47 protein-coding genes (2 of these 47 only partly in view) are annotated in these 57671 nt (G+C 51.7%); 29 read left to right on the plus strand and 18 right to left on the minus strand.

The genetic code is table 11. The features are described 5' to 3' along the window. On the plus strand, positions 1-151 hold the final stretch of the coding sequence (locus BMY09_RS14075) for an MBL fold metallo-hydrolase (protein WP_091359501.1). Its footprint begins 713 nt before the window's first position; only the last 151 of its 864 coding nucleotides appear in the window; its start codon lies beyond the left edge, outside the window; the stop codon is at positions 149-151. A 62-nt stretch (positions 152-213) separates the two neighbouring features. On the opposite strand, the gene BMY09_RS14080 is transcribed toward BMY09_RS14075, so the two are convergent. Further along, positions 214-1227: an AraC-like ligand-binding domain-containing protein gene (locus tag BMY09_RS14080; protein ID WP_091359503.1), complete on the minus strand. Its 1014-nt coding sequence runs from the start codon at positions 1225-1227 to the stop codon at positions 214-216. Between the two features lie 322 nt (positions 1228-1549). Here BMY09_RS14080 and BMY09_RS14085 point away from each other — a divergent pair, with 322 nt between their 5' ends. The 7 genes from BMY09_RS14085 to BMY09_RS14115 all read left to right on the plus strand — a co-directional run bounded on the left by BMY09_RS14085 (position 1550) and on the right by BMY09_RS14115 (position 8249). Then, on the plus strand, positions 1550-2842 hold the full coding sequence (locus tag BMY09_RS14085; RefSeq protein WP_091359506.1) for an ABC transporter substrate-binding protein: 1293 nt from the start codon (positions 1550-1552) through the stop codon (positions 2840-2842). A gap of 12 nt (positions 2843-2854) precedes the next feature. Next, a complete protein-coding gene (locus BMY09_RS14090; protein WP_217647446.1) occupies positions 2855-3631 on the plus strand; it encodes an ABC transporter ATP-binding protein in 777 nt (258 codons plus the stop codon). After that, on the plus strand, positions 3618-4310 hold the full coding sequence (locus tag BMY09_RS14095; RefSeq protein ID WP_091359666.1) for an ABC transporter ATP-binding protein: 693 nt from the start codon (positions 3618-3620) through the stop codon (positions 4308-4310). Before BMY09_RS14090 ends, BMY09_RS14095 begins: the two co-directional genes overlap by 14 nt. 1 nt (position 4311) lies before the next feature. Then, positions 4312-5178, plus strand: a complete 867-nt coding sequence (locus tag BMY09_RS14100; RefSeq protein ID WP_091359508.1) for a branched-chain amino acid ABC transporter permease — start codon at positions 4312-4314, stop codon at positions 5176-5178. Then, a complete protein-coding gene (locus BMY09_RS14105) occupies positions 5175-6191 on the plus strand; it encodes a branched-chain amino acid ABC transporter permease (protein ID WP_091359511.1) in 1017 nt (338 codons plus the stop codon). The genes BMY09_RS14100 and BMY09_RS14105 overlap by 4 nt, the downstream gene beginning before the upstream one ends. A gap of 95 nt (positions 6192-6286) precedes the next feature. Continuing rightward, positions 6287-7189, plus strand: a complete 903-nt coding sequence (locus BMY09_RS14110) for a SphA family protein (protein WP_091359513.1) — start codon at positions 6287-6289, stop codon at positions 7187-7189. A 40-nt stretch (positions 7190-7229) separates the two neighbouring features. Then, complete coding sequence (locus BMY09_RS14115) at positions 7230-8249, plus strand: carbon-nitrogen hydrolase family protein (protein WP_091359516.1); 1020 nt, start codon at positions 7230-7232, stop codon at positions 8247-8249. A gap of 458 nt (positions 8250-8707) precedes the next feature. Here BMY09_RS14115 and BMY09_RS14120 read toward each other — a convergent pair whose 3' ends face one another. The 5 genes from BMY09_RS14120 to mdlC form a co-directional block, all read right to left on the minus strand. After that, the gene (locus BMY09_RS14120) at positions 8708-9841 is read right to left on the minus strand and encodes an alpha-hydroxy-acid oxidizing protein (protein WP_175483546.1); all 1134 of its coding nucleotides are present in this window, start codon (positions 9839-9841) and stop codon (positions 8708-8710) included. 79 nt (positions 9842-9920) lie between these two features. Next, a complete protein-coding gene (locus BMY09_RS14125; RefSeq protein ID WP_091359518.1) occupies positions 9921-10895 on the minus strand; it encodes a ketopantoate reductase family protein in 975 nt (324 codons plus the stop codon). 119 nt (positions 10896-11014) lie between these two features. Then, entirely contained in the window at positions 11015-12466 is a 1452-nt protein-coding gene (locus tag BMY09_RS14130; protein WP_091359520.1) for an aldehyde dehydrogenase, read from the minus strand. Between the two features lie 20 nt (positions 12467-12486). Beyond that, positions 12487-13506 carry a TRAP transporter substrate-binding protein gene (locus tag BMY09_RS14135; RefSeq protein ID WP_091359523.1) on the minus strand — a complete coding sequence of 340 codons (1020 nt, stop codon included), beginning with the start codon at positions 13504-13506 and terminating at the stop codon, positions 12487-12489. A 44-nt stretch (positions 13507-13550) separates the two neighbouring features. Beyond that, complete coding sequence (gene mdlC / locus BMY09_RS14140) at positions 13551-15140, minus strand: benzoylformate decarboxylase (RefSeq protein ID WP_091359524.1); 1590 nt, start codon at positions 15138-15140, stop codon at positions 13551-13553. Between the two features lie 100 nt (positions 15141-15240). On the opposite strand from mdlC, the gene BMY09_RS14145 reads away from it, so the two are divergent. Next, entirely contained in the window at positions 15241-16137 is an 897-nt protein-coding gene (locus BMY09_RS14145; RefSeq protein ID WP_091359527.1) for a LysR family transcriptional regulator, read from the plus strand. A gap of 137 nt (positions 16138-16274) precedes the next feature. Here BMY09_RS14145 and BMY09_RS14150 read toward each other — a convergent pair whose 3' ends face one another. The 5 genes from BMY09_RS14150 to BMY09_RS14170 form a co-directional block, all read right to left on the minus strand. After that, complete coding sequence (locus tag BMY09_RS14150) at positions 16275-17327, minus strand: TRAP transporter substrate-binding protein (RefSeq protein ID WP_091359529.1); 1053 nt, start codon at positions 17325-17327, stop codon at positions 16275-16277. 84 nt (positions 17328-17411) lie between these two features. Next, positions 17412-18359, minus strand: a complete 948-nt coding sequence (locus BMY09_RS14155; RefSeq protein ID WP_091359531.1) for a PDR/VanB family oxidoreductase — start codon at positions 18357-18359, stop codon at positions 17412-17414. A gap of 44 nt (positions 18360-18403) precedes the next feature. Continuing rightward, positions 18404-19456: an aromatic ring-hydroxylating oxygenase subunit alpha gene (locus tag BMY09_RS14160; protein WP_091359534.1), complete on the minus strand. Its 1053-nt coding sequence runs from the start codon at positions 19454-19456 to the stop codon at positions 18404-18406. 436 nt (positions 19457-19892) lie between these two features. Further along, positions 19893-20681 (minus strand): helix-turn-helix transcriptional regulator, encoded by a 789-nt coding sequence (locus BMY09_RS14165; RefSeq protein WP_091359537.1) that lies wholly within the window; start codon positions 20679-20681, stop codon positions 19893-19895. A 162-nt stretch (positions 20682-20843) separates the two neighbouring features. Then, a complete protein-coding gene (locus tag BMY09_RS14170) occupies positions 20844-22475 on the minus strand; it encodes an amidohydrolase (protein WP_091359541.1) in 1632 nt (543 codons plus the stop codon). Between the two features lie 302 nt (positions 22476-22777). Between BMY09_RS14170 and BMY09_RS14175 the strand changes: the two genes are divergently transcribed. Next, positions 22778-23500: a TorF family putative porin gene (locus BMY09_RS14175; protein WP_139203193.1), complete on the plus strand. Its 723-nt coding sequence runs from the start codon at positions 22778-22780 to the stop codon at positions 23498-23500. A gap of 113 nt (positions 23501-23613) precedes the next feature. Next, positions 23614-24696, plus strand: a complete 1083-nt coding sequence (locus tag BMY09_RS14180) for a polyamine ABC transporter substrate-binding protein (RefSeq protein ID WP_091359547.1) — start codon at positions 23614-23616, stop codon at positions 24694-24696. 152 nt (positions 24697-24848) lie between these two features. Here the strand turns inward: BMY09_RS14180 and BMY09_RS14185 are convergent, their stop codons facing one another. Beyond that, positions 24849-26447: a sensor histidine kinase gene (locus BMY09_RS14185; RefSeq protein WP_245756594.1), complete on the minus strand. Its 1599-nt coding sequence runs from the start codon at positions 26445-26447 to the stop codon at positions 24849-24851. Then, positions 26444-27508, minus strand: a complete 1065-nt coding sequence (locus BMY09_RS14190) for a TRAP transporter substrate-binding protein (protein ID WP_091359552.1) — start codon at positions 27506-27508, stop codon at positions 26444-26446. The genes BMY09_RS14185 and BMY09_RS14190 overlap by 4 nt, the downstream gene beginning before the upstream one ends. 227 nt (positions 27509-27735) lie before the next feature. Between BMY09_RS14190 and BMY09_RS14195 the strand changes: the two genes are divergently transcribed. From BMY09_RS14195 to BMY09_RS14265, 15 genes are all read left to right on the plus strand, one after another. Continuing rightward, complete coding sequence (locus BMY09_RS14195) at positions 27736-29679, plus strand: ATP-binding protein (protein ID WP_091359556.1); 1944 nt, start codon at positions 27736-27738, stop codon at positions 29677-29679. Continuing rightward, positions 29676-31031, plus strand: a complete 1356-nt coding sequence (locus tag BMY09_RS14200) for a sigma-54-dependent transcriptional regulator (RefSeq protein WP_091359559.1) — start codon at positions 29676-29678, stop codon at positions 31029-31031. The genes BMY09_RS14195 and BMY09_RS14200 overlap by 4 nt, the downstream gene beginning before the upstream one ends. A 198-nt stretch (positions 31032-31229) precedes the next feature. Continuing rightward, positions 31230-32210: a TRAP transporter substrate-binding protein gene (locus BMY09_RS14205; protein ID WP_091359562.1), complete on the plus strand. Its 981-nt coding sequence runs from the start codon at positions 31230-31232 to the stop codon at positions 32208-32210. A 59-nt stretch (positions 32211-32269) separates the two neighbouring features. After that, on the plus strand, positions 32270-32788 hold the full coding sequence (locus BMY09_RS14210; protein WP_091359565.1) for a TRAP transporter small permease: 519 nt from the start codon (positions 32270-32272) through the stop codon (positions 32786-32788). Next, positions 32788-34095, plus strand: coding sequence for a TRAP transporter large permease (locus tag BMY09_RS14215; protein WP_175483547.1), 1308 nt, complete (start codon positions 32788-32790; stop codon positions 34093-34095). Before BMY09_RS14210 ends, BMY09_RS14215 begins: the two co-directional genes overlap by 1 nt. A 293-nt stretch (positions 34096-34388) precedes the next feature. Next, positions 34389-39209, plus strand: a complete 4821-nt coding sequence (locus BMY09_RS14220; protein ID WP_091359572.1) for an NAD-glutamate dehydrogenase — start codon at positions 34389-34391, stop codon at positions 39207-39209. A 91-nt stretch (positions 39210-39300) separates the two neighbouring features. Further along, positions 39301-39528 (plus strand): hypothetical protein, encoded by a 228-nt coding sequence (locus BMY09_RS14225; protein WP_139203194.1) that lies wholly within the window; start codon positions 39301-39303, stop codon positions 39526-39528. A 431-nt stretch (positions 39529-39959) separates the two neighbouring features. Then, the gene (locus BMY09_RS14230) at positions 39960-40253 is read left to right on the plus strand and encodes a hypothetical protein (RefSeq protein WP_091359579.1); all 294 of its coding nucleotides are present in this window, start codon (positions 39960-39962) and stop codon (positions 40251-40253) included. 99 nt (positions 40254-40352) lie between these two features. Then, positions 40353-40853, plus strand: coding sequence for a DinB family protein (locus BMY09_RS14235; protein WP_091359581.1), 501 nt, complete (start codon positions 40353-40355; stop codon positions 40851-40853). Between the two features lie 85 nt (positions 40854-40938). Further along, the gene (locus BMY09_RS14240) at positions 40939-41451 is read left to right on the plus strand and encodes a hypothetical protein (protein WP_091359585.1); all 513 of its coding nucleotides are present in this window, start codon (positions 40939-40941) and stop codon (positions 41449-41451) included. Positions 41452-41542: 91 nt separating this feature from the next. After that, positions 41543-41893 (plus strand): hypothetical protein, encoded by a 351-nt coding sequence (locus tag BMY09_RS14245; protein WP_091359587.1) that lies wholly within the window; start codon positions 41543-41545, stop codon positions 41891-41893. A 269-nt stretch (positions 41894-42162) separates the two neighbouring features. Continuing rightward, the gene (locus BMY09_RS14250) at positions 42163-42747 is read left to right on the plus strand and encodes a DUF6151 family protein (RefSeq protein WP_091359591.1); all 585 of its coding nucleotides are present in this window, start codon (positions 42163-42165) and stop codon (positions 42745-42747) included. A gap of 247 nt (positions 42748-42994) precedes the next feature. After that, positions 42995-43504 (plus strand): Lcl C-terminal domain-containing protein, encoded by a 510-nt coding sequence (locus tag BMY09_RS14255; protein WP_175483548.1) that lies wholly within the window; start codon positions 42995-42997, stop codon positions 43502-43504. 171 nt (positions 43505-43675) lie between these two features. Then, the gene (locus BMY09_RS14260; RefSeq protein ID WP_091359598.1) at positions 43676-44290 is read left to right on the plus strand and encodes a LysE family translocator; all 615 of its coding nucleotides are present in this window, start codon (positions 43676-43678) and stop codon (positions 44288-44290) included. Between the two features lie 463 nt (positions 44291-44753). After that, positions 44754-44990 (plus strand): hypothetical protein, encoded by a 237-nt coding sequence (locus tag BMY09_RS14265; protein WP_139203195.1) that lies wholly within the window; start codon positions 44754-44756, stop codon positions 44988-44990. Between the two features lie 87 nt (positions 44991-45077). On the opposite strand, the gene BMY09_RS14270 is transcribed toward BMY09_RS14265, so the two are convergent. From BMY09_RS14270 to BMY09_RS14285, 4 genes are all read right to left on the minus strand, one after another. Further along, positions 45078-46127, minus strand: coding sequence for an ATP-binding response regulator (locus BMY09_RS14270; protein WP_091359604.1), 1050 nt, complete (start codon positions 46125-46127; stop codon positions 45078-45080). A 145-nt stretch (positions 46128-46272) separates the two neighbouring features. After that, entirely contained in the window at positions 46273-49434 is a 3162-nt protein-coding gene (locus BMY09_RS14275; RefSeq protein ID WP_091359607.1) for an AraC family transcriptional regulator ligand-binding domain-containing protein, read from the minus strand. Positions 49435-49556: 122 nt separating this feature from the next. Continuing rightward, positions 49557-50288 carry a substrate-binding periplasmic protein gene (locus BMY09_RS14280; protein ID WP_175483549.1) on the minus strand — a complete coding sequence of 244 codons (732 nt, stop codon included), beginning with the start codon at positions 50286-50288 and terminating at the stop codon, positions 49557-49559. A 262-nt stretch (positions 50289-50550) separates the two neighbouring features. Then, entirely contained in the window at positions 50551-52080 is a 1530-nt protein-coding gene (locus tag BMY09_RS14285; RefSeq protein ID WP_091359612.1) for an alanine/glycine:cation symporter family protein, read from the minus strand. 573 nt (positions 52081-52653) lie between these two features. Between BMY09_RS14285 and BMY09_RS14290 the strand changes: the two genes are divergently transcribed. From BMY09_RS14290 to hrpB, 3 genes are all read left to right on the plus strand, one after another. Then, complete coding sequence (locus BMY09_RS14290; protein ID WP_091359615.1) at positions 52654-53058, plus strand: phnA protein; 405 nt, start codon at positions 52654-52656, stop codon at positions 53056-53058. 107 nt (positions 53059-53165) lie between these two features. Next, complete coding sequence (locus tag BMY09_RS22215; protein WP_091359618.1) at positions 53166-54176, plus strand: hypothetical protein; 1011 nt, start codon at positions 53166-53168, stop codon at positions 54174-54176. Positions 54177-54295: 119 nt separating this feature from the next. Then, complete coding sequence (hrpB, locus tag BMY09_RS14300; RefSeq protein WP_091359621.1) at positions 54296-56821, plus strand: ATP-dependent helicase HrpB; 2526 nt, start codon at positions 54296-54298, stop codon at positions 56819-56821. Between the two features lie 242 nt (positions 56822-57063). On the opposite strand, the gene BMY09_RS14305 is transcribed toward hrpB, so the two are convergent. Then, positions 57064-57671 carry the 3' portion of a mechanosensitive ion channel family protein gene (locus tag BMY09_RS14305; RefSeq protein ID WP_091359624.1) on the minus strand. 547 nt of this gene lie beyond the right edge of the window, so 608 of the gene's 1155 nt are visible here — the last part of the coding sequence; its start codon lies beyond the right edge, outside the window — the gene reads right to left on this strand; its stop codon occupies positions 57064-57066.

Raw genomic sequence — 57671 nt, forward strand, 5'->3', positions numbered from 1 at the left:
TTTTATCGAACAGCGTCGCAGTCGCGATAAAACACTCGACTCTCCGCGGCTGCTGTTTCCTTCTGTGCAGGTCAATATTCGTGCGGGAGAGTTACCGAAACCGGAAAGCAACGGTCTGCGATACTTAAAGATACCCCTGAATTTTTTGTAATTGACTGATGTCTGACCGTAGCACCTGAGCATAAAGGTCTGGCGAAAAGACTCTTTTAAACGTTATTCGTTACAGAGACTCCGGTACTCCGATGGACTCATACCGAAATGTTTGCGAAATGCCTTGCTGAAGTGGGTCATATCATTGAAACCACAGGCATAGGCAAATGAGGACAGGCTATTGCCTGCGTTGACCGGGTTTTTCAGCAGAGTAGCGACCCTCTCCACCCGTCGTTGCCAGATGTAACGACTTAAAGAGGTGTTTTCCGCCTCAAGCAACTGATTAATATATCGGGTCGACATACGCATCGCTTCAGCAACCCGGGTTGGGCACAGATCCGGATCATGCAGGTTGGTTTCAACAAAAGCACGTATACGTAACAGCGAGGCTACCTTGGAGTTCGATAGTGGCGCTTCATGGTTACTCAGATGTTCGCCGATCAGTGTGCTGACCAGCTCAGCGAGATTCAACGCCACTTTCTCAGCGGTTATTTTATCAAACTGTGGCCGCTGCTGTGCCAACTGCAAAATATAGTTTTGTACCAAAGGATAGAGCTGACTGGAATGAGACAGGTTATAGGCAACCAGTCTGTCCGCACCGGATATATTACGGTTGATCATATGCCTGGGGATCTGCACCGATGTCAGATGAAACGGTTGGTCAAAATTTAACTCATAAGGGCGGTCGGCACTACAGAACCATCCCATCCCGTTATTCATCCGCGCTGACCTGCCATCCTGGGAGGCATCACATCTGCCGGTCTGTAACAGATTAAAGACAAATGCATCCGAGTCGGATTTTCTGATACTCGATAATGTCCTCAGGGCAACGTGGGGTGTTGCTCTGATATCAGACAGTTGTATATCGTCGATCTTTGTCCAGCGCAGAGCGCCTTCGAATGTACCGTTTGCTTCAACAGTGAAATCCAGTGGTGCCACTCTGTCGCAGACGACCTCTTTCCAGAAATCCAGTTTTTCGGAACCTTTCTGGTTATCGGTGGTAAACACCGAACTCTGATTACTGGTTCTTCCATCTATGTCCGTATTGTTTTTATGGTAAGACAATGGATGCGCCATTTTTATTCCTCCGGGATGACAAGTGCTATGAACAGCTGAGCACTGATCTTGGTTATGTTACGTCCTCATTGAATGCAATATTTGTTCCCCTATTAGAGACCCATGACGGTTCTATTGATAAATATCATCCCTTTCAGATCAGTTTAAAAGCCTGTTTCCGGTATGGCAAATGTTTGGTTCCTGCTCAGCCAAGAGTGCCGTTCTGACCAAGAAAACTCTCCGGGCTGCACAAGATCAGTTTTGCACTCAGGTGTAGCTTAATAGACATCAGATGGAGCAAACAGCGCCATTCAGAGAGTTAAACAGACCGGAGTGAGTAGGAATGAAGCACCATAATAAAGAAAAATTGCAAAACCTCCCCAAAGTGGGGCGTCGGTACTTCCTGAAGTCAGCAGCGGCCCTGGCGGTCGCCGCATCTATGCTGAGTTCACTGGAGGCGATGGCATCCTCAGATGTTATCAAAATTGGTTATGTCAGCCCCCAGTCGGGGCCATTTTCACCCTTTGCCGAAGCAGATGATTATATTATTGATCAGGTACGCGGCCTGCTGGCAGACGGCCTGACCATCAGTGGCAAACACTACGATGTTGAGATTCTGGTACGTGATGACCAGAGCAGTCCCGATCGTGCATCAAACCAGGCTGCGGATCTGATCAATGGTGAAGAGGTGGATCTGATGCTGTCTCAGGTGGCGATCGGTCCAAATGTCCCGCAGCAATGCGAGTTAAACGGCGTTCCCAGCATCAGCACCATGGGGCCCTGGGAAGCATGGATGTTTCCAATGGGGGGAAAACCTGATGTGGGTTTCCAATCTGCATTTCATTTCTTCTGGGGTGTTGCTGATATCGCTGAGGTGTATACCGGTCTCTGGAACGCTATCCCGACCAATAAAAAAGTGGGTATGGTCTGGTCAAATGATGTGCCGGGGATGGCGCTGGGAAATGCCGAACATGGTATGCCCCCGGTGTTTAAGGCCGCAGGTTTTGAACTTCATGAAGTGGGGAACTTCCCGGTGGGAGCAGATGATTTTACTGCTCATATCCAGGCCTTTAAAGAGGATGGTGTAGAGGTCGTTACCGGTCTTTTCAATCCGCCAGAGTGGGCCACGTTTGTGGCGCAGAGCGCGCAGATGGGGTTTAAGCCAAAAGTGATGACTCCCGCTAAAGCGCTGCTGTTTCCCTCTGGCGTTGCTGCTCTGGGCCAGTCCGCTGACCGCATGTCCACTGAGATCTGGTGGTCTCCTGCCTATCCCTTCAACTCAAGTCTGACAGGCCAGTCTGCGGCGGAACTGGTGGCCGATTATCAGGCTAAAACCGGGCGCACCTGGACCCAGCCAATTGGTGTGGTACACGCTCTGTTTGAGGCGGGTGTTCAGGCACTCAAACTCAGTGGTAATCCGAAAGACCCCGAGGCGGTGGCGAATGCTATCCGGAACATGCAGCTGGACACCGTCATAGGCAAGCTCGATTTCGGTCATGGCCCGGCAAAAAACGTATCCAGTATGCGTGTTGTTGGTGGGCAGTGGCGGATAGAGGACGGCAAGCCTGAGATCTTTATTACGGATAATAAAACCGCACCGGAAATTGCCATCGAACGACCATTCGAAGCGCTTTGATTGCAGGGTGGGATGATGATTTTAGAGATGGTTGATATCCGTAAGGCGTATGGGAAAAACGTGGTTATTCCCGGCTTGAGCCTTACGGTTAATGAAGGTGAATTTGTCGGCGTTATCGGGCCTAACGGTGCAGGTAAGTCAACCCTGTTTGGCGTTATTTCCGGTGAGCATGTGGCGGATAGTGGTTCTATTCAGATGGCGGGGGAGAATCTCTCCGGACTTGATGCTGCGGCACGCTGTCACCGGGGAGTTGCACGGACATTCCAGATTCCCCAACCCTTTCTGGGGTTGTCAGTTTATGAAAATACCCTGGTATCGGCGACGTTTGGTGCTGGTCTTCACGGTGAGGAAGCGCGCGAGTCTGCCCGAGCTGCTTTGCTAAAGACCGGTTTGCTGACGCTAGCCAATAATGGGGCGGATACGCTGACCCTGCTGCAACGGAAACGCCTCGAACTGGCACGGGCAATCGCGACACAACCGCGTCTGTTACTGCTGGATGAGGTTGCCGGTGGGCTTACGGATGCCGAGGTTGGTGAGTTACTGGAGTTGATTGTGTCGATCAATCAAAGCGGTGTCACTGTGTTATGGATTGAACACCTGGTGCATGCGCTGGTTTCGGTGGCTGAACGACTGGTGGTATTGGCAGAGGGGCAGATTGTTGCCGACGGTATTCCGAAAGCGGTGCTCGATGTGCCTGCGGTGCGTGAAACCTATCTCGGTTCTGATCTTGAAGATGATGAAGCGGACTCGGTGGTAGCCGACGCGGGAGGTGATGATGTTAGAGGTTAACAGCCTGTCGGCGTATTACGGTCTGTTTCAGGCGTTGTTCGATGTCGATCTGAGGGTGGAAGAGGGCGAGTGTATCTCCCTGATCGGTGCTAACGGAGCGGGTAAAACCACCCTGATGCGTGCACTGGTTGGCGCGCTAAAGGTCGATAGCGCAAGTGTACTGTTTGAAGGTCAGCCGGTGGGGGGGCAGTCTGAACGTCAGCAACTTGCCCGGGGAGTCACTCTGGTGCCGGAAGGGCGGCGACTGTTTCCCAGTCTGACGGTGCGCGAAAACATCGAACTTGCGCAGCATCACGGACGTCCTGGTAAGTGGGATGCCGAGCTGCTGTTTCAGGAGCTGCCTGCGCTGGCGGAGGTGCAGAACCGCATGTCTACGGAGCTGTCCGGTGGTCAGCAACAGCTGGTGGCAATCTCCCGTGCACTGGTAACCAACCCCCGCTTACTGCTGTGTGATGAGATTTCGCTCGGCCTGTCACCCTATGCCGTGGATGAGGTGTACCGCTTGCTGAACAGGGCGCGCAAAGACGGCATGTCAGTGGTGCTGGTGGAACAAAATGTACAGCGTGCGCTGGCTGAAGCGGATCGTTTCTACTGTATACAGAAAGGGCGTGTGGTGCTCGATGGCCCGGCCGCTGATGCTGACCATCATGCGGTTGCTAACGCCTACTTTGGAGTTTGATATGCTGGTTTTTATCGAAACTTTGATTAATGGCCTGTTACTCGGGGCACTCTATGCGCTGTTTGGCATGGGGCTGAGCCTGAGTCTCGGGGTGATGCGGATGATCAATATTGCCCACGGCGACTTTATTGTTCTGGGCGCTTATCTCTCAAGCGTGATTGTTATGAGCACTGATCTTGGACCGCTGGCCTCGTTACTGTTGCTGCTGCCGTTGATGTTTGTGATTGGCTGGTTGTTGCAGGTTGTGCTGTTTAACCGCGTCGTCGGCAGGGATCCGCTCTCGCCGCTGCTGCTGACCTTTGGTCTGTCGATTGTGATTCAGAACCTGTTACAGGAGGGGTTCAGTGCCGATACCCGCAGTCTGCCTGCCGGTGACCTGGCACTTCAGGGTGTCGAACTCGGTGGTATGAGTATCGGCGTTCTGCCGCTGATCTCGGCGGCGATCAGTATCGCTGTGTTCTGGTTTATCAACCGTCTGATCCACCGTTCCCCGGTGGGGGCTGCCGTCAGGGCTGTGGCTGATGATCAGGAAACCGCCCGCCTGGTAGGGGTGAATGACAAACGTCTGTTCGCCTATATGACCGGATTGATTCTGGTGACCGTGGGTATCGCCTCGGTACTTTACGGCATGCGCACTCCGTTCTCTCCGGCATCGGGTCCTGAGCGGCTGATCTTTTCCTTTGAAGCTGTGGTCCTGGGTGGGCTGGGTAATCTCTGGGGAACCTTTATTGGTGGTCTGATTATCGGAGTATCTCAGCTGTTTGGAGCCCGGATTGATACTGGTCTTGGGCCGTTTTTTGGTCATCTGGTATTTCTGCTGGCACTGATTGCCCGCCCACAGGGCCTGTTTAAAGGGGGGAAATCATGAAATCTGAAAATCTGTCTGTGACTGCCGCTGCTGCAAACACTACTGGGGTCGCTGTGAATAAAACCTACTGGATCAAAAGCATCATTTTGCTGGGATTGCTGGGCGTGCTGATTGCGTTGCCCTGGTTTACAGGCTATTCGACTCAGCGACTGATGGTTGAGCTATTTACTTTCTATGCCATCGCGCTGGCCTGGAATCTGCTGGCCGGATATGGCGGTATTGTTTCGGTGGGCCAGCATGTGTTTGTGGGTATCGGAGCCTATGCGATGTTCTCGGTTTCAACGACCTTTTCCCTCAACCCCTGGCTGGCACTGCCTGCATCGATCATCGTCTCAATACTGTTTGCGCTGATCTTTGCTGTACCGATGTTTCGCTTACGGGGCGCCTATTTTGCGGTAGGTACCTGGGTGCTGGCGGAGATGGCCCGTATTGCGGTGCTTAACAGCGACTGGCTGGGAGCCGGTGGTGGTATTCCTCTTACCACCATGACCGGTATCAGTCGCTGGTTACGCAATGCCGGGGTTTACTGGGCTGCACTGGCGGTCGGGGCTGGCTCACTGGCGGTTATCTGGTGGCTGATGCGCGGACGGCTTGGGCTGGCCCTGCTCAGTGTTCGTGACAGTGAAGCGGCGGCGTCTGCCAGTGGGGTTAACGTACTGCGTACCAAAGTGATTCTCTGGGTGATTGCTGCGGCTATCACCGGCACGGCGGGTGCGGTGGCCTATATGAATACGTTGCAGGTATCCCCGGGTGCCACCTTCTCACTCAACTGGACCGCTGCGGCTATCTTTATCGCTGTACTGGGGGGGATCGGCACTCTGGAAGGGCCGCTGATTGGCGTAATTGTCTACTTCCTGTTGCGCGAGTGTTTCAGCAGCTATGGCAGTTGGTATTTCATCATACTGGGGTGTATCGCCATTCTGACAATGGTGCTTGCACCGGGTGGTGCGTGGAGTCTTATAACCCGCCGGAAACAGATTGATCCGTTTGGGATACGCAGGATTTTATCCTGAATAAACCCGTTTTCTCTTAAACCTTTTACAACACAGCCTGGCTCCATGCATGAGCATGGAACGGGATAACTATGTCTTAAAATTGGAGACGCATAATGAAAAAAATCAAATACTCCGCTCATGCAGTGATTGCTGCCAGCCTGTTATTGGGCGCTGTATCAACGGTTCAGGCGGCTGAAGGGGGCGGTTCCAACTATGCCTCTGGTGGTGATAACTTTTTGATGGGAGCGGTACCTCCGCCAGGCTTCTATACCCTGGTGTTTGGCAATATGTATCGTGCCGATAAGGTGCTGGATCACAATGGTAATACCGTTACCCCCGATGATTTCAAGCTGTCTGCGAATGTTGTTGCGCCCCGGTTTGTCTGGTCAACGCCTTATGAGGTCGGCAGCGGTACGCTGGTTATGCATGGTATTTTTCCACTGGTTGACCTGAAAGTTGAAGCGATGGGCAGCAGTGAGCGTAAAACCGGGCTGGGCGACATAGTCTTCGGACCGGGTATTGTGCATCACCATTCGCAAAACCTTCACAGTGTGCTGGGGGTTGATTTTGTTGCCCCCACCGGGGACTACGATAAGAATGACGGCGTCAATATTGGCCGCAACTACTGGTCGACCATCGCTCTGTATACCATGTCCTATATCGATCCTGAGGGACTTAACTGGGACTTCAAAGCCAACCTGATTTTCAACCAGGAAAACAGTGCCACCCATTACAAAACCGGTACAGAGTTTGATGTTGATTACTCTGTTGGTTATGGCCTGGGTAATGACTGGACGGTGGGGGTCAGTGGTTACCTGTATAAACAACTGAAAAATGATGAGCTGAATGGCGTCACTCTGGCGGATTCAAAAGGCAGTGCTTTTTCAATCGGCCCATCAGTTAAGTATATGAATGATAAGAACTGGCTGTTCACTGCCAAGTTTGAAAAAGAGTTTGAGGTGGAGAACCGTCCATCCGGCTATGCATTCCGTTTAAAAACATCGATTCCATTCTGAAGCTGATGAAACTGGGTCTTAATTAATTAGGAGTAGAGTGATGGGTATCGAACATCCCAAATATAAAGTTGCTGCTGTGCAGGCGGCCCCCGCATTTCTGGACCTGGATGGTGCGGTTGATAAAACCATTCAATATATCGATGAGGCCGCTGCCAATGGTGCCAAGCTGGTCGCATTTCCAGAGTTATGGATTCCGGGTTATCCCTGGTGGATCTGGCTGGGCGCGCCCGCCTGGGCGATTCAGAAAGGTTTTGTGCAGCGTTATTTTGACAACGCGCTGACCTACGACAGCCCTCAGGCTGAGCGTATCCGTGACGCGGTTCGACGTAACAATATCATGGCGGTAATCGGGTTGGCAGAACGTTCCGGCGGGACGCTGTATATTGCTCAGTGGCTGATCGCACCTGACGGTGAAACGATTGCTCAGCGACGCAAAGTGCGTCCCACTCACGGAGAGCGGACTGTTTTTGGTGAAGGTGATGGCAGTGATCTGGCGGTGCATGAAACGGAGTTGGGCCGCATCGGAGCACTCAACTGTTGGGAGAATATTCTCTCCCTGAATAAATTCGCCATGTACTCACAGCATGAACAGGTACATGTGGCTTCCTGGCCCAGTTTTACCACCTATGAGCCGTTTGCCCATGCGCTGGGATATGAAGTGAATAATGCGGTGAGTAAGGTTTACGCGGTAGAAGGGTCCTGCTTTGTGGTTGCGCCGAGTGCGGTACTCTCTCAGGCGATGGAGGATGAGCTGTGCGATACCCCGGATAAGCGTGAGCTGATCCATGTGGGGGGAGGGCATGCAGTGATCTACGGCCCGGATGGCAGCCCGCTGTGTGACAAACTGCCGGAAGATCAGGAGGGTATTCTCTATGCGGATATTGATCTGGGGGTGATCGGTGTGGCGAAAAGTGCCATCGATCCGGGTGGTCACTATTCACGCCCCGACGTAACCCGTCTGCTGCTGAACAAAAGACGGATGCGTCCGGTAGAGCATATGGCGATGCCATTGGACTCTGTAGATGAGGTGATGACAGAGGAGGGATCAACAGAGATCTGATTCACGATGACTCCTGAGCTTACCCGGCCGGTAATAGAGAATATTGTCCGGCCGGTCTTTTTAGATTTCCTTTTCTTTGGGTGCCTGAGCGATCAGGTGCCTTTTTTGTCTTAGTCGCTAGTGATGATCTTTTGGCTTAATCGCCGGGATTGATTGTCATACAGGCTAACAGAGAGATCACTTTGAGATCGGACATCTGTATCATGGCATGAATGTCGAGAGTCTGAGAGGGAACAACCGCTATGCTTTACACTGTTGAGTGCACATTTTCCAATCCATCTGAATAAACCGTTAGGCAGACAACTTATCAGCCCTGCTTCGAAATGCAGGTGGTTTCCTTCGATGTTGAGATGTCATCTTCGTTTGAGGTGGCCCAGAACGGTTCTAACCGAAATCTGGAGTCCACCGGTTTCGTGAAATGATTGCTGCAGTGCGTTTATTGCGCGCGCCTGGAAGTGTCAGAAGGGGGATTTGATATAATCGGGGGTGAGGGCTGAGGTGGAGGGACAACCAACGTTTGCCAGGGTGCGGTCAATATCCGCTAAAATCATACTCAGGGAATGATCGACGCCCGCTTCTCCCCGTGCGGCCAGCCCGTAGAGGAGAGCTCGGCCCAGAAGTACTCCCTTAGCCCCCATGGCGATTGCTTTGACGATATCGGTGCCGCGGCGAAAGCCACTGTCGATCAGTATCGGTTTGTCGGTTGCCGCAACACTCTGTGCCAGAGTCTCTATAGGCGCCACGCAGGTGTCGAGTTGTCGCCCGCCATGATTGGATAAGATGACGCCATCCGCACCTTCACTGATACAGCGTACAGCGTCGTCCGGGTGGATTATGCCTTTTACCAGCAGAGTGTGGGGCCATAGCTCACGCAGCCAGCGAAGTGCTTGCCAGTCAAAACTGGCATCCATCTGTCTTGATAACAGGGCTGCCTGCAACTCTGTGTCACTGGCATCAGCAGTCTTAAAGTTGGCGAGTTCAGGTACACCATGCTTGAGCAGGGCCATCGACCAGCGGGGGTGGAGACAGCCATCCAGTATAACTTTTGGCGTATATTTAACCGGTATACCAAAGTCATTTCTCAGATCCCGTTCACGGAAACCATTGACGGCCACATCAGTGGTGAGAATCAGAGTGGTATAGCCGCTGTTTAAAGCGCGTTCCACCAGCTGTTGCGCCAGCGTTCTGTGAAGCACATACAGCTGGAACCATTTTTCCCCGTTGCTGCAGCGAGCAACAGTTTCAATCGAGCTGTTGGATGCCGTCGACAGAATAAAGGGGATGTTAAACTTCGCCGCCGAACGTGCCAGCGCAAGATCACCCTTGGGCCAGAGAATACCGTTCAGCCCGGTGGGGGCAATCGCCAACGGCGCAGCAAAATGCTTACCGAACAGCTCAGTTTCCAGTGTACGGCTACTGACATCCAGAAGTCGTTTGGGTGTCAAACGGATGCTGGAAAGTGCCACTTGGTTGTGGCTCAGGCTGTGTTCCTCATCGGCCCCGCCGTCTAAATAATCAAATACCATACGTGGCAGGCGTTTTTTGGCCAGCTCCCTATAGTCCTCGATCTTGATAGGAACTGCGATACTCATAGTAATTCCTTAATTATGTCGCCATTCATCGCAGTGACGATAACGTCTACCGGGAATATGCTGTCAGAGCGGTTTAACGTCAGGCGGATACCGCCAGATGCTGTTTCAGTTTGACCAACTGACACAGGGTTCTGTTGACCGGTGCGTCGATACCGGTTTCAGTGGCCACCATGACAATGGCACCATTGATGGAGTCGATCTCAGTGGCCCGGCCATTCTCAATATCCTGCAACATTGATGGCTTATGATTGGGGTGCTCTCGCATCGCCATCTCAACATTGTCCCAGATATGGGTTTCATCGAGAGTGATCCCCTTCGCTTCACCGGCGAGAACGGTCTCGTGCACCACACTGCGTGCCAGCTGAACGGAATCTTCAACCTCTGCAATGCGTCCGGGTGTCGCTCCCGTCACGGCACAGATTGAGTTCAGGGCGGCGTTAAAGGCTACTTTCGACCAGATTACTGAGTGGATATCCGGGTCCAGTACTGAGGTTAGTCCAGCGCCATTGAACAGGACTGCCAGGTGATCAACCCATTCCGGGTGTTGCGTGTTGGCATCCATCATGCGTGAGCTGGATGGGCCGTGGGACACCACATGACCGGGACTGTGAAGGTCGGCAGGCACCAGCGTTGTGCCGACTGCAATGCGGCTGAAATCGTGATGCTGGGCTATTTTGTCCGCATTTCCCAGACCGTTCTGCAGTGACAGGATTACGGAATCCGCTGTCAGCAGATGCTGAATCGATTGCATCGCGCCGTCGGTATGCATGGTTTTAGTAAACAGAATAACCAGATCGGCGGGTTGGTTAACATCGGCGGCCAGTGCTGCGGTGGCGGGTAGCTCACTGCGTCCATCATCGGTCTCCAGAATCAGTCCCTGAGCGTTGATTGTTGCTATCTGTTCAGGGTTTACATCAATAAAGGTGACCCGATGGCCCGCTTTAAGCAGTAGCCCGCCAAAATAACAGCCCATTGCGCCAGCGCCCACCACTGCGATATGGGGTTGTTCAGCTAGTCCGGCTGTAGAGGTGTTATGAGGTTGGTTATCAGACATGATCGTGTTCCGGTAAAGTTAACATTAGCTTGTGCACGCTGTGACGCTGATTGCAGGATCCAATATATCACTGGAGCAGGCTTGCTCCAGTGATAACCCTTTAACCAGGCACCCGATGATCAGATGGGATAGTGTCTTGGACCAAGCTGGAGAGTCATCCAGCGCAGATCAGTAAACTCTTCAATCCCCGCTTTCCCCCCAAAACGTCCATAGCCACTGGATTTTACTCCGCCGAATGGCATCTGGGGTTCGTCATGGACGGTAGGCGCATTGATATGGCAGATACCGGATTCAATACGTTTGGCAACCGCCATCGCCCGGGCTATATCCTTACTGAATACTGCTGCTGACAGACCATATTCACTGTCGTTCGCCAGACGGATCGCTTCATCCTCATCTTTGACTCGAATCATCGCTACCATCGGGCCGAAAGACTCTTCGCTGTAAAGGCGCATATCTGAAGTGACGTTATCGATCAGGGTTGCCTGCATGATGACACCTTCAGCCTTGCCACCCGATAACTGGCTGGCGCCCTTACTGAGGGCATCTTCAAGCAGATCGTTGAGTTTGAGACCGGCCTGAGTGCTGATCAGGGTGCCGAGTTGATTGTGACTGTCCTGCGGATCACCGGCGACCAGTGATTTCGCTTTGGCAGCCAGTTTGCTGGCGAACTCATCCGCCACTGAATCAACCACGATAAGCCGTTCGGTGGACATACAGATCTGGCCCTGGTTGAAAAAGGCCCCAAACGCCGCAGCTTCAACCGCCGCATCCAGGTCGGCATCTTCCAGCACAATAAAGGGGGCTTTGCCGCCCAGTTCCAGCAGCGCTGGTTTCAGATAACGCGCGGCTGTTTCGGCGATGATTTTGCCGATTCCGGTAGAGCCGGTGAAGTTGATACGGCGCACGCCTTCATGCTCAATCAGGGCTGTTACTACTTCACCCGCCTGTTCCGGGGCGTTAGTGATGACATTGACGATACCGTCACCGAGACCGGCTTCGTTAAGTACCTGACCGATCAGCTGATGGGTGGCCGGACACTGTTCTGAAGCTTTCAGTACCACGGTGTTACCGCAGGCGATCGGTGTCGCGATAGCCCGTGTACCCAGAATAATCGGGGCGTTCCAGGGGGCGATACCCAGTACTACTCCGCAAGGGACACGGACACCCATCGCCATATTGTCAGGCACGTTTGAAGGGATGATCTCGCCGCCCACCTGAGTGGTCAGTGACGCCGCTTCCCGCAGCACCCCCGCCGCGATCATGACATTGAATCCGGCCCAGGCAGGGGTTGCACCTGTTTCCTCCATCATCCGGCTAATAAACTCATCCTGATAGGACTCCATAATATCAGCCGCTTTGAGTAGTTTCGCCCGGCGTTCGCCAACACCTGACTGGGACCAGGTTTTAAAAGCGGCAGCCGCCGCGGTTGCTGCCGCTCTGGCATCATCGGCTGTCGCTGCAGCGGCTACGGTAACCACCTCAGTGCTGAGGGGATTGCAGCGCTGGAAGGTTGCATTCTCAGTGGCTGGCTGATCTTTACCGGCGATTAACAAAGAGATGTTGTTCATCTGATTACCCTTTTCTTGTTTTATGCTTCGCACTTGCTACGCAGTTCGGTGGCTTTTTTGTACACTTCACGGGCGGTGGTGGCGCCACGCTCTTCAATATTCCTGAGATATTTTTCAGTACCATTTTTAAGCGGCATACCCCATTCAGGATCGTTCAGCGGATCGTTAACAACATGGATGGTATCCCCCTGAGCTTTAGCCTCGGCCAGACCTTCCTGATCCAGACGGTTAAATACTTTGGCCGCCTTCATTGCCCACTTCATACCACTGTTATCATCAATAACCTTTTTCAGCTCAGGTGAGAGGTTTTCGTAGGTACGCTTATTCATTGTAGCGACAAAGGTGCTGCTACCATACGGGATCTGAACATGATGGTTGGTCAGCTCATTAATGCGGAAGATCTTCATCGCTTCAAATGGAAAGCTCAGGCCGTCAACCACACCGCGTTCCAGCGCTTCGTAAATACCTGGTGCCGGAATACCAACGGGCGCTGCCCCCATCTCCGCCAGCATCGAGCCGGCAACTTCATTGGGACGACGCATTCTCAGTCCGGCAAGATCAGCCGGTACCTTAACCTCTTTCTCCCGGGTGTGCAGATAAGCAGGGCCGGTGGAAAACATAAACAGCACGTGGGAGTCATCGTATTCCTGAGCCACGTCGCCTGAGTCATACAGGCTTTGCAGAATACAGGACCCCTGGGACGCTGATGCCGTAATGCCGGGTAGCTCAACGATCTCTGTCAGTGGGAACCGACCTGCAGAATAACCCTGAACCACACCGGTGATATCTGCCAGACCTGTTACTGCACCATCGTATGACTTAGCGGCTTTTACCAGTGTTTGCGATGGATACATATCAATCTTTATCTGACCATTTGAAGCCTCTTCAACGGTTTTGGCCCAGACTTCAAACACCTCAGTGTTGACTGCTGAGGTTGCTGGCCAGAAGTGAGCAAAACGCAGAGTCTCTGTTGCAGAACTGGCGCCAGTTGCGAATGCCAGTGATGCCGCTAATGCTATTTTGGGGAATAGTTTTGTCATTATCATGTTCCTTTCTTCGTCATTATTTTTGTTTTGTCTGTTGCTCAGGGTTCGATCGTTGTGGTGGGGATTTCCAATAGCACCGGCCCCTTGGCGTTGAGTGCGTTTTGAAACTCTGTCTGAAACTGTTCACGACTGTTTATCTCGATAGCTTCAACACCATAGCCTCTGGCGATAGCGCAGAAATCCAGTCCGGGTACATCCAGTCCAGGCGAGTCTTCAGCGTCCAGAATGCGGGAGAACCAGCGTAGGGCGCCGTAGGTTCCATTCTTCAGGATGATAAAGATCACCGGAATCTGATATTGAGCGGCGGTCCAGAGTGCGGTGATGGCATAGTTGGCTGAACCATCGCCGATAACACCAATGACCTGTCGCTCAGGTTGGGCCAGTTGTACACCCACCGCAGCGGGTAGGCCAAAGCCCAGACCGCCGGCGGCCGGGAAGAAATAACTCCCCTGATGACGCATCTCAACCCGCTGCCAGAAGGCAGTAACAGTGGAGGTGGATTCTTTAACGTAGATTGCATCATCCGGTGCCAGCGTATTTAGCTCATCGAAGATGATCTCCGGTGTCAGCGGCCCTTCGGTCACATCCGGCGCTGGAGCAGGAACGGGAAGCGCCACAGGCATACTGCGCTGGGTCTGTTGTGTCGCTGTCAGCAGCGCACTCAGCATGCCACTGATATCGCCCACCAGAGCATCACCCATGGGGGCTCTTGAGGCTTCCTGCAGATCGCAGGTCAGCTGCACCAGTTCTGCGCCTTCTGGCAGATAGCGGCCAGGGGCGTGTTGGTGATAGCGAAATACCGGCGCACCGATGACGATGATCAGGTCATGACCCGCGAGCTTTGCGGATACCCCGGCAACGGCTGCCGGGAGGGTGCCGCGGAAACAGGCGTGGCGGGTCGGGAAAGGACAGCGGGGTGCAGAGGGCGCCACCCATACCGGAGCGGCAATTTTTTCAGCCAGTTGTACGGCTAACGCATTGGCATGATAAGCGTCGATGTCGGGGCCCAGTACCAGCACCGGGTTTACTGCGTTATTCAACCGGTCAGCCAGCTTAGTCAGTTGTGCAGTCGAGGGCATACCTGCGGTGGCAACGTCACGGTCTGCCAGCAACAGGGCATCATCTTCAACCTCTTGCTGCCAGTCATCATGGGGAATGGACACGTAGACCGGGCCACGGGCGGGCTGAGTCGCCATGTGGATCGCCTGGCTGATGGCCCGGGGGACATCACCATGCCAGCTGGGTTCGTAGCTCCATTTCACCAGCGGGCGGGGAAGCTGGGTTGCGTCAACATTTGACAGCATCGACTCAACCCCCATCAGCGAGCGGGCCTGCTGACCAGCGGTGACAACCAGTGGCGAATGAGAATACCAGGCGTTGGTCAGTGCACCCATGGCGTTGCCGGTTCCGGCTGCAGCGTGGAGGTTAACCATCGCCGGTTCACCGCTGGACAGCGCGTAACCGTCGGCTATCCCCATCACAACACCTTCATGAAGACCTAAAATATATTCAAAGTCCTCAGGAAAATCCTTGAGAAATGGCAGTTCATTAGAGCCCGGGTTGCCAAAGATTTTGTTGATACCCTGCTGTCGCAGTAGCTGGTAGGTTGCGGAATGCACAGTTGCCATTGTTATTGTCTCGATTAATTAACACTTGCCCCTACCATATAAAGACTGCTTTAATTTATCCAATTGATAGTATTTCTATATAAAATAGATGGTATTTATTTTGTCTAATATCGATCTCAATCTTATCCGCACCTTTGTCACGCTTTATGAAGCCAAAAGTGTCACCCTGGCGGCGGATAAACTGTTTGTTACTCAACCCTCGGTTAGTTATGCGTTGTCCCGATTGAGGGATACGTTCAATGACCGGTTATTTGTGCGTGGCAAAGAGGGGATGGAACCCACCGTCTATGCCACACAGCTGTATGAGGTGTTCCGCGATTCATTACAAACCATTGAACACACCGTGGACAGCGCGCGAAATTTTGATGCGACGGAGACGGAGAAACGCTTCACGCTGGCGATGACGGATCTGGGTGAGATGGCACTGTTGCCCTATATATTCACAAAACTTCAGCAGCAGGCACCGGGGGTTGAGCTGGAGGTGTTGCCACTGGAGATCGACAAGGTAGAGGAGTGGCTTTCAAGCGGCAAAGTAGATGCCGTGATCTGTAGCCGGACTATTCCCGGGGCGCAAATTGAGCGTCGGGTGATACTGGAAGAGAGTTATGTCTGCGTCATGCATCAGCAGTTTGCCCCTGATGCTGATGAACTGACACTCGAACAGTTTATGAACCAGAAACATGCACTGGTGACGCGCAGCCTGGGTCATGGTTTAGCGGAAGAGGTTCTGGCTGATATGGGGCTGCAGCGCAAAGTCAGTTTAGTGTTGCCGCATTTCTCGGTGCTGCCATCATTGCTTAAACATTCACCGTTGATGGTTATTCTGCCACGTAAAATTGCTTTCGCTTTTTCTGAAATTGTACCCCTGAAGATCTATTCCCTGCCGTTTGAGGTGCCCTCCTTTGAGGTGGCTCTGAACTGGTCCAGACGAGGGTTGGAGTCTCCGGCTCTGCACTGGTTTCGTGACATCATTGCTGAAGCGGTAGGGGTGGAATAGCGTGGCGTTTCTGTTGCTTTAATCGACTGGTTTATCTGCAGCGGATATCCGGCATCTTTATGGGCTTAGTCAAAGGCCCCGGATAGTTCCGGGGCCTCTGGGCTTAACCTGTATTGATTCAGGCTTAAGCAGACCGATTACTGCTGATTTTGAGCCTGATATTTATCGATCAGGGCATTGGCTTTATCCAATAGTCTTTGAGAATCATAGCCATCGTCCTTCATCTGTTTCAGCCAGTCTTCGGTTACGAAGGCCAGTTTCTCTTTCCAGGCGGCAATTTCTGATTCGGGTAACTGATATAGCTCGTTGCCCTGATCAATAGCAGCCTGACGGCCGGTTCTTTCGTAGGTATCGAACGCTTCACCAATAAAACCCGCCAGCTCTACGCCGGAGTTATCATCGATCACTTTTTGCAGATCGGGCGGCAGGCTGTCATAGGCTTTTTTATTCATACTGAAAATAAAGTTATTCGCATAGAGGCCGCGCTTTCCGGGTATCTCCGTATGATGTTTAACCAACTGGTGTATTTTCAGTGGCTTAACAACCTCGAAAGGCAGGACAGCAACATCGATGACCCCCTTAGACAGCGCGCTTGGCATCTGTGGTACAGGCATGAAGACTGTATTGGCGCCCAGCCCTTCAAATGCAGCCGCCATGGTTTTATTTGGAGCACGGACTTTCATTCCATCCAGGTCTGCAACGGTGTGGATCGCTTTATCCCGCGAGTGCAGGGAACCGGGGGAGTGCACATGCATCGCCAGCAGGTGCACATCTTTGAACTCATCAGCCATCTCCTGTTCGGCATACTCCTGAATCGCCATGCTCACCGATTTTGCATCGGCTGCCATGAAGGGGAGTTCAAACACAGTGGATTTAGGGAAGCGGCCAGGCGTGTATCCGGTCACTGTCCAGCTGATATCAACGATACCCTTACGTACCTGGTCAAACAGTTGTGGTGGTTTGCCCCCCAGTTGCATCGATGGGTAGATATCAATCTTTATCCGCCCATCGGATTCCTTCATCACTTTATCTGCCCAGGGAACAAGGAAGTTCGTATGTGCGTTTGATGGAGGTGGTAGCATATGGTGCAGTTTAAAGGTGAATTCCGGTTCAGCCGCGCTGGCGCTGCCAGCCCCGAGTAATAAAGCACAAACAGCAATAGAACGTTTTATGGTTGTTTTTAGTTTCATGTAGGTACCTTTAAAGGTTATTTATTGTTATTGGATTCAGCACAGTTTTTTGTAATACGTATCAGCTAGCCAGTAACCCGATGTTCATATATCCAGTACTAAACGGGCGCTTTTGGCGCGGGAGCAGCAAGGCGCGAACTCTTCGTTTCTGGCGTGTTCTTCCGGGGACATATAGACATCACGGTGGTCTGGTTCGCCGGAAAGCAGGCGGGTGGAGCATGTACCGCACACCCCCTCTTCACAGGCAAAGGGAATATCAATGTCCAGATCAAGCATGACGTCCAGGGCACTTTTATCTGCCGGGATCTGGATCACTTCGCCACTACTGGCAATCTGAATTTCAAATGCACTATCGGCTTCGCCTGAGCTGGCTGCCGCGGCAAAATATTCCCGGTGTAACCGGGGTTCATCCCAGCCTTGTGCGGCTGCAGTTTGTAACACTGCATCCATAAAAGGGTTTGGGCCACAGGTGTAGAGATGAGTGCCCTGATCCGGATCGGCAAGCAATGCCTGCATATCCAGACGGCCCTCTGTCTGGCTGAAGTGGAATGTTACCCGGTCAGCAAATTCAGAGGTGTTAATGCGCTCAACAAAAGCGGCCTGCGCCGGGGATTTAGCGCAATAGTGCAGGGAAAAACTGGCACCGGTGTGAGCCAGGCGTTCGGCCATACAGAGCAATGGCGTGATACCGATGCCCCCCGCGATCAGCAGGTGATGGCTTGCACTGTGCTCCAGTGGAAACAGATTGCGCGGCTCACTGATGGTTAAACGGTCCCCCACATTGACTGACTCATGCAGACAGACCGAACCACCCCGTGAATCGGGATCCTTGAGGACACCAATTTCATAACAGTGGTGGTCATGGGGTGGGTTGCACAACGAATATTGTCGCACCAGCCCATTGGGCAGGTGCAGATCAATATGTGCGCCGGCACTAAAGGCCGGCAGTGCTGAATTATCGGTACGCGCCAGGCGAAACAGATGAATATCATCTGTTTCCTGCACCTTGGCGGTGACTTCGACTTCAAACATAGTATTCTCTCCGGGTCTTCATCGGGTCGTCAGTTAAGCGTTTGTCAGGCTAATGAAGATTCCGCGGCCTCAGGGTTTTCCTCTTTCAGAAGCTTGTCGATAATACGTCGGGCATGAACGCCCCCGGCATCAATATCCAGCTTAAGCAGTCGTAACTCGGGATTGGCCAGCAGGTTTTTCTGCTGTAGTTCCAGCATCTCCAGATCTTCAGCAAAAATGCCTCCCTGACCTTCGCGAATCGCGTCTGTCAGTGCCGGATCATCGGCTTTAAAGTTGCGTGCCATTCCCCAGAAATACCAGTGGCTGGTTTCTGTTTCAGGGGTGATGAAGTCGACAACGACACTGTTTACCCGCTTATCTGCCGGAGCTTCCCGGCCACCGTTACCGGCCAGAGCGACACCTACGTCGATCAGTACATGGCTTGGGGGGGTAAAGCGACAGATCTGCCAGCGATCTACCGGCTGGTCATCGGGCAAACCTTTGGTCCGCAGGTTCCCCTGCCAGAAGGGGGGCGCAATCACACTGTCCATGAAGCGGCTGGTGGTGACCTCATTACCCACTTTCTCTGTTTTAACCGGTGCTTCATCGATCTCTTTCTGACCGATGCTGGTGGAATGAACGTAGGTTTCGTGGGTCAGATCCATCAGGTTGTCGATCATCAGTTTGTAATCGCACTGGATATGATACAACCCGCCGCCGTAGGCCCAGTCATCACTGACTGCCCACTCCAGATGGGGGATAGCATCACTGCTGGCTTTATCGGCATCGCCTGTCCACACCCAGATAAACCCGTAACGTTCTTCGACAGGATAGCTCTTCATGCAGGGAAAACCGCCCACCCGCTGCTTGGGCATCGAGAGGGTTTTACCGTCGCGGCCAACTTTCAAACCATGATAACCACACACCAGGCCGCCGCCTTCGGTATAGCCAAGGGAGAGTGGTGCGCCACGGTGGGGGCAGAAGTCTTTCACCGCAGCGACTTTGCCATCGCCATCTCTGAAAAAAGCGATCTGTTCGCCACAGATTGTACGGCCGAGGGGTTTTTCTGCGATTTCATCAGGGGTACAGGCTACATACCAGCAGTTTTTAGGAAACATAGAAAGGACTCCGAAATAGTGTTGTTTGTTTTTATGGATACAATAATAGGCAAATCATGGGTGTATATGCAATAAAAAATGCATTTTTGGATACAAAAATAAATTTCAGTGGGTCGTGGTTGTCGATTTTCTCTGCTCAGCAAAGCGTGAATAGTGAGGGGGAGGAGGCTGAAAAGTCTGACTTAAAACAGAGCGTTATGAGGGCGGATGGCTAAGGCTGTGGATTAAGCTAACCCTGAACCGTTTGGGCCGGGTTTGTTAACCCGTCTTTATGCCAGAAGGTTATTCAGGCGAGTCTGTTCAGAAGAGCCTGTTCCGAAGAGTTCGATCAGAAGAGTTCGATCAGAAGAGTTCGATCAGAAGAGTTCGATCAGAAGAGTTCGATCAGAAGAGTTTAGCCAGAAGAGCTTAGATCAGCAGAGCTGATACCGAACGGTTATTTATCGGAAATGTCATCCAGGAAGAGCGAAAACAGTTCTGACTTGGAGTTGATTTCCAGCTTGCTGTAGAGGTTTTTACAGTGAACTTTGGCGGTACCGTGGGCGATGCCCAGCAGCTCTGCAATGGCGATTAAGGAGTAGCCCCGGATAATCAGTATCGCTATCTCGCTTTCCCGCTCCGTTAACAGGCCACCGCCGAAGTTTCTGAACACACTGGATATCTGCTCATGAATGATAGCGCTGGCGTCCTGCGAGCTTTCCTGAGTATTTTCGATATTCTGCCAGTGCTTTCTATAGGCGGAGATAACCAGAGGGGATATGGCCTGTAGCCGTTGTCGTGTGGCGGCTGTCGCCGGGGTTTCGATGACAGTGAGTGATATCTGTATCTGCGAATCGTTGTCCAGGTTTATGATAAACGCGGCTTCTTCATAGCCCCGGTTGCAGTAATGCTCGGTGTAGTAAGTACTCTCGAAAAAGTCATCCGGAGCGATCTCTTTGATAAAGTGTAAACCGGTTGATAGCCCCGTTTTAAAGGCATTATAGAACGGATCGATCATATAGAAGCCGTTCAGATACTCATCCATTATTTTGGAAGTTAACAGGGTTGAGTCAGGGGCTAGCAGAATCGTTGGACGGCTATTTTTATGAAAGTGAATGGCGAATACCGATTCACAGGGTGTGGCAGAGTTGATCAGACTGAGCAGGGCCGGAGTAAATGCGTCAGTACCACTCGTATCGATGAGTTCAGAGGCAAGCAGGTATATATTTTCTGAAGAATCTTCCACTCATACTTCCTTTGGGATTCTGACCTGATGGTGCTTAATAGATGTTGCTCAATAGTATATCGGTTGGTGAGTTTTTGTCGAATGGCAATTTGGGCGGGCGGGGAAGGGCACGAAACAGGTCAGCAAGCCTGCTGCAGGCTTGCTGATGCAACTATCAATGGATCAGTAAGATGCGTCCCGGTATACCTCGTTGCCGCCTAACAGGGTTAACAGTACCTTAGTCTTTTCAATTTCGTACGGGGAGATGGTATAGAGATCCTGATCGAGGATGATCAGGTCAGCAAATTTACCAACCGTTAAACTACCGGTGGTTTTCTCTCTCCAGGCTGCCCGTGCTGCATTGATGGTATAACCTTTGATTGCGGTATCGATATCGATGCGATATTGCGGGTTGTGTGCCGGCGAGCTTTCACTGGCGCCGGAAACCTGACGGGTCAGTGCTGTCTGCATGATAGCGAAGGGATCAAAGGTACTCACGCCCCAGTCACTGCTGAGTGCACAGACTGTTCCCTGACGTACCAGTTCACCAATCGGGAAAATCTGACTGCAACGTTCTTCTCCCAGCATCTCCAGAGCGATCTTATCGTTGTCCGGGTCCGGTTGAGCCCACAGTGGTTGCACGTTGCCATAAACCCCCAGTTGTTTGAAGCGGGGAAAATCTGATCCGGTGACCAGCTGTATATGTGCCAGCTGGTGACGGCTATCCCATGGACCATTCATCCGCTGGGCGTACTCAATACCATTCAGTGCTGCGTTAACGGCGCCGTCACCGATGGTGTGAACATGCAGCTGGAACTTCTCTTTATCAAAGGCGGCAAAGAACTCATTGATCTGTGGCTGATCAAACATCAGCGGTGCGGTTGAGCCGGTATCACTACGGGGTTCAAGCAGTGTCGCCGTGCCACTTTCAAGCACTCCGTCAAGGAAGAACTTAGCTGAGTGGAGTGACACCATATCATCGGCGTAGGTTTCCCGCAGCGAGAGAAGTTCCTGCAGCTGCTCTGTCAGGGGCAGGTGTGCAAAGATCTTCGAGGTGGCCGCAACCCGCAACGAGAGCTGACCGCGCTGATTCAGTGTACGGTAGTTTTCCATCGTTTTGCGAGGGGCGACGGCATCCAGAATGCCGGTGATGCCGTGCTGGTTGAACACTTTGCAGTAGTGCTCCATCGCCTCGAAATAATCCTCGTCGCTGAACGCTGGTGAGAAACGGTTCATTGCCCAGATGGCATCCTCATAGATATACCCTCTGGGGGAACCATCGGCACAGCGGGCATAGCTACCGCTGGCGGGTTCCGGGGTGGTGGCGGTGACGCCTGCAATACGAAACGCTTCGCTGTTAGCCCAGCCACTGTGATAGTCAAACGAGAAAATCAGTGCGGGACGCCCACCCGTTACCGCATCCAGTTGCTCTTTGGTTAGACTGTTTTCATTAAAGATAGAGGGGTTAAAACCGATCCCCTTAATCCACTCTTTATGGGGGTTCTCCCTGGCGAAACGCTCAATCTCATTGAGCAACTCTTCCATGGTTTTCATCTCATGCAGGGGGACATAGTGGAAGAAGTCGGCGCTGGTGGCCTGAAAGTGTATATGGGTATCCTGAAAGCCCGGCAGCACCAACTGCCCCTGAGCATCAATCATCTGAGTATGATTGTCAGCCAGCGCTTTAACTTCAGTGTTGCTGCCTACCGCGATGATTTGATCGCCATAGATTGCCAGTGCTTCAGCCTTTTCATTTATATCATCCATGGTATGGATGTTACCGTTAAAGATTATCTTGTCTGCGATGTATGGCATTGAATAAATCCATTTTTAAAGATGTGGACAAAAGGTATAACTGAGGCTGTCAGATAATAAATGCCTGACTATTTATTATGTTTTCAATTTTTTTAGAAAATATATCTCATACATCTGTCAGATTAACGTAATTAAGATCGGCAGGAATACCACGTTAGGTATAGATAATGATGGTTGATATAAATACTTATCGACGTAGATGGCACTATTTTTTACAACTAATGAAATAGGGGTATACCGGAGAAAAAGAATCTCTGAAATGATGGTTGCATACTAAAAAAAATGACAAACGTGAGGGTGACATGAAAAATTTTAAATCAATTGCAGCTATCGGTTTAAGTCTTCTTTCGGTGTCGGGTCTGGCTCGGGCAGATCTGGGTGCCAATGTTTCAGTATTGAGTGAATGGCGTAACCGTGGTGTCTCTATGACCAATGAATCGCTTGCCATTCAGGGGGGGATTGACTGGTTTAACCAGAGCGGTTTGTTCGCCAGCATCTGGGCCAGTAATGTTGATTTCTTTCCGACCGGACACCCTTTTGATGATGGTGCAACGGTAGAGCTTGATCTGCTGGCGGGTTATGCCGGTGCGATCAACGACGATATATCCTATGATGCCATCCTCTTCTACTATCAATATCCGGGTGATGAGGTTGATCAGGACTTCGCTGAGCTGAAACTGGGGCTTAATTACAATGGTTTTCGCTTAGGTTATGAGCATGCACCTGACTACATTAATTCAGGCAAGGCGTATCAGTATCTCTACCTGAACTACCAGACAGAGATTGTTGAGAGTGTGGGGCTGGAACTGCATGTAGGTTCTTCGTTTGGTGAGGTGTTTGACGACCCAACGACGCTGATGCTGGATAAATACAGAGATTATTCAGTGGGAATCACCAAGAGCTTCAGCGGTGTTGATATGAAGCTGGCCTATGTGAACACGGATATCTCCAGCACCTATGCGGTTGATAGTGGCCACATGGCGAATCAGGACGCCCTGGTGTTCTCCATTTCTAAATCATTCTAATGCGATAGTTTTGTCAGGGCTGTTGTATAATCCCCTTCATACAATAGCCACTGATAACTTTCTGAGTTTTAGCAACTCTAAAAGAAAACATATTATAAGTTTCAGAGGATGTTATGCGAATAAATAAAAAGATTCTCTCGCTGTGCCTGCTGACCGCTTCATGTTCAGTCAGTGCTGCTCAGGTTAATGTTTATAACTGGTTTGGTTATATACCGGAAGATTCTCTGCAGGTTTTCAGAGATACGTCGAAAACTGAACTGAATTATGATGTTTATGAAAGTAATGAAATACTTGAAACTAAACTGCTATCTGGCGGTTCCCGCTATGACCTTGTGGTGCCTTCGGCGAACTTTATGGAACGTCAGATAAAAACCGGTATTTATCAGAAAATTGATCGATCAAAAATACCCAACTATAACAAGCTTGATCCGGTTATTTTAAAGAAGGTTGAAGCCTACGATCCTGGTAATCAATACAGCGTTCCCTACGCCTGGGGAAGTGTTGGTGTGGGTTACAACGTGAAAATGATTAAGGAGCGTTTAGGCGAAATACCAGAGAATACCTTTGATATGGTATTCGACCCTGAAGTGTCAGGCAAACTGAAAGATTGTGGCATCGCAGTGATCGATTCGCCGGCTGAAGCGATGGCAATGGCGTTGCATTATCTGGGGCTGGATCCTAACTCTGAAGACAAAGGTGACCTGAAAAAAGCGGAGGCGATGGTCAGGGCTGTCAGAGGCAATTATAAATATTTCCATAATGGCTCATACCGCGATGATCTGGCCAATGGTGATATCTGTGTGGCACTGGGTTACAACGGCATCATTCTGGCGGGTAATGCAATCGCTAAGTCGATCGATCCTGATCGTGAGATCGCTTACTCGATCCCTAATATTGGCTCACTGATCTGGTTTGATGTGATGGCGATTCCGGCTGATGCACCTAATTCTGATGGGGCCCATGAGTTCATCAACTTTATCCTGGAGCCCAAGATCGGTTCATCTATCTCTAATATGGTGAAGTATGCAGTGCCAAACCTCGGTGCGAATGAGTATGTCGAACCGGAGATATTTAACGATCCGGGTATCTACCCATCAGATGAGGTGAAAGAAACATTGTTTGCCTTGCAAGCACATACTCAGAAGTTTGATCGTATCCTCAACCGGGCCTGGACCAATATCAAGACTAACCGGTAATTAAAACGGCCCTTGTAATACCTCTGGTGTTCGAGGGCCTGATCTTCTCCTTTTTTGTTATTAAGTTTTATTGCGGCAACATTTGCCAGTGACTTGTTCACTGGCTTTTTTTATTTCTGATTACCTTTTTGATCCGTGATTTGCCGCAGCGGTTAATCAACAGAAACAGGCCCGGGCATCAGCGGCAGGTCGATGTGAAAGTGTGCGCCCTTATCACTCGGCAGAGATTCTATATGTCCCTGCAGTAGCTGACTCACCAGGTTATATACGATATGCATACCCAGACCGCTGCAGCCCTGGTTTCGCCTGGTGGTCATAAAGGGTTCAAACAGTTTGGTGTGCCAGCCATCGGTTATGCCCACCCCGTTGTCCCGGTAGTCGATAGCGATCCGTTTACCATCGGACTTGACCTCAATCGCTATTTTGCCGCCGGACTGATTGTCAAAGCCATGCAGTAATGAGTTGAGTATCAGGTTGGTAAAAATCTGATAAAAACCGCCCGGGTAACTGTTTAACATCAGTTGATCAGGCCCCAGCACTGTTATTTCCGGATTGCACTGTTTCAGCTTAGGTTTCAGTGAGCGCTGTATCTCGTCAAGGTACTGGATCAGGTCGAACGCTCGGCGCTGCTCACTCGCCTGATCAACGGAGACCTGCTTAAAAGCACTGATCAACTGGGCCGCCCGCTCAAGGTTTTCACAGATCAACTGGCTGGTTTCAACCGCCGTGCCGGCCAGCGAATTATCCGGGTGCTGCTGTTGGTACAGGTTAGCCTGATCCGCGAGAAAAGAGGCGGCGGTATAGCCGATGCCAATCGGCGTATTAATCTCATGGGCGACGCCGGCAACTAAGCTCCCCAATGCCGCCAGTTTTTTCGATTCAACCAGCTGTTGCTGGGTTTCCTGCAGTTTGAGCAGCGTGGCACGCAGTTCTTCGTTGCTCTGTTCCAGCGCCTGGGTCCGTTCAGATACCCGCTGTTCCAACTCGGCGTTTAAACGTGCCAGTGAACGCTCGGCATCTTCCCGTTTACCCATATCGATCAGCATCGATTGACGCATGTGGTTCATCGAGTTGACCACCTGACTGAGCTCATCCTCTTTTGCCTGGGGCTTTCGCTTCAGAATCAGGGGGTTGTCCAACTGGTCGAGCCTGAGCCGTCGGGCATAGTCCGCCATGGTGCTGAGGTGGCGGGTTACCAACTGATTGAACAGGGTGAGGATAAAGATCGATACGAGGAAAGTTTTGATCCCCTGAGAGGCGAGAATCAGCAGCACTTTATCCGCCAGACGCCGATAGACCTCATCCAGACTGACGATCAGGGTCAACTGGCCGACATTAACCGGGGCATTGGTTTTATCGCTGTATTCCAATGGGAAGTGACGTTCAACTGTGGCGCCCTGTCTGGGCTTATTGCCTGCGCTGTAGTGATTGCCAAACTGAGAGGTTACTTCCAGATAGCGAATATCCGGAAGCTGAAGTAAACCATCCAGCTGCACCTGAATCTGTGTCGGGCTAATCTCCCATAAGCTGTTGGCAAGACTGTTCAGCGAGCTGGCTTCTATCTGTTGCAAACGCTCATCGATAGCGGATCGTTCATAGCGGTAATCGAGCCAGAGCTGAGTACCGGTGGCGATCAGGGTGATGATCGAACTATAGAGCAGTATGGAGGTGAGTAGCCTGATGCCGATGGGCTTCTGGCTATAAAGATCTTTAAACCTCTGGATCAGATTCATTCTATTCAATTGATTCACTGAGATCGGGCCTCAGCTCTTAAACCAAGGATCTTGCCGACGCTACGATTCCAGTTTGCAGCACATTCAGGGCCGCATCGTTCTGTCCATCTCGGTAAAATCACATCTTTTGCAATCTGGTCACGAATCGCCAGATCTTTCTCAGAGGGCTCTACCAGCACCATATTGCCGATTTCGCCAATAGGACAGGGGCCTGAACTCAGGCATGCCAGGGCTTTATCGTCTTCTTTGGCTGTTTCCTGCCACATCTGTTCGGTCAGAATGGCGATCTCTTTTTCAAGCAGCTGTTTCTGTGCCTCACTCAGGCGGTTCCATTTATCTATATTCATCGCGCCAAATGCCAGCCCCCAGCCGACCCGAAGCGTAAACCCATAAGGCATCTCTTTGTATAATTCAGCGTTATAGGCAGACATGGTTCCGGTAATGATACAGTCCAGCGTATTCTGAGAGAGTGCGTCAGGCACATCCTGATAGGGCATGTTGACTGGAATAGCCCCTGCGCCTTCAACAAAATCAGCAAGTGTCCTCAGAAACACCCGGATACGGCGTCCCTGCAACTCTTCAATGGTATTGACGGGTTGTTTGCACCAGATCATCTGACTGGGGAAGGGATAGAGGATCATCAGTCTGGCATTATATTTCTCGGCGAAAGCGCGCTCCAGGGTTGGAAAGTAGGCATCAGCAACGCGTCTTTGTACAGCGATATTCTGTACCAGCGATGAAAGATCAGCGCCTTCGAAAATTTCGCTTTCCTCCTCCATCGCATAGCCGGGTAAACCAAAGGCAAAATCAAATACGCCATTCTTCAGCAGGCGCATAATTTCAAAACCCCTGAGGCCCAGTTCGTCCTGTGGTTTAATCTCACCGACAATCTCTCCGCCGGAGACATCGGCGATATGCTGGTTCCAGAAAGGGCCTTCATGTTTTGGATAGTTGTGAAAATATCCCCAGGTGCCGACAGCCTTGATAATAATCGTATCGTTGGCAACGGCCAGGCTGCTAATGGTTGTGGTGAGCAGACCAAGTAACAGGGCGATCATGCAATTTTTATTGGTTTTCATAAATACCAGCGTTTTGATTCTCTGGTTAAATTATCAATGAGTTACCGAGAGTAGCCTATTATTATAGCGGTTGACTATAACCTACGGCTTAACATGGGTGACAGTCGGCAGGTGATCGCTCGGCAGTCACAGTAGCAGAAGACCAATTGAGTATACTAACGGGGTGATTGTTAATTATCCGCTGAAGTCGCTATCATTCTGAATCGGTTTATCATGGCGTCCTTTTTATGAAAAATGGTTATAAGTTAGGGATTCGTGGACGTTTTTTTATTGCGTTTGGTGTGCTGAGTGCATTAACGCTGGTCGCTACTATGATTAGCTGGATCTCCTATAACCGATTGGGCGATGAACTCAATAGCCTTATCAAAGGTAATATCCAGACCCTTAGCCTGATCTCTGAATTAAAAGAGGAGGGCACGAAGATAACTTTGCTGGCGCCTACCCTGTTAGCGGCAAAGGATGAGAACAGTCGTGAACAGATATGGACTGAACTCACCAGTGGCATCGGGGGGATGAGAGGGCTGTTGCCGAAAATTACGGCGATCACTACGGATCTTCAGGGGCAGCATCAATCCCTGGAACAGATTAAATCATTAGAGCTGACTCTGGCTGAACTTGATCGTTATGTGCGTCAGAATTTTGAGGTTCAGCGACTTAAAGTATCTGAAAATCAACGATTAAGGTGGGCCGGAGCCAACTTCTTAGCTGAGATAAAATCGGTAACAGAGAGGGCGCAGCTCTATCTTTTTAGCCGGATCAATGAGGATTACCCCGACGCCTGGGCGGTCCAAAATTACTCAGGAAATGATTCGGTCAGTGAGATCAATGCTGACCTGCAGCGGCTCTACCGGATCGAAGCGGATGTCAATTTGCTGACAAATCTGGTGGACCGCGCAGGGCATCTGCCCGACCTTAACTCTCTGATCGCCACACAACTCCATTCGGAGGATATTATTCAGCGAATCTTTCAGGATCTGCAGAAAGTAAACCCCTTATATGGTTTAGAGAGGCTTGAGAAGAGCGTCGGGAATATCGTGTCGCTGACCCGGGGGGAGGGGAATATCTTTTCCATTCGCAGCGAGGAGCGTCAGATTATATATAACGGCGAGGTGCTGCTGAGTCAGATACGTGAAGAGCTGAATCGTTTAAATGAGCTTATTGCGGTTCAGACGACTCAGACTGAAAACGCCGCGCAAAGCTCCGCTGATAATATTCGCGAGACTATTAAAAAGGGCCGGGTCTGGATGTTGCTGATGGTGGTGGTGAGTTTGCTGTTTACCATTCTCACGGTCTGGCTCTATGTTGGCCGGAATATGGTGGCAAGGATTACCAGTCTGGATGCCAGCATGCGCTCCATCGCCAATGGCAACCTTGATCAGCAGGTGGAAGTTAAAGGCAGTGACGAGATCGGGACGATGGCGCGGTCGCTGGTGAGCTTTCGGGATCAGTTGGCAACGCTGCAGGAGGAGTTGGTACAGGCCGGTAAACTGGCCGCTCTGGGACAGTTGTCAGCAGGTATCGCCCACGAGATTAATCAACCCCTGTCGGCCATTGGCCATTATTCGCATAACGGTATCCGTTTCCTCAAGCTGGGCAAGCTGGAAGAGGTGGAGAAGAATCTCAATCAGATCTCCAATCTGAAGAAACGAGCCGCCATTATTATTACCCGTCTGAAATCGTTAGCCCGGCCGCAAAAAGACAATCTGGTGGCTGTGGAACTGAAACAGGCGGTGGATAATGTCTTACTGATGCTTGAGGGCGATGAGGTCAGAAAACTGACCGATATACAGGTGACGTTTGAATCCCAACACAATCAGGTCAATGCGGATCCGGTTCAACTGGAACAGGTGATCCTTAATCTTGTCACCAATGCTCTGGATGCCATTAAGGAACAGCCGGATAAACAGATCAGGATAGCGTGTCAGCGTAATAAAGACTGGCTGGCGATCTATGTGAGGGATAACGGGCCGGGCATCAGCAGTGAGTTGCGTGAACAGATCTTCGAACCCTTCTTTACCACCAAGCGGCGGGGCCAGAGCCTCGGATTGGGCTTATCGATCTCGTATAACATTATCAATAGTTTTGGAGGCAAATTAAGCGTGGATCTTGAGGCAAAAAAAGGCGCGTCATTTTGTATTCAGTTACCAGAATTTCGGGGAAGTAAATCATGAGTTCATCGACCTGTAATGGCCAGGTAATCGTTATCGATGATGAAGAGATTGTGCGTGAATCAATGATTCAGACACTGCAGCTGGAAGGCTATGAGGCGGTAGGTTTTGAAAACCCCGTCACGGCGATTGCTGAGTGCTCTGTGGGCTGGCAGGGCGTGGTGATCTGTGATGTGCGGATGGATCGCATGGATGGACTTGAGGTGTTGCAGAAAATACTGGAGATCGATGCTGATATTCCAGTCATTATGTTCAGTGGCCATTCTGATATTGCTATCGCTGTTCAGGCTATACAGTTGGGTGCCTACGATTTTCTGGAAAAAAATGACGACCCCCAACACCACCTCAATACGGTTCAACGGGCCTGGAAAAAGCGTCAGTTGGTATTGGAAAATCGGAGTTTACGGCAGGCCGTTGAGGGACAACATGAGATCCATAACCGTCTGGTTGGACAGACTTCAGGGATCGTGCGGCTCAGGGAAACCGTGTTGCAGTTGGCACAGATTGATGTTGACCTGATTATCAATGGCGCCACCGGTACCGGTAAGGAAGTTGTCGCCAGGTGTCTGCATGACTTCAGCCCCCGGGCCAAAAAACCGTTTGTTGCGCTTAACTGTGGCGCATTGACCGAATCATTGATTGAAAGCGAGTTGTTTGGTCATGAAACGGGTGCGTTTACCGGGGCCAACAGCAAGCGTATTGGTAAGATAGAGTATGCCAGTGGGGGCACGCTGTTTCTGGATGAGATAGAGAGTATGCCTGCCTCTTTGCAGGTGCGCTTGCTCAGGGTCTTGCAGGAGCGGGTGTTGCAGCGGCTGGGGGGCAATGCTGATATCAGTATCGATATCCGGGTATTGGCGGCTTCCAAAGTGGATCTGCGCGAAGCGTCTGACGCAGGCACTTTCCGGGAAGACCTGTACTACCGGCTCAATGTTGCCAGTATTGATCTCCCCTGTCTGGATCAGCGCAAAGAGGATATTCCGGTTTTATTCAGCCACTTTGCCGATCTTGCAAGCCAGCGCTTTGGCCGTGAAAAACGCCCCGTACCTGAGACGCTGTTGAGAGAGCTGTGTGCTCAATCCTGGCCGGGGAATGTACGCGAGCTGCGCAATATCGCGGAGCGTTGGGTGCTGGGGCTGCCTTTTGGCAACAGCGTTGATACCTCTCCTGAAGACAGTGATGAAACGCTTGACCAACTGGTGGCCAGCTATGAAAGGGGCGTCATTGTTGCTGCACTTAAGGCAAACCGGGGGCAGGCAGAGCTGACCGCTGAAAAACTGGGCATCCCACGTAAAAAGCTCTATTTGCGAATGAAGAAGTATGGCATTGAGCGCGGTGACTTTATCGGCGAGTGAGTTAAAACTGACCCAGTGGTGGTGATGCTGCTGAGTCAGAATTAACCCGTGAACGAGTATCTATTAATAGTGGCTTTTTATTAAATTATTGAATTTTAAGTATTTATTTTATTCTCTGAGGGTTGGTACAGGGGTTGCAAAAGATAATGGTACTTAATGCCGTTGCTATTGTAAGAAACCTATACCTGGAGAATAAGAATGAAATTTTCGATAAAAAGCGCTGCAATCCTGCTTGCATCCGTTGTGACACTCGGCTCAGCCGGTATTGCATCGGCAGCGTCTCAGTGGCATATGCCAACCCCTTATGGCGATGCGAATCTACCAACCCAGATTGCCTATAAGTTTGCCGAAGAGATCAAAAACAACACCGCCGGGGATCTGGATATAGTGGTTCACTCCGGTGCTTCACTGATTAAACATCCGGAAATTCCCCGGGCAGTCAAAACCGGCCAGGTGCAGCTGGGGGAAGTGTTTATCGGGATTATGGGCAACACGCATCCGGTTTTTAAACACGATAACATTCCCTTCCTCGCAACCACCTATGACAGTGCGCAAAAGCTCTGGGAAGCGGCTAAACCCGAGCTAGAAAAGCAGCTTAACAAAGAGGGGATGATGTTGCTCTATAGCGTGCCGTGGCCGGCGCAGAGCCTGTATACCAAGGCTCCGGTTAACAGCCTGGCAGATCTGCAAGGGCTGAAGATGCGGGCTTATAGTCCTTCTACTTCCCGTCTGGCGGATCTGATGAACACCTCCCCTACCACTGTGCAGGTGCCGGAGATTCCGCAAGCGTTCAGTACCGGCATTATCGATGCGATGATCACTTCGCCTTCCACCGGGGTGAATGGTCAGGCCTGGGATTATCTGACTAATTACACCGACGTGCGTGCCTGGATTCCCAAAAACATGGTGGTGGTCAATAAACGTTCGTTCAAACGTCTGGATAAGAAGACTCAACAGGTGATTCTGGATGCTGCAGCCAATGCTGAGGCAAGCGGCTGGGCAGGGGTTCGGGGACAAGCGGCGGAAGATACGATGACGCTGGCTGAACACGGTATCACCGTGTCTGAACCCTCTCCTGAACTGATGGCCGAGCTGAATAAGATCGGTACCATCATGGTCGACGAGTGGAAAGCTGAAGCGCCTGAAGTTGAGACTATTCTGTCTACCTACTATCAGTAATCTTTAAGGTTGACAGGCCCTGCCATTCTGGCGGGGCCTGTCAGACACAGGAGATGAGTATGCGTTCTCTACTCAATAAGCTTTATCTGGCATCCGGCTATCTTTCAGGACTCTGCATCGTGCTGATAACACTGATTATCACCGCGCAAATTGTTGGCAGGCTGCTGGGCTTTATTGTGCCGTCTGCTGAAGACTTTTCCGGCTATGCGCTTGCTGCTGCAACCTTTTTTGGCCTTGCTTATACCTTCCGTGAGGGAGGACATATCCGGGTGACGCTGGTGATCCAGAAATGGAGAGAGGGAGCCCGCTATATTCAGGAGTTGCTGGTACTGATTGTGGCTCTGTTGCTAGTGAGTTTTATGTCGTTCTACTCGATCCATATGGTGTGGGAATCCTATATTTTTGAAGAGGTCTCTTCAGGTTATGTGTCGGTGCCCATCTGGATGCCTCAGGTACCGGTTGCTATGGGCATTGTGATGCTGAATATCGCTATTCTGGATGATCTGATTATGCAGTTAACAGGCAAAGTCCCCTCCTACAAAGTGCATGAAGGTGAGCTTCATCTGGAGGATGTGTGATGGATATAACCATTATAGGCGTTTCATTAGCCGTATTTATGCTATTTCTGCTGGCGCTGGGGTTCTGGGTGTCACTGGCACTGTTTGGTGTCGGGGTACTGGGCCTGTATATGTCCGGTAATGATCAGATCGGTTTGCTCTTTGCCACTTCAACCTGGGGTGCCAGCACCTCCTGGTCTCTGACCGCACTGCCGCTGTTTATCTGGATGGGAGAGATTCTGTTTCGTACCCGGCTTTCGGAGGATCTGTTTAAAGGTCTGTCTCCCTGGTTGAGTGGCCTGCCGGGCAAACTGTTGCATGTGAATGTACTCAGCTGCGGCATTTTTGCAGCGGTGTCCGGTTCTTCAGCCGCCACGGCTGCAACGATTGGCCGGATGACTTTGCCAGAACTGAAAGCGCAGGGTTACAGCGATCGCATGGCGGTGGGGACCCTGGCAGGATCGGGAACACTGGGTCTGCTGATCCCGCCGTCGATTATTTTGATCGTCTATGGGGTGGCGGCGGAGGTCTCCATTGGCCGTCTGTTTATCGCCGGAGCGCTGCCCGGACTGCTGCTGGTAACACTCTTTATGGGCTATACCATGATCTGGGCGCTGTTGAATAAAAATGAGCTGCCGCAGCATGATAAAACCCATGTTTCATTTGCTGCTAAGATAAAAGCGTTGCGTCTGTTGTTGCCTATTGTCTGTCTGATCGGCTTTGTGCTGGGGTCTATCTATGGTGGCTTTACGACCCCAACTGAAGCCGCTGCGCTGGGGGTTGTCGGGGCTCTGTTTCTGGCAGCGGTGAGTGGCTCTCTGGATACCCATAGCTTTACTGACAGCCTGACCGGTGCTGTGAAAAGTTCCTGCATGATCGGTCTGATTCTGGCCGGGGCTCACTTTCTCACACTGGCGATGGGTTTTCTGGGGATACCCCGGGCGCTGGCGGAGTGGATCGCACATATGTCGCTGTCGCCCGGTGTATTGCTGATCTGTCTGACGGTGCTGTTTGTTGCTTTGGGGTGCTTTCTGGATGGTATCTCTGTCGTGGTGCTGACGGTTGCGGTGGTACTGCCGATGGTGCAGCAGGCGGGCATCGATCTGCTTTGGTTTGGTATCTACATTGTACTGGTGGTTGAGATGTCTCAGATCACCCCACCGGTGGGATTCAACCTGTTCGTGATTCAGGCCTTAACGGGCAAAAATATTTTATATGTGGCGCGTGCGGCACTGCCGTTTTTCCTGCTGATCATGTTTGCGGTGCTGCTGATCTATCTGTTTCCTCAGATCGTCACCTATCTGCCAAGATCCATGAGTCAGGGATGACTCAGTGGTGCTTGGTTTGCGGCTGGATAACACGGCAGTTTAGCCGTGGACCGGGAGGCCGGTTTCTGCCGGCTTAGCAGCAACGGAAAGCTGCTGGACAGGGCCTGGCATGCCAGGAGGTCTTATTGGCATGGAAGAGGGTCAGCAAACACTATGGCCCGCTTTATTCTGTTGGTCGTCTTCTGGACAGAACCCTGTCTTAGCTAATGTATAGCTAATATAAATAGCTTATGTAAATAGCTTATGTAAATAGCTTATGTAAATAACTACAAAGGTTAAAAAATAAAACAACCATGCCAGATCGTTCATCTGATAAACCGATGTTACTCGCGCCACTGAATGAATTAGTTATTGAAAGACTTCCGGCAGAGATGGCCAGTAAAGTGGTCAGCTTCTTACGCTGTTATTACCAGACAACAACCGTGGATGAGCTGGAGGAACGCTCGCTGGAGAATCTCTACGGCGCCACCATGTCGTGTTGGCAGTTTCTGCAGGACTTTAGCGCCAGCAAGCCGAAAGTCCGGGTCTATAACCCGGATCTGGAGCAGTTTGGCTGGCGTTCAAACCACACCGTGATAGAGATAATTCATCGCGATATTCCATTTCTGGTGGACTCTGTACGGATGGAGTTGAATCGCCGGGATCTGGTTATTCACACCATTCATAATGCCATTCTCCATGTACAACGCGAGGAGGGACGTCTGGTTGGCCTGGTTGAAGCGGATCATACCCCGGCTCAGGCTGAATCGGTGATCTATCTGGAAGTTGATCGCACCAGCGACCCGACTGAGCTCAAGGCGATACTGACCTCGCTGGAGTTTGTGCTGGCAAATGTCCGCATCGCGGTTGAGGATTATGCGCCGATGCAGGCCCGGGCGCAGGCATTGCTGGATGAACTATCGCAGCCGTCAGTTGATGCCGAAGCTGAAGCGTTTCTGCGCTGGATGCTGGATGATCGTTTTACCTTCCTCGGCTACGATGAGCTGAGCATCAATGGTGATCGGGTGCAGCGGGTTGAGGGCAGCGAGCTGGGGACACTGAAACTACTTAAAAATGCAGGGCAGGGCAGCTCTCGTCTGCTGACAGAGTTGCGGGAAGATGAGCGTGATTTTCTGTTAGAACCTACCCGGCTGATGTTTGCCAAAGATTTCCACTACTCACTGGTTCACCGGCCTGCCTATATGGACTGTGTGGTTATCAAGCGTTTTGATGGGCAGGGCAATGTCGCCAGTCAGTGCCGTTTTTATGGCTTGTATACCTCGTCGGTTTATTCTGAAGCGATGCTGGCCATACCGGGAGTGCGCAGCAAAGCAGAGGCGGTGCTGCAACGGGTTGGTTTCGATCGCCGCAGCCACAACGGTAAAGAGCTGCTACAGATTATGAACGATCTGCCCCGGGATGAGCTGTTCCTTTCCAGCGAGCAGGCGTTGCTGGACAGTGCAATGGGCATTTTCAGCCTGCATGATCGCCGTAAAGTGCGCTTACTGTATCGTAAAGATCGCTGTAACCAGTTTATTACCTTCCTCTACTTTGTCCCCCGGGACATCTTTTCCACCGCGCTGCGGGTGCAGGTTCAGGACCTGCTGGTCAAAGCTTGTCATGCCAGCGAAGTGGAGTTTACCACCACCTTCAGTGAATCAGTTCTGGCGCGGGTGCAGTTTGTCCTGCGCATCGATCCGGATAATGCCGACACTCTGGAACTGGCGCAGCTTGAGGCTGAAGTGGTGCATATCTCTCGTGACTGGCGGGATGAACTGCATTCTGCACTCACCGATCTGTGCGGTGAAGAGGAGGGCAACCGGTTACACCACAGCTATGGTCACGCTTTTACCAGCGCTTACCGGGAACACTTCCCCGCCCTCAGCGGGGTGTACGATATTCAGCGCATTGAAGCATTGTGCGACGACAATCCGGTGACCATGAGTTTTTACCGGGTGTTGGAGCAAAGCCCGAAAGTGCTGCGTTTCAAACTGTTTAATGCGGATGAACCGCTGGTCTTGTCCGATGTGATTCCGGTGCTGGAAAACCTGGGGATGCGGGTGATCGGTGAACACCCGTATGCGGTGAACCGCAGTGATGGAAAACAGTTCTGGATGCATGATTTCACCCTGATCAGTCAGGGGAGTGAGCCGGTCGTGCTGGAAGAGGTTAAAGATGTCTTCCATGATGCATTTGCCAATATCTGGGCGGGACGCGCAGAGAATGATGAGTTCAACCATCTGGTGATCGGCGCCAATCTGAGCTGGCGTGAAGTGGCCATGCTGCGTGCCTATGCCCGCTATAACAAGCAGATCCGTTTCGGCTTTTCGCAATCCTATATCGCCGGCACGCTGGCTCGGCATATCCATGTGACCAAGCTGCTGGTTGCCCTGTTCCGGGCGCGTTTTGAGCCCGGTCGTCGTGACAGTCAGAAATCTCTAGCCCTGGCCGAGCGTATCAGCAACAGTATTATTGATGCGCTCGATAAAGTGGACAATCTCAATGAAGATCAGATTCTGCGGCGTTTTCTGGAACTGATCAAAGCCACCCTGCGGACCAGCTATTTTCAGCGCGATGCAGCCGGTGAACTGAAAGATTATTTCTCGTTCAAACTGAATCCCCGGGCGATTGCCGGTATCCCTCAGCCCCGGCCGATGTTTGAAGTGTTTGTCTATTCAGCACGGGTAGAAGGGGTGCATCTGCGTGGGGGTAAGGTTGCCCGTGGCGGACTGCGCTGGTCAGACCGGCTGGAAGATTACCGCACCGAGGTGCTGGGGCTGGTGAAAGCTCAGCAGGTGAAAAACTCGGTGATCGTGCCGGTGGGTGCTAAAGGTGGCTTTGTGGCTAAAAAGTTACCCACAACCGGCGGTCGTGAGGCGTTCCAGGCCGAAGGTATTGCCAGCTATCAGATCTTCATCTCGGCATTGCTGGATATCACCGACAACCTGGTGGGTGGCGAAGTGGTCCCCCCTGTGGATGTGGTGCGTCACGATGAAGACGATCCCTATTTTGTCGTCGCTGCCGATAAAGGCACCGCGACCTTCTCTGATATCGCCAATGCGATTGCTGAGGAACGCGGCTTCTGGCTGGGGGATGCCTTTGCCTCCGGTGGTTCTCAGGGTTATGACCATAAAGGGATGGGCATTACGGCACGGGGTGCCTGGGAATCCGTTAAGCTGCACTTCCGCGAACTGGGTAAAGATATCCAGTCTGAGGAGTTCAGCGTGGTCGCCATTGGCGATATGGCGGGGGATGTGTTTGGCAACGGCATGCTGCTGTCTGAACATATACAGCTATGTGCGGCATTTAACCATCTGCATATTTTCATCGATCCTGACCCCGATGCGGCAACCAGTTTTGCCGAGCGTAAGCGGCTGTTTGAACTGCCACGCTCCAGTTGGGAAGACTATAACCGCGAGCTGATCTCCGCCGGTGGTGGGGTTTTCTCCCGTGCTGCTAAGTGGCTGGATATCAGTCCACAGATGCAGGCCCGGTTTGATATCAAAGAGACACGCTTATCGCCAAATGATCTGCTCACGGCCCTGCTGAAAGCACCGGTCGACCTGATCTGGAACGGCGGTATCGGTACCTATGTGAAAGCCTCCCGCGAAAGCCATGCCGAGGTGGGCGACAAAGCCAATGACAGCTTGCGCATCAACGGTAATCAGTTGCGCTGCAAGGTATTGGGCGAGGGCGGTAACCTCGGTTTCACTCAACTGGGGCGGATAGAGTTCTGTGCCAATGGCGGTAAATCCAATACCGACTTTATCGACAATGCCGGTGGCGTCGATTGTTCTGACCACGAAGTGAATATCAAAATTCTGCTCAACGAGGTGGTGGCAAACGGCGATATGACCGTGAAGCAGCGTAACGCCCTGCTGCGCGAGATGACCGACGAAGTGGCCGGGCTGGTATTGCAGAACAACTATAAACAGGCGCAGGCGATCAGTATTGCCCACAGCCATGCCCGCCGTTCGATGGATGAATATATCCGCCTGATCCATCGTCTGGAAGCCTCGGGCAAGCTGGACCGGGAACTGGAGTTTATCCCCTCCGATGAGCAGCTTCAGGAGCGCAAACAGGCACAGCAGGGGCTGACCCGGCCGGAACTGTCGGTACTGATCTCCTATGTGAAAGCAGAGCTGAAAGAAGCGCTCAGCGACACCTGGATTACCGATGATGCTTATCTGAGTCATGAAGCGGTGTCTGCTTTTCCCCAGCGTCTGGTGAATGAGTTTGGCACTGAGATCTCACAGCATCGCCTGCGTTCTGAGATCATCGCCACGCAGATCGCCAATGGCATGATCAACAGCATGGGAATCACCTTTGCCGACCGTCTCTGTCAGATCAGTGGCTCCGGGTTTGGTGATGTGGCTGCGGCCTTTGTGATCGCCCGGGATGTGTTCAATATCGATCAGCTGTGGCACCAGATTGAGTCGCTGGACAACCAGGTGCAGTCCGCTCTGCAACAGCAGATGATGGCTGACCTGATCCGTCTGATTCGCCGGGCTACGCAGTGGTTCCTGCGTCACCGGCGGCCTCTGGATGTTGCCGCCACGGTACAACAGTTCCGCAGTGGCGTCGCCACCCTCAGTGGGCAACTGTCACAGTTACTCAGCGGTGAACCCCTGAACCTGTGGCAGCGCAAGCATGATCAGCTGACAGCCGCGGGTGTGCAGGATGAACTGGCGTCAATCGTCGCCGGTGCCGATAGCCTCTATGCGCTACTCAGCATCATTCAGTCTGCCGAGCAGACCGGCCGGTCGCTGCAACAGGTCGCGCAGATCCATTTTGGTCTGGGAGAGCGTTTGCAGCTGCAATGGTTTGATCAGCAGGTCAAAGAGCTGACCGCCAGTAATCACTGGGAGTCGATGGCCAGAGATGGTTTCCGTGAAGACCTCACCAGTCATCAGCAGGCGATAACGGTCAGTGTTCTGTCTGCCGTTGATGCCGACAGTCCCGACGTATCAGAGCAGGACGGTGTTCAGCTTGTAGAAAGCTGGCTGGCGGATAATCACCGCTTACTGGATCGCTGGCAGTCTCTGCTGAATGAGGTGCAAGGCAGTGCACAGCAGGACTTCGCGATCATTACCGTGGCGATCCGCGAACTCATGGAGCTGGCACAGGCACAGTAACAATTAACCCGGGGGCTTATCTGAGCCCCCGTCTATGGTTACAAAACAGGCCTGGAGACAGGCGAACAAGAGATAAACAACGTACAGAATTATGAAACAACGATACGCATTTCCCAAGATGAACGTGGTGCAGTGTGCGCTGAACATTAAGCAGATGGCCGCCGACAGCTGGTGGGTCTACCGTCATGAGATGTGTGGCAATGGCACACTTAAACCGGTGTCCCGGGTGGTGTTCTTCGGCCGCACCCGCGCAGATGTCGATCGCTGGATCGAAACCCAGCGTCAGGAATCGACGGTCTATATGTTATCTGATAACTAGATCAACAGCGGATAGGTGATATCCCAAACTGATCTGCCAGTCCGATCCACTTAAAGCCGTGGTTGCCCCGGGTTAACCACGCACGTGCACCAGGAGGGCTGGGTCTTTGCTTAAAGGCCCGGCCTTCCGCCGTTTAGAATATTGGTAGATCGATCTCCCTGTTCAGGAAACCTCTTTCGCTTGATCCGGGAGTTGCGTGAACTAACTCTTTGAATTATCGGCGACAGCCATTATGATTCAGGTAATGTTATTGGCATGGATGCAGCCTCTACAGACGCTCTAATTCTGTAGAATATCCTTTCTTTTTGTAGCTATCCTGCTGATATATAAAACAAAAGTAACTTTTGGTCTGCCAACTTTCCAGAATTATAGTGCCTGGAGTTATAGTGCCAAAGGGCACTATAACTTACTGTTAAAACTTAAGGGAAAGTATGTCAGTAAACTACATAATCTACGCGCTCGGAATGAAGGGGCAAGTAATCGACAAGGTACTTGTTCCATACCGGGAGAAGGACGGAACATTCCCTATATTTTCGGAAGAACTACAACGAGAGAATAGTAGCGACAAAATTCAAAAGGCGGAGAATAAGGTTCCAGGAATCACGGATATATCTGAGGCTGTAAAATATATCCGTCAAGGTGGTTATCGCTGGCGGCTAAAAGAATATGAAACTGGCCAAGTGAATATCTTTAAGCCAGAGCATATCGTAATCCGTGAGCTATGAGTTTTAACAAGGGCCTTCAAAGGACTCGCGGCACTGTTGGTGCCGCTTCGGTGAGAGCCGTGGCGCTCACCTTTGAGGCTGGTCGTTAGGGGGCATTTTATGAGAGAGACGAAGGTGCTTACCCGCTACAAGGCTTGGGCAGATGATCTGTTCCTGTCAGCGCTGTCTTTCCTTCCCGATACAGAGCTTACCGCACCGCGCCCAATCGTCTTTGGTAGCCTGATTCGCACGCTCAACCACGCCTATCAGATGGATCACGTCTGGAAGTGTCACCTGCTAGGCAAACCTCACGGCTTAACCACTCGCAATCCCCAGGATTGTCCGGGTCTGGCGGAGTTGATTGTAAACCAGCGCTGCATAGATGAGTGGTATGTTAACTACGCCGACACAATCGCAGAGAGTGAACTGGAGGAGGTTGTTGAGTTTGAGTTTATTGGTGGAGGAACCGGACAAATGAGTCGTCGGGATATCCTGATGCACGTCGTAAACCATACTACCTACCACCGCGGTCATGCCGCTGGCATTCTCTATCAGCTCGGTGTTTCGCCACCCACGACTGACTTTCCGGTGTTTCTGCAAGAACGAGATAAAGCGACTTAGATTCTGCCTTGCTTACCGGGTTATTGTGTCTGTGAGTTACAGTGCACAAGATCACTATCATAACGGTTATACATAAAGGGAATTTATGCTCAAGGATGTTTATTTTCTTAATAGTCAGGGACTTTCAGAAGAGCTGAAGTCGGGTACATTCTCAGAGCTCAGAGCTTTAAAGCACCTGATTGTTCTTTCAGTACTCGGGGTTTTTACCTTTGAATTTCCGGTAGTGATTGAGTTTTCTGAGACGGAAATAAGTCTATGGAAAAACCTGGGTTCACTGTTAATGATGATCATTGAAGGTGTTATTACTTACTATGGTGTGTGGCTGACATATCAGGCAAACGAAAAGGGGGACGGTAAAGATTTTTTCTTAAGATTTATATCGTTAAGTCTGCCAGTAGGTTTTAAACTTGCTCTCTATTTTTTGCTGACAGGATTAGGTCTGGCTGCCATATCAGCCCTGTTGATAACAGGTTTAGGTTCATTTGGCGTGGTAGTGAGTATGCTTATCATGTTTCTTGCAACGACAGCGTTCTATGGTCTTTTCTTCGTTCAGCTAAGAAATCATATAGCCAGAGTCTCCGGGTATGAAAGCCAATAATACGTTTGCCTTGTTCACACGCAGGAGTGTGAGAACGAGCTACCATGTTTCTGCCTTTTAAGGAGGCGCTCTGAATCAAGGAACAGATAAAATGCGTAGAGTCTCTGGAATCGTTTTCCTCTTACTTATATTGTCAGGTTGTGATTTTGAAGTGCCGGGTGCTGATGAAAAATTTGGCACACAAAACTTTGTCTCAGCCGTTTCAATTATTGAGTTGCACAAACTACGAAATGGCGAATATCCAGAAAGCCTGGATGATCTTGAGTTCTTGGGAGACTGGGATGGCATTTGGTTAACGGCTGTACGTTATGAAAAGAATGGAAGTGGTTACAATTTATACCTTGAGCGAGGCTGGGCAGGGAAACCCAGTCTGGAGTTTCCTGATAAGTTTAAACACGGGCTGGGTATAAAAGAGACCAACGTAAAGTGGCAGTCACCATAAAGGGTCACAAAGAGGGGTCGATTTTTTCCCTGACCTTCTCTCTGGCTTTTCATCCGGAGGTCTCTGTGCTCTCTGTGTCCTTAGCATGCCCTCTGGGTACTGTGGTGAGACGCTTTTTTACCGGTCTGGAGACAAAGGATCATGGTCTTCTAACTTTTCCTCGATTCTGGTGCCGCGTATGCTGTAGGCTTTAGCAATTAACAGGCACTGACGGTAAGCGCTGATGGTACGCACTGACAGTAAACCTCAATGACGGAGGATAAAAAAGGATGCATAGGATTCAATGTAAATGCGGGGCGCTGCAAGGTCATATTCAGGGATCGGGAACCTGCAGTCGGGTTGTCTGTTACTGCGCTGATTGCCGCGCCTTTACAAAGTTCTTAGGCTGCTCCGATGAGGTGCTGGATGCTCAGGGCGGAAGCGAGATTGTGCAAGTGGTGCAGCCCCGGGTGGTCTTTTCGCAGGGTCAGGAGCACCTTGCTGTCGTTCGTCTGAGTGAGAAAGGCTTGCTGCGTTGGTATGCCGACTGTTGTAAAACTCCGATTGGAAATACCCTGGCTAATCCAAAGGTTTCGTTTATCGGACTTATTCGTCCGTTGCTTGATCAGTCTATGATTGAGAAGGACTTTGGTAGCAGCGTCGCGGTCGTCAATGTTGAATCAGCCATTGGCGAACCCAAGCCCATGAAGAAGGGGCTTTTCGGTGTCATCCTGCGATTTATCTGGATGGTTTTACCGATGCGTATTAGTGGTCAGTATCGGCGTTCTCAACTATTTACGGAGTCGGGCGAGCCTGTCGTGACACCGAAGGTACTGACAGCCGAAGAACGTAAAGCCTTGAAAGCTGACTTTTAAAGAGAGTTTAGTCCGTCCATTAATCGTCCAGGCCAAGGGGGGGCTCAGATCAGGGAGATCGTTGAAATCGCTGGTGGTGACGGCGCTGATGGTGGAGGTGATTGATGAGCTCTGACAATCAGGAATGCCCCTGATCCGTCTTGATTGGTATGTTATTCCCGATAACCGGTGCTCTGCTATTACACCCTGAGGAAACATGAAAGTACCTTATGATCAGAGCCGGATATCTCGATTAAGAAACCATATTATGAAAAAAATTATCACATTTTTGACGCTGACTTCGTGGCTGACTGCAAGTGCCGTTTGGGCTGCTTGTGATGAGAGCATTGCCGAAAGCACACCGTCGTCACGCTTCGTACTTAACGGCGGTGAAGCATATGACCAGCAAACAAAGTTGGCGTGGCAGCGTTGCAGTGTGGGTACTACCTGGACGAGTGATGCCGGTTGCGTTGGGGACGTAAAGCTACTGGGATTAGATAAAGCAAAGCAGTTCGCACAGGCACTCGGTGATGGTTGGCGTGTTCCAACGATTGAAGAACTCTATAGTATTGTCGAACAGAGATGCTTCAATCCAACGATTAACGCCAGTGTGTTTCCTGCTGTAACAAATGTTGGAGAAGGTGCGCCCTATTGGAGTGATACCCCGGTTGAGGAAATTCCCTCACTCGTTTACTTCGTTGATTTTATCGATGGTGCAATAGATGGCCACAGCAAAGGGTTTCCGCTGGCAGTGCGTCTGGTGCGAAGTGAGCCATAGTCGTAGGGGCCGTCAAAAAGTTACGTTAGTTGTTGCCTCCAGTGTAGGCTGCTAAATTTCGTAAGATGTACAAAGCCCGGAAATATCGGTAATTTCAGCTTGGCTTATCTTTTCTTAGCCCCGGTAACCGGCGCTCAGCCATAACAGCCTGAAGAAACATGGAGGTATCTTATGATTTCAGTCGAGTTTTTACTCACATCCTTAGTCGTTGTTGTTATGCCTGGTACAGGTGTTTTATACACAGTGGCTACCGGTCTGTTCGTTGGCAAGCGCGCCAGTCTGTTCGCCGCGTCAGGCTGCACCCTGGGGATTGTGCCTTCGCTTCTGGCAAGCGTGTTTGGCTTAGCCGCTATTTTTCATACTAGCGTACTCGCTTTTCAGGTTGTTAAATATGCCGGTGCGGCATACTTACTCTATCTTGCCTGGGTTATGTGGCGCTCATCCGCTCCGCTGTCTTTAGGGGGAGAAAAGCCAGCGGCCGATTTTCTCACTGTGGCTACAAAGGGCTTTCTTATCAATATATTGAACCCTAAGTTGTCTATTTTCTTTCTCGCTTTTCTACCACAGTTTGTTTCACCGAATGCCGCTCAACCGCTGATTAACATGCTATTACTGGGTGGCGTGTTTATGGCGATGACCTTCGCTGTATTTGTTGTCTATGGCGTTATGGCCAGTAGCTTCAGCGCATATGTGGTGGGGTCAAAGAAAGTCGGTTTGGCGATCCAGAAACTATTTGCAGGTAGTTTTGCCGCACTAGGGCTTAAGCTGGCCTTTAGTGAGCGGTGATCCGGTCATTAAGCCCAACACAACGGGTGAGGTCTGTTTTTCTTGCTAAGCTCTGCTCTTCCCCCCGGTGCTCTGGGTACGGTGCTGAACTGCACTTAAAAATGATTCACCACAGTACCCAGAGGGTATGCTAAGGGCACGGAGGTCACAGAGAAAAATAAAGAGTCGGGGCTAAAACCAAATTTCCGTTTTAGTACTTTTCATTGTTTATAAAGGAGTCGTTTTATTTTCCTTACAAAACCTTCTGCACTGGCTTTTGCCTCCGTGTTCTTAGTATGACCTCTGGGTACGGTGGTGAACCGCTTTTTAGCGATCAGAGGGCGAAGGGTTAACGCCCTTCAACGCTTGCACATAGAAATAGACAAAAAACAGGCAGGTAACAACGTGTTAAGACTGATAGGGTTTATCCTGTTTATGGGTGGTTTAGTCACCCATCTTTGATGGCCTGTCTGGCTGGTCGTTTTTGACGTTAATTCTCGGCGCTGTTTTACTCTTCAGTGTGGAACCTTCTGTCTTGATGCTGGGTTATGGCGTCTTTGCTTTTACTGCGTTCGATGGTTTTTCGAACGGGTTATCTGAACGAACATTTGCAGGGATGATCATCGGGCTGATATTGATATCATGGTCCAACCGATCAGGCGCCGGTGAGGGGAGCGGGCTGGATATTGGTGACGGTGGTGATGGCGGCGGGGGTGACTAGATGAGTTTTGAGAGTGGGGGTACGCTTGCTCAAAAAAGGACTCGCTATATTGTATAGAGAGTCCTCTGTGGTCAAACATGCTTGCCGCTATAACAGCGGAATCTGGCAGTGGATGGCGCCGCTTTCATCCATCTCCGCCAGTTCGCCCTGTAGCTGCTGACACAGTCGTTGCAGATGGTTTTGCAGCTGTTGCGCCCAGGGGGAAGAGGAGAATACCGGCTGGCCATCGGTCAGGGCGACACTCAGACGCAATTGACCAGGTTGCACAGAGGGTTCGGCGCTGAGCTTCAGATCTTCACCGTTGGCCTGCAGAATGGCCAGTTCGATCGCACTGATCAGTATCTGTCTGATCCGCTCCGGGTCGGTGTTAATCTGGGCTGGCAGGGCATCATCAACCCGATAATCCAGCAGCCAGCCTTCGCGCCGGCTCTGGGACAGAAAGGTGGAGAGCATCTCGTCCATCAGCGGTGTCAGTCTGAGTGGCGATGTTTTGGCTGTCTGGTCGGCCAGATCCAGCATGCCGATACTGTTTTGTAACCGCTGGTGTTGGGCATGCAGGTCGGTGGCCAGATCTTTCGCCACTGGGTTGAGGTCCATCTGTTGCAGCTTCTGACTCAGTTTCAGGATCGGCCGGATCTGCTGGTTTAGCTGCTGCGTGACTCCTTTTAGCAACTGGTTGTCCGGGGTGGCTGCCAGGCTGGGGGTTGCCGCCTGCAAGCGGGCATTCTTGATGTCACGAAACGAGCGCAGCGCCACCACTACCGAGGTTAGCAGGCGGGAGGCAGACAGTTCTGCTTTGCTCAGGTAATCGTTGATATCGTAATTAACAATCACCTGTGATTCGGGGGCGTACCCCGGATGGCCGGTACGCAGAATAACCCTTATATCGCGGTTGTTGAGCTGGTTGCGGATATATTCGACCAGTTGCAGCCCTTCGTCATCGTTTTCCATAACGACGTCGAGTAGCGCCAGCGCTATATCGGGATGCTCTGTAAGTAGTTCCCTGGCCTGGGCACCGCTCATTGCACTGATCAGTTCGATTGGCCGTTGTTCAAACTCATAACCGCGAAAAATCATCCGGGTTATGCCGTGAATACCTTCTTCGTCGTCGACGACCAGTACTTTCCATGGATTCATAAACTACTACACATCGGTGTTTTGTCAGAGCTGCTATTTTGCCAGTAAACGTTGTCCGAGTACCAGAAAAAGCGGGCGGGGTCTGCTAATTTCATATCTAGAATGTGTCCATTGGTTTTGTTGTTATCTGGGGCGCGATATTCAATTAACTCAGTACTTTATCAAACAACCGGGCTTTGGCGTGAGCGCCCCAGTGAGTATAAAGATCCTGGCTTTTGTTGAGACAGAAACGGGCCAGACAGTGCTGCCCCTGCCATTGTAAAAAATCCCCGTAGCGTTCATAGCAGAGCGCCGGATGATGACTAAACCCCTGCTGCTCTGCACTCTCAATGGCCTGTTCATACAAGGGGGCGGCAGGTTGGTTAAGCAGGCGGGCTTTTTCAGCCTGCAACAGGAGCAGTTGTGTTTTAAAGTTTTCCGGACTGTGTTTCGCCCAGAGTTCGAAGCGTGATTCAATCTGCTCAACTTCCAGGCGCCGGCGCTGTACCAGCAGCTGTTGGGGCTGCGCCAGAATGAGCCGCATCATGGCGGTACAAAAGAGGGCCTCACTGACACAGAAATACCCTGCCAGCTCATTTTCCAGCGAGGCTTCCCAGCTATATAGTTCGGGCCAGAGTTGCTGCTGGTTGAGCAGAAAGGCCGCCATGATGGTATTGGCAGCCTGCCAGCCATGCTGGTATTCCACCTGGTCGGGCAGGGGGGCTTCACCACAGAGTTGTTCCATCAGCAGCAGGGATGATTGCTGCAGGCGTGCTGCCTGATGGGGCTGCTGCCGATCGAGCATCGCCTGATAATGTTGGCGACACAGGGGCAGTTGCTCAGTCAGGGGGCTGGTCGTTAACAGTGACAGCTGATGCTGGAGTAAGCGGCATTCACTCTGTATCAGCCAGTGGCCATGCTTTTCACTCAATGTTGCAACGTGTTGGAGCTGCTCTCTGGCACTGTGCAGAGGGGTGAACCAGTGTTGCACCTGGCTGCACTGCAGCAGGGCTGCGTTAGTGGCGATATCCAGTTGCTGATCCGTTTCATGCGGCGAACGCTCTGCATCCAGCGACAGCAACCCGCCAAACTGGTTTGCCAGCTGCATCCCCTGAACTGAAAATGCCTGTGCCAACTGATAATCGCCACAGAACCAACTGGCCACCCAGGCATAACTGACAAAGGCAAAAGGAGTCAGGTGGGTACGGCCCTGTTGCAGGCTAAGCTGTGTCATCTGGCCGATGGCGCAGGCGGCAAGCAGCGGTTTACTCTGATGGCGTGCGATCAGACTGATCTTTTCCAGCAGCTGTAACCGCAGTAACGCTTCGGGTGAAGTTAGTGGCGTTAGCTGAGGTAGCTGCTGGATATCGGTGAGTGAGCTGATTTTGTCGTGCAACGTCAACAGGAGTAATAGCTGCTGGTTGTCCGTTTCCGGAAGGGCACCATCTGTCAGCAGCGCCAGATGCTCCAACAGGTGGTTTAACGCCAGTGGCTGTTGGTTGCGGTGTAAACAGATTTCAGCGGTGATCAGTGCTGCGTTAATGCTGTCCAGTGGCGCGATATTTCCTGCGGGTAGTTGCTGCAAACACTGGTCGGCGTGGTCAACCTCGCCCGCCAGCAGGTGTAACTTAGCACGTTGCAGCAGGAGTGTATTTTTTTTGGCTGTCTGACTGGGTTTCAGCAGCCGGTAGGCGTTTGACAGGTAGCGGCTGGCACTGTCAAAACGCTGTTCATTTTGCGCGAGTCTGGCCGCACGAATGTTGAGCTGTCGCAGGCGTTTGCGGTGCTGGTTATCGGTATGCTGAAATGCACGGTTCAGATGTAGTAACACAGGGGTTATCTGATCCAGTGTGAAGGTTGTTGGCAGACGATTCAGCATCGCCATACCACACTGCTGATGCAGCGTGCATTTCTCTGTTTCACTGAGTCGCTGGTAGATGGTGGTGCGGATATCCGGATGACAAAAGCAGCAAAGGGTCTGTTTATCCACCGAATCGTTTTCAGTCCGGGCGGCGAAGTTGTCGCTCTCCCCCGATGTGGAACTAGGCGTTGGGGTGCGGCCAATATTGATCAGCCCAAGTTGTTCGGCGGGCCAGAGGTGTATTGCCAGCCGCGCGACCGGATTGTGGGTGATCTCCCCCAGTTCGACCAGGTTGATTTGTTCGCCCAGCAGAGCAGCCCATTCCAGCAGTTCAAGGGTGAAACTGTTGAGCTTGCTGATACGTTTTTCAATTTTATTGATGCGCTGACGGCTGCTACTTTGTTGCAGCCACTGGGTATGGCTATCCCGCTGGCGGGCGGAAGATGAGGTGTCAATAAAGGCGACGGGTTTGATCTGTTGCCGGTACTGGCTGGGGGCGACACCCATCCAGCGTTTAAACGCTTTTTGAAACGCTGACTGATTTGAAAAACCTAATTGAAATGCGATTTCGCCAAAACTCAGCTGGCCACGCTGGATCATTTGCAGGCAAACATCCCGTCGGGTCTGATCATAGATATCCTGAAAATTGGTCCCCAGAAGACCCAGTTTGCGTTGCAGTGTCCTGAGGCTGAGTCCGACAGAGGCAGCGATCTGTTCCCGGCGGATACAACCTTTACCCTCGGCCAACTGGCGTCTGATCAGATTCCGGGTCTGTGCTGTCAGGGCACTCTGCTGGGCCGATTTACTTAACAGGGAATCAGCAAATTCGCGGTGCAGCTGATGCATCTCAGGGTTGGCGTCGAGGCAGCTTAGCGACAGGTAGTCACTGGCAAGCAGCAGTTGGTTTCGGGGGGCATCAAACTGCACCTCTGCAGCAAAAAATTGCTGGTAGGGCAACAGGTTTTCCGGTTCTGGAAATGCCAGCTGGACCAGACGGACGGGGATCTGATGGCCGGTTAACCAGCGGGGCCAGTTGATCAGGCAGGCGAGCAGGTATTCAACCGGTTGCAGTTCTGGATCGTTCAGTTCCAGAGTAAGCCGGGTGCCCTCTGCGGACTGCTCCATCTGAATAATCGCCCCTTCAAGCAGCAAAGGCAGATAATCGATCAGTGCCTGATAGGCTTTACCCAGCGTCGCGGCGGTGGACATCAGAAAGCCGATAGAGCCGAGCGTTCGCGGCTGAGTGGCTTCCCCTAGGTTCAGTGCAATACGGGGATTATCGGTGGTCTGCGCCAGGGTTTGCAGTATCTGACCATAGGCTGAGGCAGGAAAGCGGGCCCCGGGTATAGCGAACTCTTCCTGGGTCAGCGAGGCGCTTTCCAGAATCCCGGCCGGATCCAGTCTGTAGTGCTGGGCCAGTTGCAATACCGGTTCCAGCAGTTTGGTTGTTGCTGTGGTTACCGTCATGAAAATAAAGTTGGCATGGAAGGATGTATGTATATTTTTGTTGTTAGAAACAAGAATATCATGATGCTGTCCGGCTGTATGTCTTTTCGTGCCGTTTTGTTTGGCCGAGTTGCTCTTAGCCGTTAGCGGTAACGATCGATGATCTGTTGCAGTGTGCCGGATTGACGCAGTTGACGAATCGCCTCATCGATCAGTCTGATGTCATCGGGGTTAACCGTGGCTTTACTGAACATCATATGGATATCATCATCGCTGGCATTCCAGTCCAGCGTTGTGATGTCGCGCTCCAGGCCGAGCTCTTTGATTAATACTTTGCCGTTGTAGAGGTCGGTCAGTACAACATCGGTACGCTGCACCCCCAGCATTTGGATTAACTGCTCATACTTGTTCAACTGATGCACAAAGAAGCGGTCTTTTATCTGATTCCAGGTGCTGCCGTAATAGGCTCCGCGTAACGCCATAACGCGAGGGTTTAAACCGGCCAGCTGTTCAAAGTTTTGCGCTGCGCTCCATTTAGTGTATTCGTCGCGCCGGACAAACAGAGCCATGATCTCTCTTCGGTAGGGTTCAGAGAAATAGGCCCACTCGGATCGTTCTGCGGTTTTTGATGCGCCCAGCGCGAGATCCAGATCACCGGATTTAATATAGCGCATGGTCCGCTCCCAGGGGACCTTGGTAAGTTCATAGCGACAGCCCGCTGCGTTCATAATTACCTTTAGCAGCTCTATATCCATCCCTGCGACTTTATCGTTGTGCCACACCTGGTAGGGTTTCCAGTCCAGCCAGCCGACCAGAAACCGGGTTTGGCAACCGGCCAGTGCGGCGTTACTGAACAGCAGTAACAGCATAGCCATCAGTAAGTGTCTGGTGAGATAGGTTATCGGCATGGTTTTTTTATCACCGTGGAAACGACTCTGGGTTAGCGCTGCCAGGTTATAAACCGGGCAGGCAAGCATCTATTCTAACCCAGTCTTTCGGTATTTGAATCTTTAGCGCATGTTATCTGTTGATAACCGCTGGAAGAGGAACGAAAAAGCCCGCCCTGTTGCCGGGGCGGGCTTTACTGTCTATAACCACTTCAGTCAGCTGAGCTGATTCGAAAAAGCAGAAAGAGTGTTAAACCAGCTCTGTCTCTTTTTCAGTTTCTTTGTTGACTTTGGTAGTCTTTTTAGCGTGCCTTTTTTCCCAGAAAGTGGCGTTCTTGATGCCCAGTTTCAGAGGGTTAAAGGTATAGCTGTCAACGCCGGCTTTATGCTGTTCTTCGTAGTCTTTCAGCGCCTTGAGTGCAGGTTTGGACATAAAGAAGATGATCAGAATACCGGCAATGTTCAGCCATGCCATCAGACCGACACCGATATCACCCAGCCCCCACGCCAGATTTGCTGTTTTTACCGCACCGTAGAAGGTCGCGGCCATCAGAACCAGCTTAAGTGCGCCGATCATGCCAGGGATCTTAAACGTACGCTGGATGTAAGCGATGTTGGTTTCGGCGATGTAGTAGTAAGCCAGAATGGTGGTAAACGAGAAGAAGAACAGTGCAAAGGCGACAAATGGATTGCCAAGGCCCGGCAGCACCCGCTCAATTGCCTGTTGGGTAAACAGTGGACCGTTGGCAGCGATATCTGCCCCCAGGTTTTGCACCAGGAATGTGTCACCGACACCGTGTACGTTATAAGCACCGGTGATCAGAATCATAAATGCGGTGGCCGAACAGACAAACAGGGTGTCGATATAAACCGAGAACGCCTGAACCAGTCCCTGTTGCGCTGGATGCTCAACCGCGGCTGCAGCTGCCGCATGAGGGCCGGTACCCTGACCCGCTTCGTTGGAGTAAACCCCCCGTTTTACACCCCAGCCGATCGCTGCGCCCATACCTGCCATTGGGGTAAAGGCATCTTCTAAAATCATGCCGATCACGCCTGGCAGCATATCGATGTTAAGAAGCACGATAACCGCTGCGATGATGATGTAAGCCAGCGCCATGAAGGGCACAACGATCTGGGTGAAGTTGGCGATACGTTTAACGCCACCAAAGATAATGAAGCCCAGAATCAGGACCACAACGGTGCCCGTGAGAATTTTCGCGAAGCTCAGCGTCCCCATGGTCGTTTCAATCATCGCGCCGGAGCCAAAGGTGGCTTCTACGGCGTTACCGATACTGTTAGCCTGGACACCGGGCAGGCAGATACCGCAGGCCAGAATAGTGGCGATAGCGAAGATCCAGGCAAACCATTTCTGTCCCATCGCTTTTTCGAAGTAGAAAGCCGGACCACCGCGGTATTGCCCCTCATGTTCCTCTTTATAAATCTGTGCCAGAGTGGATTCGGTGTATGCCGTGGCGGCCCCCAGGAAGGCGACTACCCACATCCAGAACACCGCACCGGGGCCACCGAAACCGATAGCGGCAGCAACGCCGGCAATATTACCGGTACCCACACGGCCGGACAGTGAAACAGCCAGAGCCTGGAAGGATGAGATCCCTTTTTCAGAGGCTCTGCCAGAGAACAGCAAAATCCACATTTCGCGGAACATTCGTACCTGTACGAAGCGTGTCAGAATCGAGTAAAAAAGACCCGCCCCAAGGCAGAGATAGATCAGAGCCGGGCTCCAGATAATGCCGTTTGTAAAATCGACAAATTCTTGCATGTGTAAGTGTCTCCGGAAAGCAACGTGCTGGGCACGAAAGTTAGAATTATTGTGTTGCTACAGCACCCATCCTCTGAGATGGATGCAGACTGTTGTCGCGGTCAGATACTGATTGCCAGAGCGCTGGTGATATCTGAGGGGGGCTGCAACAGTCCTGTAACCGGTTGCTCCGTCAGATAGCGGTTAATGAAATGCTATCCAGGCATTTCGCTGTCATGACGGATTAACCAGAGAATCAGCTGTTAAGATAATAAGCAGATGACACAGCCCGTTTTCTGGCCCTCTGGCACCGGAGAACAATCTGGCGATGGAGGCTTAAGCCGGGGTGTTTCTGTGTCTTCATTTATCTACAGGTGCAAAACTGTAGAGTGAATCTGTCTGAGGAGGAATATCCTACCGTGCCTTGTTTACCTCCTGGTGTGCCAGACGTCTCCCGGAGGCAGGTGGGACCTGTTGTGAAAGCCCGCTATAACAGCCCAGGTCGAAGATATATAGTTGTCTTGCTTAACTTTTTTCTGCTTTGAGCCTATTGTTATAGGTATTATATTTGTCTGATTTTAAAGGAATACTCCTATGTCAAAAGGCCATGCGAGACATCAGGAAAGACACCATGGGCTGTCGCAGTTTGGCAAAGACCTGGTGCGCCGTTGCGGTTCTAAATGCGAGCTGTGTGAAAACCACGGGGTTAAGCTGGTGGTCTATGAAGTGCCGCCTATTGAGTCGGACCCCAATTACGATCACTGTATTATGATCTGTGAAACCTGTCAGGGGCAGCTGGACCGGCCAAAAACGATCGATCCCGCTTACTGGCGCTTTCTGGCCTCCTCTATGTGGAGCAGCGTGGCGCCGGTTAAGGTGATCTCTGTGGCGTTGCTCAGGCATCTGGCGAAGCAGCAGGACTGGGCTGAAGCGTTGCTGGAACAGGTCTATATGGAAGAGGAAGAGCGGGCCTGGTCAGAGGATATTGATCTCTTCTGAAACAGCGGGCTTCATCTTCAGCCCCCGACAATATGATTTTTTTTCATTTGAGATCAGTGCCTGGCGGGCGATAACCCGGTTTACGAATAATAAAACCGGGGCCTGCGATGCTTAACTCCTTCAGCTCAACTCCGTTCATGTTTAATCCCGGGCTTTCTCAGCCCAGCGCTTCGGGCGTCGGTACAGCAGCCCCCCGCGGGCAGAATAGCCCTGTGTCTGGCACCGAGGAGGGCAGTAGTCCGGCTGCCGTGGCCTCCCGCCAGTCATACTCACTGAAAGAGCGTTTTAACCGGGATGACAGCTTTACCATCAATCTGACCACTCAGGATGGTGATCAGGTTGAAATCACCTTCAATAGCGAAACCCGTTATCAATCTGATTACAGCCTGCGCAGTGGGCCGGGACGGGAGAGTCAGCGCTACAGTATCGAAAAAAATCAGAGCAGTGATTTTGGTTTTACAGTGGAAGGTGAGCTGGATGTTGAAGAGATCGATGCCATCGCCTCGCTGGTTCAGGATCTTTCCTCGCTGGCCAGCAGCTTCTTTAATGGGGATCTGCAAACGGCGCTGCAACAGGCGGGTGACCTGACCCTGGACCCGGAACAGCTGGCGCAGATGGATATCTCGATGCAGCAGTCGATTGAGTATCGGGCCATTGAGAAATATCGTCAGGTTCAGGCGATGGGAGGCGAAGCCCCCGCCGCTTCGCAGCATGCCTTAGCGCCGTTTATTGAGCAGCTCCAGAATCAGGTCAGCAGCAGTGAGCAGCGGGTTACAAATGCCACCGAGTTCAGCATGAGTCTGTTTGTCGACCTGGTGCAGCACGATGTCCGTTTTACCAGCAGCAGCGAAACCCAGCAGAAGTCAATGCAGGAGGGGTTAGGCAAGCTTGGTGATATGGTTCATAACAGGCATCATCATCGGCATGAGCATGAGCATGAGCATGAGCATGAGCATGAGCATGAGCATGAGCATGAGCATGAGCATGAAAACCGTGCAGATCGCTCACGTCATCATCAGGCGGCTGATCCAGCGGTCAATGCCGATGCCGTTTCATCGGGAGATCCCGCGGTAAATGATCCTGTGGTGGACAGCAATCCGGTCGCTGAAACCGCATAGATCTTGTGCCACTGAGAAAACGCCATATTGATTATGGCGTTTTTTTTGCCTGTAATATCACGTCTGGCTGTTAGAATAGCTTTCTTTTTTCTGTTGCCCGCACCGGATTACATTTGCCCATGAGTTCTCTTCCCATATCAGCTGTTCTGGATCAGCTTAGTGAAGCCCTGAGTCAGCATGATGAGGTGGTGCTGGAAGCGCCTCCTGGTGCCGGTAAAACGACCCTGGTGCCACTTGAACTGCTGCAGCATCCCGATCTTGCCGGTCAGAAAATCCTGATGCTTGAACCCCGTCGGCTGGCGGCCAGGATGGCTGCCGGGCGAATGGCACAGCAGTTGGGTGAAACCATTGGTGACACAGTAGGTTATCGGGTGAGGATGGATTCTAAAATCGGCCCTCAGACCCGCATTGAGGTGGTGACTGAGGGTATTCTGACCCGAATGCTTCAGGATGATCCGAGCCTGGAAGGGTATGGCCTGGTGATCTTCGATGAGTTTCATGAACGCAGTCTCGATGCGGATTTTGGTCTGGCGCTGACACTGCAGGGGCGGGAACTGTTTCGTGAAGATCAGCCGCTGAAACTGTTACTGATGTCCGCGACCCTCGATCAGCGGGTGATTGATCAGCTGTTACCCGAAGCTCCACTGATCAGTAGTGAAGGACGAACCTATCCGGTGGATATCCGCTATCTGGGTGCCGTAGGTCGCGATCAGCGTCTGGAGAACGTTGTGGCCCGGGCGATCGAACAGGCGCTGGAGGAGGAATCCGGAAGTCTGCTGGTGTTTCTGCCGGGGCAGAGAGAGATTCGCAGTGTTATGAGCAACCTGCAGGGGCATCTGCCAGACAGTGTGATTCTGGCGCCACTGTATGGCGATCTGACTATTCAGGCGCAGCAGCAGGCGATAGCACCGTCTCCGCCGGGACAGCGTAAGGTTGTGCTGGCCACCAATATTGCCGAGACCAGTCTGACAATTGAGGGAATCCGGGTGGTTATCGATGCCGGACTGAGTCGTGAAGCCCGGCTTGATCCCGCCAGTGGCATGACCCGGTTACATACCTGTAAAGTGTCCCGTGCCGCCAGCATTCAGCGGGCCGGCCGGGCAGGGCGGATGGAGCCAGGGTGCTGTTACCGGCTCTGGTCCGAGAACCAGCAGGGCCAGCTGGCACCCCATGCGACAGCGGAAATCATGTCCACCGATCTGACCCCGTTAGCCCTGCAGATGGCTCGTTGGGGGGTAGAGGACCCTGCCGAACTGCGCTGGCTGAATCAACCACCGGAAGCGGCGTTGAGTCAGGGACGGGATCTGTTGGTGCGGCTGGAGGCGTTAAAACCGACTGAGGGCGGTCTGCAACTGACCGATACGGGCGCTCTGATGGCGTTGCTGCCGCTGCATCCAAGACTTGCGCATCTGTTACTGGTGGGTTGGCAAAGCCAGTGCGCCAGGCTGGCTTGTGATATAGCAGCCCTGCTCAGTGAACGGGATCCGTTGAGCGGTGATGCTGATTTCGAGCGTCGTCTGCACTGGCTGAGAGGGGATATCGCCTGCGCTGCCAGCCAGAAGGGCGTTCTGCAGCGCATTCGTCAACTGAGTCAGCAGTTCTATCGCTTGTGTAGCCGTCATCTGAGTACACTCAGTCAGCGTTCGGTCGATCTCACAGAATCAGAACTCTGCGCCATGCTGATCGCTCAGGCCTACCCGGACCGGATCGCTGCTAAACGCAGTGATGCTGGCGGCGATTATCAGTTAAGTGGTGGTCGGGCCGTCAGGTTAGCTGACTCTGACCCGCTGGCAAAACAGCGTTGGCTGGCGGTGGCCAGTTGTTGGGGGATGCAGGGGCAGAGTGCGGACCGGGTGTTTCTTGCCATCGCATTACCGGAAAAGTTGTTCTCCCATGGGCTGTCAGGCCTGGTCGGGCAGCATAAAGTGGTCGAATGGCAGCGCCAGCAGGCACGGATGTGTTGTGAATTGCAGCGCCGCATCGGTGTGCTGGTATTAAGCCGGGAGGCACTTGAAGAGGTGCCGGTAAAAGAGAAGAACCAGGCACTGGTACAGATGATTCGTAAGCAGGGATTGCAGGTGCTTCCCTGGACTCAGGAGATCAGCAGCTGGCGTCAGCGGGTGATGTTTCTGCATCGCTCGCAACCTGAAGGAGGGGGCTGGCCGGATCTGTCTGATCAGGCCTTGCTGGACACGATGGAAAACTGGTTAGCGCCCTGGCTTGATCCGGTGAATCATATCAATCATTTTGCCCGTCTTGATTTGGCGGGCATACTGCAGGCGTTGCTGGCATGGCCGCTGCCTAATGAGTTAGACAGGCTTGCGCCGGTGCGCCTGAAACTGCCTTCGGGGCACAGTGCTGCCCTTGATTACAGCGAATATCCACCGGTTTTAGCGGTCAAACTACAGGAGATGTTTGGCTCAACCCAGACTCCGGTAGTCGGGTATGGTGTGGCGGTTAAAATACACCTGTTGTCACCGGCGCGCAGGCCGCTGGCGGTGACTCAGGATCTGGCCAGCTTCTGGGCCAATAGTTATCGCGATGTACAGAAGGATATGAAAGGGCGCTATCCAAAACATCAGTGGCCGGATAACCCGCAGGAGGCGCTGCCTTCTGATGGGATCAAACGGAAGAAACGCCATTAGTGGCGCCAAAAACTTTATGGCGAGGGGCTTGACGTTAAAAAGGCATAGAAAATTGTTTTACCACAGAGGACACAGAGCAAACGGAGAAGAGCTATTCATCGGTTTTCTCTGTGTTCTCCGTGCCCTTAGCATGCCCTCTGGGTACTGTGGTGAGTCTCTTTTAGATTGTGGGGAGGTATCGCTCCACTAATATCAAACATGGTGCATCCGGGCCAGGTCAAGCTCAAAGAATCCCCAATGCTTCAGCCTTTGGGGAACTCCTTAACGTAGACATCTGTTTTATGATAGGGGATCTCAATGCCGGCTGCTGCAAACTGCTTATATATCTCCATCAACATCTCATGCCGGATTCTGCCCCGGTCTTCGGGGTTGTGAATCCAGCCCAGCAGTTCAAAGTCCAGACCGGAAGCACCGAAAGCCCGCATCCGAACCCGTGGCTCTGGCAGTTCACAAAATCCCTCATAGCGGTTGCCAATGGTTTGTAATATCTCACAGACCTGATCGACATCAGAGCCATAGGCGACGCTAACGGCTATCGCTATTCTTATATTGGAGTTGATGCCACCGCTTTCATTAACGATCTTCGCATTGGCGATAACTGCATTGGGCAGGGTGATCTCAATATCATCGCGACTCATCAATCGTGTGCTGCGCAGACCGATATGCGTTACCCGGCCCCGTTCCCCGCTATCTAGATTGACATAGTCGCCCACTTTGTAGGGCGCATCTACCAGAATGAAAAAACCCGAAAACAGGTTTGCCAGGGTGTCCTTGGCGGCGAAACCCACGGCGATGCCGACGATACCCGCTGAAGCCAGCCAGCCGAGGGGATTGATTCCCCAGATGATCA

The sequence above is a fragment of the Amphritea atlantica genome (assembly GCF_900111095.1).
GTDB lineage: Bacteria > Pseudomonadota > Gammaproteobacteria > Pseudomonadales > Balneatricaceae > Amphritea > Amphritea atlantica.

What these genes read in the sequence shown, in the direction of transcription:
- BMY09_RS14080 (WP_091359503.1), bottom strand. Translation starts at nt 1,227, where the DNA reads ATGGCGCATCCATTGTCTTACCATAAAAACAATACGGACATAGATGGA.
- BMY09_RS14085 (WP_091359506.1), top strand. Translation starts at nt 1,550, where the DNA reads ATGAAGCACCATAATAAAGAAAAATTGCAAAACCTCCCCAAAGTGGGG.
- BMY09_RS14090 (WP_217647446.1), top strand. Translation starts at nt 2,855, where the DNA reads ATGATGATTTTAGAGATGGTTGATATCCGTAAGGCGTATGGGAAAAAC.
- BMY09_RS14095 (WP_091359666.1), top strand. Translation starts at nt 3,618, where the DNA reads ATGTTAGAGGTTAACAGCCTGTCGGCGTATTACGGTCTGTTTCAGGCG.
- BMY09_RS14100 (WP_091359508.1), top strand. Translation starts at nt 4,312, where the DNA reads ATGCTGGTTTTTATCGAAACTTTGATTAATGGCCTGTTACTCGGGGCA.
- BMY09_RS14105 (WP_091359511.1), top strand. Translation starts at nt 5,175, where the DNA reads ATGAAATCTGAAAATCTGTCTGTGACTGCCGCTGCTGCAAACACTACT.
- BMY09_RS14110 (WP_091359513.1), top strand. Translation starts at nt 6,287, where the DNA reads ATGAAAAAAATCAAATACTCCGCTCATGCAGTGATTGCTGCCAGCCTG.
- BMY09_RS14115 (WP_091359516.1), top strand. Translation starts at nt 7,230, where the DNA reads ATGGGTATCGAACATCCCAAATATAAAGTTGCTGCTGTGCAGGCGGCC.
- BMY09_RS14120 (WP_175483546.1), bottom strand. Translation starts at nt 9,841, where the DNA reads ATGAGTATCGCAGTTCCTATCAAGATCGAGGACTATAGGGAGCTGGCC.
- BMY09_RS14125 (WP_091359518.1), bottom strand. Translation starts at nt 10,895, where the DNA reads ATGTCTGATAACCAACCTCATAACACCTCTACAGCCGGACTAGCTGAA.
- BMY09_RS14130 (WP_091359520.1), bottom strand. Translation starts at nt 12,466, where the DNA reads ATGAACAACATCTCTTTGTTAATCGCCGGTAAAGATCAGCCAGCCACT.
- BMY09_RS14135 (WP_091359523.1), bottom strand. Translation starts at nt 13,506, where the DNA reads ATGACAAAACTATTCCCCAAAATAGCATTAGCGGCATCACTGGCATTC.
- mdlC (WP_091359524.1), bottom strand. Translation starts at nt 15,140, where the DNA reads ATGGCAACTGTGCATTCCGCAACCTACCAGCTACTGCGACAGCAGGGT.
- BMY09_RS14150 (WP_091359529.1), bottom strand. Translation starts at nt 17,327, where the DNA reads ATGAAACTAAAAACAACCATAAAACGTTCTATTGCTGTTTGTGCTTTA.
- BMY09_RS14155 (WP_091359531.1), bottom strand. Translation starts at nt 18,359, where the DNA reads ATGTTTGAAGTCGAAGTCACCGCCAAGGTGCAGGAAACAGATGATATT.
- BMY09_RS14160 (WP_091359534.1), bottom strand. Translation starts at nt 19,456, where the DNA reads ATGTTTCCTAAAAACTGCTGGTATGTAGCCTGTACCCCTGATGAAATC.
- BMY09_RS14170 (WP_091359541.1), bottom strand. Translation starts at nt 22,475, where the DNA reads ATGCCATACATCGCAGACAAGATAATCTTTAACGGTAACATCCATACC.
- BMY09_RS14175 (WP_139203193.1), top strand. Translation starts at nt 22,778, where the DNA reads ATGAAAAATTTTAAATCAATTGCAGCTATCGGTTTAAGTCTTCTTTCG.
- BMY09_RS14180 (WP_091359547.1), top strand. Translation starts at nt 23,614, where the DNA reads ATGCGAATAAATAAAAAGATTCTCTCGCTGTGCCTGCTGACCGCTTCA.
- BMY09_RS14190 (WP_091359552.1), bottom strand. Translation starts at nt 27,508, where the DNA reads ATGAAAACCAATAAAAATTGCATGATCGCCCTGTTACTTGGTCTGCTC.
- BMY09_RS14195 (WP_091359556.1), top strand. Translation starts at nt 27,736, where the DNA reads ATGAAAAATGGTTATAAGTTAGGGATTCGTGGACGTTTTTTTATTGCG.
- BMY09_RS14200 (WP_091359559.1), top strand. Translation starts at nt 29,676, where the DNA reads ATGAGTTCATCGACCTGTAATGGCCAGGTAATCGTTATCGATGATGAA.
- BMY09_RS14205 (WP_091359562.1), top strand. Translation starts at nt 31,230, where the DNA reads ATGAAATTTTCGATAAAAAGCGCTGCAATCCTGCTTGCATCCGTTGTG.
- BMY09_RS14210 (WP_091359565.1), top strand. Translation starts at nt 32,270, where the DNA reads ATGCGTTCTCTACTCAATAAGCTTTATCTGGCATCCGGCTATCTTTCA.
- BMY09_RS14215 (WP_175483547.1), top strand. Translation starts at nt 32,788, where the DNA reads ATGGATATAACCATTATAGGCGTTTCATTAGCCGTATTTATGCTATTT.
- BMY09_RS14220 (WP_091359572.1), top strand. Translation starts at nt 34,389, where the DNA reads ATGCCAGATCGTTCATCTGATAAACCGATGTTACTCGCGCCACTGAAT.
- BMY09_RS14225 (WP_139203194.1), top strand. Translation starts at nt 39,301, where the DNA reads ATGAAACAACGATACGCATTTCCCAAGATGAACGTGGTGCAGTGTGCG.
- BMY09_RS14230 (WP_091359579.1), top strand. Translation starts at nt 39,960, where the DNA reads ATGTCAGTAAACTACATAATCTACGCGCTCGGAATGAAGGGGCAAGTA.
- BMY09_RS14235 (WP_091359581.1), top strand. Translation starts at nt 40,353, where the DNA reads ATGAGAGAGACGAAGGTGCTTACCCGCTACAAGGCTTGGGCAGATGAT.
- BMY09_RS14240 (WP_091359585.1), top strand. Translation starts at nt 40,939, where the DNA reads ATGCTCAAGGATGTTTATTTTCTTAATAGTCAGGGACTTTCAGAAGAG.
- BMY09_RS14245 (WP_091359587.1), top strand. Translation starts at nt 41,543, where the DNA reads ATGCGTAGAGTCTCTGGAATCGTTTTCCTCTTACTTATATTGTCAGGT.
- BMY09_RS14250 (WP_091359591.1), top strand. Translation starts at nt 42,163, where the DNA reads ATGCATAGGATTCAATGTAAATGCGGGGCGCTGCAAGGTCATATTCAG.
- BMY09_RS14255 (WP_175483548.1), top strand. Translation starts at nt 42,995, where the DNA reads ATGAAAAAAATTATCACATTTTTGACGCTGACTTCGTGGCTGACTGCA.
- BMY09_RS14260 (WP_091359598.1), top strand. Translation starts at nt 43,676, where the DNA reads ATGATTTCAGTCGAGTTTTTACTCACATCCTTAGTCGTTGTTGTTATG.
- BMY09_RS14270 (WP_091359604.1), bottom strand. Translation starts at nt 46,127, where the DNA reads ATGAATCCATGGAAAGTACTGGTCGTCGACGACGAAGAAGGTATTCAC.
- BMY09_RS14275 (WP_091359607.1), bottom strand. Translation starts at nt 49,434, where the DNA reads ATGACGGTAACCACAGCAACAACCAAACTGCTGGAACCGGTATTGCAA.
- BMY09_RS14280 (WP_175483549.1), bottom strand. Translation starts at nt 50,288, where the DNA reads ATGGCTATGCTGTTACTGCTGTTCAGTAACGCCGCACTGGCCGGTTGC.
- BMY09_RS14285 (WP_091359612.1), bottom strand. Translation starts at nt 52,080, where the DNA reads ATGCAAGAATTTGTCGATTTTACAAACGGCATTATCTGGAGCCCGGCT.
- BMY09_RS14290 (WP_091359615.1), top strand. Translation starts at nt 52,654, where the DNA reads ATGTCAAAAGGCCATGCGAGACATCAGGAAAGACACCATGGGCTGTCG.
- BMY09_RS22215 (WP_091359618.1), top strand. Translation starts at nt 53,166, where the DNA reads ATGCTTAACTCCTTCAGCTCAACTCCGTTCATGTTTAATCCCGGGCTT.
- hrpB (WP_091359621.1), top strand. Translation starts at nt 54,296, where the DNA reads ATGAGTTCTCTTCCCATATCAGCTGTTCTGGATCAGCTTAGTGAAGCC.